The 57,671-nt window shown below is 53.2% G+C and carries 46 protein-coding genes and 1 tRNA gene (2 of these 47 cut by a window edge); 33 read left to right on the top strand and 14 right to left on the bottom strand.

Going from position 1 to position 57,671, the window contains the following annotated elements:
• The 6 genes from R3I13_RS25560 to R3I13_RS25585 form a co-directional block, all read left to right on the top strand.
• Positions 1-573 carry the end of a patatin-like phospholipase family protein gene (locus tag R3I13_RS25560; RefSeq protein WP_346320836.1) on the top strand. 972 nt of this gene lie to the left of the window's left edge, so only the last 573 of its 1,545 coding nucleotides appear in the window; the start codon falls outside the window, past its left edge; its stop codon occupies positions 571-573.
• Positions 574-575: 2 nt separating this feature from the next.
• Positions 576-1,166 carry a hypothetical protein gene (locus R3I13_RS25565; RefSeq protein WP_346320837.1) on the top strand — a complete coding sequence of 197 codons (591 nt, stop codon included), beginning with the start codon at positions 576-578 and terminating at the stop codon, positions 1,164-1,166.
• A 57-nt stretch (positions 1,167-1,223) separates the two neighbouring features.
• Complete coding sequence (locus R3I13_RS25570) at positions 1,224-2,996, top strand: ABC transporter transmembrane domain-containing protein (protein ID WP_346320838.1); 1,773 nt, start codon at positions 1,224-1,226, stop codon at positions 2,994-2,996.
• A 40-nt stretch (positions 2,997-3,036) separates the two neighbouring features.
• Positions 3,037-3,258, top strand: coding sequence for a hypothetical protein (locus R3I13_RS25575; protein ID WP_346320839.1), 222 nt, complete (start codon positions 3,037-3,039; stop codon positions 3,256-3,258).
• Positions 3,259-3,503: 245 nt separating this feature from the next.
• Complete coding sequence (locus R3I13_RS25580; RefSeq protein WP_346320840.1) at positions 3,504-9,050, top strand: AAA domain-containing protein; 5,547 nt, start codon at positions 3,504-3,506, stop codon at positions 9,048-9,050.
• A 115-nt stretch (positions 9,051-9,165) separates the two neighbouring features.
• The gene (locus tag R3I13_RS25585) at positions 9,166-9,375 is read left to right on the top strand and encodes a hypothetical protein (RefSeq protein WP_346320841.1); all 210 of its coding nucleotides are present in this window, start codon (positions 9,166-9,168) and stop codon (positions 9,373-9,375) included.
• Here the strand turns inward: R3I13_RS25585 and R3I13_RS25590 are convergent.
• Positions 9,372-10,739 carry an exonuclease domain-containing protein gene (locus tag R3I13_RS25590; RefSeq protein ID WP_346320842.1) on the bottom strand — a complete coding sequence of 456 codons (1,368 nt, stop codon included), beginning with the start codon at positions 10,737-10,739 and terminating at the stop codon, positions 9,372-9,374. The two genes, R3I13_RS25585 and R3I13_RS25590, sit on opposite strands and share 4 nt — an antisense overlap.
• Positions 10,740-10,865: 126 nt before the next feature.
• On the opposite strand from R3I13_RS25590, the gene R3I13_RS25595 reads away from it, so the two are divergent.
• From R3I13_RS25595 to R3I13_RS25605, 3 genes are all read left to right on the top strand, one after another.
• On the top strand, positions 10,866-11,681 hold the full coding sequence (locus R3I13_RS25595) for a mechanosensitive ion channel family protein (RefSeq protein WP_346320843.1): 816 nt from the start codon (positions 10,866-10,868) through the stop codon (positions 11,679-11,681).
• A 143-nt stretch (positions 11,682-11,824) separates the two neighbouring features.
• The gene (locus tag R3I13_RS25600; protein WP_346320844.1) at positions 11,825-12,181 is read left to right on the top strand and encodes a hypothetical protein; all 357 of its coding nucleotides are present in this window, start codon (positions 11,825-11,827) and stop codon (positions 12,179-12,181) included.
• 33 nt (positions 12,182-12,214) lie between these two features.
• Positions 12,215-12,457, top strand: coding sequence for a hypothetical protein (locus tag R3I13_RS25605; RefSeq protein ID WP_346320845.1), 243 nt, complete (start codon positions 12,215-12,217; stop codon positions 12,455-12,457).
• A gap of 88 nt (positions 12,458-12,545) precedes the next feature.
• Here the strand turns inward: R3I13_RS25605 and R3I13_RS25610 are convergent, their stop codons facing one another.
• Positions 12,546-13,268, bottom strand: coding sequence for an SRPBCC family protein (locus R3I13_RS25610; RefSeq protein WP_346320846.1), 723 nt, complete (start codon positions 13,266-13,268; stop codon positions 12,546-12,548).
• Between the two features lie 265 nt (positions 13,269-13,533).
• On the opposite strand from R3I13_RS25610, the gene R3I13_RS25615 reads away from it, so the two are divergent.
• The 4 genes from R3I13_RS25615 to R3I13_RS25630 are packed head-to-tail and all read left to right on the top strand — an operon-like array spanning position 13,534 to position 20,269.
• Positions 13,534-16,272 carry a TonB-dependent receptor gene (locus R3I13_RS25615; protein ID WP_346320847.1) on the top strand — a complete coding sequence of 913 codons (2,739 nt, stop codon included), beginning with the start codon at positions 13,534-13,536 and terminating at the stop codon, positions 16,270-16,272.
• A 9-nt stretch (positions 16,273-16,281) separates the two neighbouring features.
• Positions 16,282-17,580, top strand: coding sequence for a DUF4876 domain-containing protein (locus R3I13_RS25620; protein WP_346320848.1), 1,299 nt, complete (start codon positions 16,282-16,284; stop codon positions 17,578-17,580).
• The gene (locus R3I13_RS25625) at positions 17,580-19,118 is read left to right on the top strand and encodes a DUF6850 family outer membrane beta-barrel protein (RefSeq protein WP_346320849.1); all 1,539 of its coding nucleotides are present in this window, start codon (positions 17,580-17,582) and stop codon (positions 19,116-19,118) included. The genes R3I13_RS25620 and R3I13_RS25625 overlap by 1 nt, the downstream gene beginning before the upstream one ends.
• A 2-nt stretch (positions 19,119-19,120) precedes the next feature.
• Entirely contained in the window at positions 19,121-20,269 is a 1,149-nt protein-coding gene (locus tag R3I13_RS25630; protein WP_346320850.1) for a cytochrome c peroxidase, read from the top strand.
• Between the two features lie 70 nt (positions 20,270-20,339).
• Here R3I13_RS25630 and R3I13_RS25635 read toward each other — a convergent pair whose 3' ends face one another.
• Together R3I13_RS25635 and R3I13_RS25640 are read right to left on the bottom strand one after the other, a co-directional pair.
• Positions 20,340-20,924, bottom strand: a complete 585-nt coding sequence (locus R3I13_RS25635; protein WP_346320851.1) for a type 1 glutamine amidotransferase domain-containing protein — start codon at positions 20,922-20,924, stop codon at positions 20,340-20,342.
• 118 nt (positions 20,925-21,042) lie between these two features.
• Positions 21,043-23,469, bottom strand: a complete 2,427-nt coding sequence (locus tag R3I13_RS25640; protein ID WP_346320852.1) for an AsmA-like C-terminal region-containing protein — start codon at positions 23,467-23,469, stop codon at positions 21,043-21,045.
• A gap of 79 nt (positions 23,470-23,548) precedes the next feature.
• Here R3I13_RS25640 and R3I13_RS25645 point away from each other — a divergent pair, with 79 nt between their 5' ends.
• Positions 23,549-24,328 (top strand): M90 family metallopeptidase, encoded by a 780-nt coding sequence (locus R3I13_RS25645; protein ID WP_346320853.1) that lies wholly within the window; start codon positions 23,549-23,551, stop codon positions 24,326-24,328.
• A 59-nt stretch (positions 24,329-24,387) separates the two neighbouring features.
• On the opposite strand, the gene xrtN is transcribed toward R3I13_RS25645, so the two are convergent.
• The 4 genes from xrtN to R3I13_RS25665 all read right to left on the bottom strand — a co-directional run bounded on the left by xrtN (position 24,388) and on the right by R3I13_RS25665 (position 30,396).
• Positions 24,388-25,752 carry an exosortase N gene (gene xrtN, locus R3I13_RS25650; RefSeq protein ID WP_346320854.1) on the bottom strand — a complete coding sequence of 455 codons (1,365 nt, stop codon included), beginning with the start codon at positions 25,750-25,752 and terminating at the stop codon, positions 24,388-24,390.
• Entirely contained in the window at positions 25,743-28,253 is a 2,511-nt protein-coding gene (locus R3I13_RS25655) for an XrtN system VIT domain-containing protein (RefSeq protein ID WP_346320855.1), read from the bottom strand. Before R3I13_RS25655 ends, xrtN begins: the two co-directional genes overlap by 10 nt.
• A 114-nt stretch (positions 28,254-28,367) precedes the next feature.
• Positions 28,368-29,738: an alpha-L-fucosidase gene (locus R3I13_RS25660; protein ID WP_346320856.1), complete on the bottom strand. Its 1,371-nt coding sequence runs from the start codon at positions 29,736-29,738 to the stop codon at positions 28,368-28,370.
• A 121-nt stretch (positions 29,739-29,859) separates the two neighbouring features.
• Entirely contained in the window at positions 29,860-30,396 is a 537-nt protein-coding gene (locus R3I13_RS25665; RefSeq protein WP_346320857.1) for a GNAT family N-acetyltransferase, read from the bottom strand.
• 48 nt (positions 30,397-30,444) lie between these two features.
• On the opposite strand from R3I13_RS25665, the gene R3I13_RS25670 reads away from it, so the two are divergent.
• The 10 genes from R3I13_RS25670 (at position 30,445) to R3I13_RS25715 (ending at position 41,031) form a co-directional block, all read left to right on the top strand.
• A complete protein-coding gene (locus R3I13_RS25670) occupies positions 30,445-31,464 on the top strand; it encodes an alpha/beta fold hydrolase (RefSeq protein WP_346320858.1) in 1,020 nt (339 codons plus the stop codon).
• Between the two features lie 119 nt (positions 31,465-31,583).
• Positions 31,584-31,656, top strand: a tRNA-Lys gene (locus tag R3I13_RS25675).
• A 197-nt stretch (positions 31,657-31,853) separates the two neighbouring features.
• Positions 31,854-32,597 carry a hypothetical protein gene (locus tag R3I13_RS25680; RefSeq protein WP_346320859.1) on the top strand — a complete coding sequence of 248 codons (744 nt, stop codon included), beginning with the start codon at positions 31,854-31,856 and terminating at the stop codon, positions 32,595-32,597.
• A gap of 405 nt (positions 32,598-33,002) precedes the next feature.
• Positions 33,003-33,284, top strand: coding sequence for a hypothetical protein (locus R3I13_RS25685; RefSeq protein WP_346320860.1), 282 nt, complete (start codon positions 33,003-33,005; stop codon positions 33,282-33,284).
• 103 nt (positions 33,285-33,387) lie between these two features.
• Entirely contained in the window at positions 33,388-33,684 is a 297-nt protein-coding gene (locus R3I13_RS25690) for a helix-turn-helix domain-containing protein (protein ID WP_346320861.1), read from the top strand.
• A 5-nt stretch (positions 33,685-33,689) separates the two neighbouring features.
• On the top strand, positions 33,690-34,961 hold the full coding sequence (locus R3I13_RS25695; protein WP_346320862.1) for a HipA domain-containing protein: 1,272 nt from the start codon (positions 33,690-33,692) through the stop codon (positions 34,959-34,961).
• Positions 34,962-34,970: 9 nt separating this feature from the next.
• Positions 34,971-35,414, top strand: coding sequence for a hypothetical protein (locus R3I13_RS25700; RefSeq protein WP_346320863.1), 444 nt, complete (start codon positions 34,971-34,973; stop codon positions 35,412-35,414).
• 32 nt (positions 35,415-35,446) lie between these two features.
• Positions 35,447-35,773, top strand: coding sequence for a hypothetical protein (locus tag R3I13_RS25705; protein ID WP_346320864.1), 327 nt, complete (start codon positions 35,447-35,449; stop codon positions 35,771-35,773).
• Between the two features lie 1,010 nt (positions 35,774-36,783).
• The gene (locus tag R3I13_RS25710; protein WP_346320865.1) at positions 36,784-40,224 is read left to right on the top strand and encodes a T9SS type A sorting domain-containing protein; all 3,441 of its coding nucleotides are present in this window, start codon (positions 36,784-36,786) and stop codon (positions 40,222-40,224) included.
• Positions 40,225-40,365: 141 nt separating this feature from the next.
• Positions 40,366-41,031, top strand: a complete 666-nt coding sequence (locus R3I13_RS25715) for a Type 1 glutamine amidotransferase-like domain-containing protein (RefSeq protein WP_346320866.1) — start codon at positions 40,366-40,368, stop codon at positions 41,029-41,031.
• Positions 41,032-41,140: 109 nt separating this feature from the next.
• On the opposite strand, the gene R3I13_RS25720 is transcribed toward R3I13_RS25715, so the two are convergent.
• Complete coding sequence (locus R3I13_RS25720; protein ID WP_346320867.1) at positions 41,141-41,716, bottom strand: hypothetical protein; 576 nt, start codon at positions 41,714-41,716, stop codon at positions 41,141-41,143.
• Positions 41,717-42,123: 407 nt separating this feature from the next.
• Between R3I13_RS25720 and R3I13_RS25725 the strand changes: the two genes are divergently transcribed.
• Both R3I13_RS25725 and R3I13_RS25730 read left to right on the top strand, forming a co-directional pair.
• Positions 42,124-42,444 (top strand): LytTR family DNA-binding domain-containing protein, encoded by a 321-nt coding sequence (locus R3I13_RS25725; RefSeq protein ID WP_346320868.1) that lies wholly within the window; start codon positions 42,124-42,126, stop codon positions 42,442-42,444.
• 52 nt (positions 42,445-42,496) lie between these two features.
• Complete coding sequence (locus R3I13_RS25730) at positions 42,497-43,297, top strand: penicillin-binding transpeptidase domain-containing protein (RefSeq protein WP_346320869.1); 801 nt, start codon at positions 42,497-42,499, stop codon at positions 43,295-43,297.
• A gap of 37 nt (positions 43,298-43,334) precedes the next feature.
• On the opposite strand, the gene R3I13_RS25735 is transcribed toward R3I13_RS25730, so the two are convergent.
• The 3 genes from R3I13_RS25735 to R3I13_RS25745 form a co-directional block, all read right to left on the bottom strand.
• On the bottom strand, positions 43,335-43,763 hold the full coding sequence (locus tag R3I13_RS25735; protein WP_346320870.1) for an EthD family reductase: 429 nt from the start codon (positions 43,761-43,763) through the stop codon (positions 43,335-43,337).
• An 81-nt stretch (positions 43,764-43,844) separates the two neighbouring features.
• Positions 43,845-45,506 carry an RICIN domain-containing protein gene (locus R3I13_RS25740; protein ID WP_346320871.1) on the bottom strand — a complete coding sequence of 554 codons (1,662 nt, stop codon included), beginning with the start codon at positions 45,504-45,506 and terminating at the stop codon, positions 43,845-43,847.
• A gap of 303 nt (positions 45,507-45,809) precedes the next feature.
• Positions 45,810-46,187 carry a helix-turn-helix domain-containing protein gene (locus tag R3I13_RS25745; protein ID WP_346320872.1) on the bottom strand — a complete coding sequence of 126 codons (378 nt, stop codon included), beginning with the start codon at positions 46,185-46,187 and terminating at the stop codon, positions 45,810-45,812.
• Between the two features lie 144 nt (positions 46,188-46,331).
• Here R3I13_RS25745 and R3I13_RS25750 point away from each other — a divergent pair, with 144 nt between their 5' ends.
• Entirely contained in the window at positions 46,332-47,279 is a 948-nt protein-coding gene (locus R3I13_RS25750) for an NmrA/HSCARG family protein (protein WP_346320873.1), read from the top strand.
• A gap of 9 nt (positions 47,280-47,288) precedes the next feature.
• Here R3I13_RS25750 and R3I13_RS25755 read toward each other — a convergent pair whose 3' ends face one another.
• On the bottom strand, positions 47,289-47,870 hold the full coding sequence (locus R3I13_RS25755; protein WP_346320874.1) for an RNA polymerase sigma-70 factor: 582 nt from the start codon (positions 47,868-47,870) through the stop codon (positions 47,289-47,291).
• Positions 47,871-47,964: 94 nt separating this feature from the next.
• Between R3I13_RS25755 and R3I13_RS25760 the strand changes: the two genes are divergently transcribed.
• The 5 genes from R3I13_RS25760 to R3I13_RS25780 all read left to right on the top strand — a co-directional run bounded on the left by R3I13_RS25760 (position 47,965) and on the right by R3I13_RS25780 (position 56,601).
• Positions 47,965-48,960, top strand: coding sequence for a FecR domain-containing protein (locus tag R3I13_RS25760; RefSeq protein ID WP_346320875.1), 996 nt, complete (start codon positions 47,965-47,967; stop codon positions 48,958-48,960).
• Between the two features lie 254 nt (positions 48,961-49,214).
• Positions 49,215-52,487: a TonB-dependent receptor gene (locus tag R3I13_RS25765; RefSeq protein ID WP_346320876.1), complete on the top strand. Its 3,273-nt coding sequence runs from the start codon at positions 49,215-49,217 to the stop codon at positions 52,485-52,487.
• A 9-nt stretch (positions 52,488-52,496) separates the two neighbouring features.
• The gene (locus tag R3I13_RS25770) at positions 52,497-54,155 is read left to right on the top strand and encodes a RagB/SusD family nutrient uptake outer membrane protein (RefSeq protein WP_346320877.1); all 1,659 of its coding nucleotides are present in this window, start codon (positions 52,497-52,499) and stop codon (positions 54,153-54,155) included.
• A gap of 23 nt (positions 54,156-54,178) precedes the next feature.
• Positions 54,179-55,462, top strand: coding sequence for an IPT/TIG domain-containing protein (locus R3I13_RS25775; protein ID WP_346320878.1), 1,284 nt, complete (start codon positions 54,179-54,181; stop codon positions 55,460-55,462).
• Positions 55,462-56,601 carry a family 20 glycosylhydrolase gene (locus R3I13_RS25780; RefSeq protein ID WP_346320879.1) on the top strand — a complete coding sequence of 380 codons (1,140 nt, stop codon included), beginning with the start codon at positions 55,462-55,464 and terminating at the stop codon, positions 56,599-56,601. The genes R3I13_RS25775 and R3I13_RS25780 overlap by 1 nt, the downstream gene beginning before the upstream one ends.
• Before the next feature lie 88 nt (positions 56,602-56,689).
• Here R3I13_RS25780 and R3I13_RS25785 read toward each other — a convergent pair whose 3' ends face one another.
• Positions 56,690-57,565, bottom strand: a complete 876-nt coding sequence (locus R3I13_RS25785; protein ID WP_346320880.1) for a nucleotidyltransferase domain-containing protein — start codon at positions 57,563-57,565, stop codon at positions 56,690-56,692.
• An 83-nt stretch (positions 57,566-57,648) separates the two neighbouring features.
• Here R3I13_RS25785 and R3I13_RS25790 point away from each other — a divergent pair, with 83 nt between their 5' ends.
• Positions 57,649-57,671, top strand: partial view of a hypothetical protein gene (locus R3I13_RS25790; protein ID WP_346320881.1) — the beginning only. 466 nt of this gene lie beyond the right edge of the window; the window shows 23 of its 489 coding nt (coding positions 1-23); the start codon lies at positions 57,649-57,651; its stop codon lies beyond the right edge, outside the window.

Genomic DNA, 57,671 nt, shown 5'->3' on the forward strand with positions numbered 1-57,671 from the left:
ATCTTCTTCGAATCGCACATCATCCGCGACATCCCGAGAGACCATCCAAACATCAGGGCCAGCTGGGCCAAACACCTGCTGATGGAACCGAAGGACATTCCCAGCTCCGTGCGTTTCGTGGATGGCGGCGTGCTGTCCAATTTCCCGATCAACATTCTTTACAACCCGGAGATCATCGTGCCGCGCCTGCCCACTTTCGGCATTGAGCTGGACGATGCCACGCCGGAAGATATCTCGCAGAACCGGGCCGACCAGCTGAGCCTGGGCAGTTATCTCGGCAAGCTGTTCAACACCGTGCGGTATTATTACGACAAAGATTTCCTGCTCAAGAACAACCTGTTCCGAAAAGGGATCGGCGTGATCAAAGTGGCGGATTTCAACTGGCTGGACTTCAACATTTCAGACGACAAACAAAAAGAACTGTTCATCCGCGGCGCCGAAGCCGCGCGCGACTTCCTTCTGCAATTCAAATGGGAAGAGTATAAACAGGCCCGCATCATCGTTCACGAAGCCGTGAACACCTCCGACAAAGAAGCGAGGGAGCAGCTGAACACGCGGGCGCGAAATATTTGACCATGCTTTATTTCCTGATCACCTACACTATCACCTGCATCACGGCCATCTGGATGACGAAGATCGCGCGGCGCTTCTTTTTCCGCGACAGGGACGGCCTGCGCCGCATCTTTAATATCCTGGACCTGCAATTTCCCGTTTCGGACAGCGAGCTGACCGGCATGATCCGCAACATGCTGCCCGGCGTGCGGAAGGCCGTGCGGCTGCACCTTTGGGTCGATTTCCTGTTCATGGCCGGCCTTTATCCTTCTATAGCCCTGCTTTGTTACATGCTGGGGGAAAAAACCGGCCAGGGCATCTATTTTTTCTGGATAACCGGCGCTTTACAGGGCGGGGCCTGGCTCTGCGACATCCTGGAAAACATCTTCCTGCTGCGGAAGCTGCGAAAACCGGAGCCGGACAAACAATTTTCCACGTATAGTTTTTTTGTTTATACCAAGTTCATTATTGTCTATACCGGCCTGGGCGTCACCCTGCCCGTGGCATTTTACTGCTGGATGACGGGAGACTTCTCATCCGCCACAGTGCCCTATGCGCTGGGCCTCCTGGCGGAAACCGCCCTGGCCCTGTGGCTCCTGGACCGGGTGCGGTGATACAATATTTTGCCGCGCCGTTCGTCTACTCCAGCAGGAAAGTTTTAATTTCAACTTATGGAGAAAGAGCAAAAACGCTCAAAGATCACCTTTACCGGTATCCGCAAGGCCTTGCGATTATATGAATACGCCAAACCTTACCGCTGGCAGTTCGCCATCGGCCTGATCATGTTATTATTGTCCAGCAGCGCCAGCCTGGCCTTTCCCAAGCTGCTCGGCGACCTGATCAACCTGGGCGACGAAAAGCGGCTGCTGCAGGAAATAGACCGCGTGGGCCTGATACTGGCTGCCGTGCTCATTTTACAGGCTTTATTTTCTTACCTGCGGGTACGCATATTTGTGAGTGTGACCGAAAAAACACTGGCAGCCTTGCGGCAGGCCACTTACAGTCACCTGGTGCGACTGCCTATGCGGTTCTTCGCCGAACGGCGCGTGGGAGAACTGAACAGCCGCATTTCTTCGGACATCAGCCAGCTCCAGGACCTGTTCACCACCACCCTGGCGGAATTCCTGCGGCAGGTGATCGTGATCGTGGGCGGTATTGCCCTGCTGTGGATCACTTCATGGAAACTGACACTTTTCATGCTGGCCATTGTGCCCGGCATCAGTGTGCTGGCAGTGGTTTTCGGGAAACTCATCCGCCGGTATTCCAAAAAAGCGCAGACGCAGATAGCAGAGTCCAATACCATCGTTGAAGAAACCCTGCAAGGTATTTTTAACGTGAAAGCCTTTGCCAATGAATATTTCGAAATAGGCCGCTATAAGGCCGCCACGAACAGCGCCGCCCAAACCGGCGTGAAAGCCGGAAGTTACCAGGCCGCTTTTGTATCCTTTATCATCCTTGGCCTCTTTGGCGCCATGGTGGCCGTGATCTGGAAAGGGGTCATGCTTATGGAAACGGGCGAGATCAAAATAGGCCATCTCTTCTCCTTCATTTTTTACACCATCTTTATCGGCGGCTCTATTGGCGGGCTGGCAGAAATCTATACCCGCATCCAGCGCGCGCTGGGCGCTTCCGAAAATCTCCTGGAGATCCACGACGAACCCGTGGAGGACATCCGGCTTGCCCCGGCCAAAGAAGTGGCGCCCATTTCCGGCGAGATCAGTTTCCTGAACGTAAGTTTTCATTACCCTTCCCGTAAAGATATTCCCGTGCTGAAAGACGTGAGCTTCGCCGTGCAGCCCGGCTGGCAGGTAGCGCTCGTAGGGCCCAGCGGGGCAGGCAAATCAACCGTGGTGAGCCTGCTGCTTCGTTTTTACGATCCCATTTCCGGCGCCGTTACGTTCGACGGGCAGGATGCGCAATCGTACTCGCTCACAGACCTCCGCAGCCAGATGGCCGTTGTGCCGCAGGACGTGTTCCTGTTTGGCGGAACCATCAGGGAAAACATTGCCTACGGCGATCCTTCCGCTTCAGATGAAGCCATCGAAGCCGCGGCAAAGCAGGCCAATGCCTGGGAATTCATCACCCATTTCCCCGAAGGATTAAACACCATCGTAGGCGAGAGAGGCGTACAGCTTTCCGGCGGCCAACGCCAGCGCATTGCCATTGCCCGCGCCGTGCTGCGCAACCCGCGCATCCTCATTCTCGACGAAGCCACTTCCGCCCTGGACTCCGAGTCCGAACGCCTGGTGCAGGATGCGCTGGACAAACTCATGCAGGGCCGCACCTCCATCGTGATCGCCCACCGCCTCAGCACCGTCCGTCGCGCAGACCTGATACTCGTGATGGACAAAGGCCAGATCGTGGAAGAAGGTACGCACGAGGAATTGATGGAAAGGGCTGAAGGGTTGTATAAGGGGTTGAGTGAGTTGCAGTTTACGGTGTGAGTGGCAGAAATTGATACATTTGTGAAATAAATACTCCGGTATGGGAAATTATAGGCTCGACAGAACAGCATTCAGGCAAATGACTTTTAAAGAAGCCGATGCCGCCAATATATTCGGCAAGGAGGTGCCTTATGCTGAAAGACTGCGCCAGGCATATTATCTCATTTCCCAGGCATATGGATTTTCAATGTCAGATCAGCCCAGGCTGGACAAAAAATTCATTCCAGCAGGAAACTCGGTAGCTAAACACAAGCCAAATTAACACCACTCAACCAGCCCAATATTTCCCTTACTTCAAGCGTTATAAAAAGCTGCACCCGCACTACGGGACATTTCCGGGCAGCTTAATGTTTTAATAAAACCACCGGACACCTTGACACTCAACCATGTAGAAAAACCTGCTTCTTCCGGAAAGGAAATGTGGATTTCTTCCCGTTGACCCGGGCGGTGAAAATCGATATTTTTGAGGGATTTACCCGCAATCACTGTTCAGTATAAACGAATATCTTGACGACGATCTCATTCCGGCAGTTCCTGCAAACCGCCTTCCAGCACGGCGCTTATTCTACAGACGACGTAATCGCAGCCGTGCTGCCGCTGTTCCGCACCGTGCAGGCGCTGCACGACGCCGCGCTGGTAGCGCCTTTTGGCGACGAAAACGCTTTGCAGGTGCAAACCCGCACCATCACCATCAACACGACCGCCGCGCATCCTGAGCTGGATGCCGCAGACCGTATAGACGCGCTCTTCAACAGTTATAACCCGCATTTTGAAGTAGTGGATAAAGTGAAGTTGCTGGCAGACCAGCCGGAGGCCCTGAACCTGCGCGTCCATCACGACATCCACCAGCCGCTGCACCATGCGGCTTATGTGCCCGGTTACCGCAGCTACGAGATGCTGCTCGGTCATCACGACGAGCAGACGGACATTTTCTGTCTCGGCCTCGTGCTCACCAGTGTAGCGCTCGGCATCGACCTTTATGAGCCCGCCGGCCTGGACCAGCTGGTGGCCCAGCGGCAGCATCCTTTGCGTTACAAACAGCTGCACCCTGCTATTGGCACGCTCATCACTGAAATGACCGAGCTGAACCGCGCCCACCGCACCCGCGACCTCCAGGAAGCGATCCACCGGCTGGAACATTACCGCGACTTCGATCCCGAAAAACAGCTGGACCTTGCACAGGTAGCGGGCTGGGTAACGCACGACCGCTCAGAACGGCAGACCTTCATCCTTAACAAGCTCCGCAACCGCCTGTTCGACGTAAGCCGACGCAACCGCCTGCTCTTTTACAAACCCAACACGCGTTTTGCGAACCTCACTATCAGCAGCGTGCCCATGGTGCTGCATCACCAAAGCATCCGGCCTGAACTGCTCTTTACCTGGAACCCCGAGATCGCGGAGAAAATTACGGGGATGAAAGACCTTTCCCTGAATAAATACCTGCGTTTCGAAGATCATCCTTACCTGCCAGGCATCCTCAACAAGATCAGGCTGGAAGCCAGGAAAGACGTGCAGGAATATGGTTTCAGCCAATTGAAGCTGGTAGTCGCCTTCCTCAAATGGCACAACCTGCCGGAAGACCCGGAGGAAACGATCTTCAGCCCGCTGCTGCTCATTCCCGTGGAGCTGAAAAAGAAAAAGCAGGTAGGCGGCGACCAGTATGTGCTCAGCATTACAGACAACAACGCGGAAGTGAATCCCGTGCTGGCCAACCAGCTCCGTGAGTTATACGGCATAGAACTGCCTGACCTGGTGGACCTTGAAGAAATGAGCCTGGAACAATTTTACCAGCTGCTGCAAATGCAGGTGGAAGGCGCCAACCGCGGCATCGTATTGCAGCACATGCAGAAGCCGCGCATCAAACTCATCTACAAAGAAGCGAAAGACACCGTTCAGCAATACCAGAAAAAACAACCTGAAACACAAGCCGCCGCAGAGAGAAAACTATCCCGCCCCGTGCCGTCGCCCGTGGCGGAACGCAAACCGGGAGAAGCGGAAAGGCCATTGCCTGAAGGAGCCGGAACAATCCCCGGCGACGCGGCCCTGTTTATCGACGACGGCGCTGAAGCACCTTTTGCCGAAGGCGCCGCCGAAACGCCGGAACAAGTTGATGAAGGCTCATCCATGCCTGGCATGCCTGCCGAAACACCGGAACAAAAGACTGAAAGCACATCCGTGCCTGATGCACAGACTGAAACAAGTCAAGAACAAGTTATCGCGGAAAATGCTGAACCACTAACGCCAACGGTTGAACGTAAATCCCCACGCACCTCTACCGCCGAAGACCATGAACTGTTCCAGCTTGCGGAAGCGGCGCACAATCCTTACCGCTGGGAGTTCGACAGCTGCCACGTGGTGCTGGGCAATTTCAACTACAAAAAAATGAGCCTCGTGCGGGATTACAATTCCGCTATAGATCAGCCGCAGCAGCACGTCGTGTTCGACCAGCTGTTCAGCGCCCAGCCCCGCCCCGTGCAGGAAGACACGCCCGCCCCTGCCCTGCCCGAAGAGTGGTATCACGTGATACAGGCAGACCCTACACAGGCGCGTGCCATCATGCAGGCGCGCAACGGCGAAAGCTACATCATCCAGGGGCCGCCGGGTACGGGCAAAAGCCAGACCATCACCAACCTGATAGCAGATTTTGTTGCGCGCGGCAAACAGGTGCTGTTCGTCTGCGAAAAACGCGCCGCGCTGGACGTGGTGTATCACCGCCTCAAACAACAGGGGCTGGACGAGCTTTGCTCTTACATCCACGACAGCCAGGCAGACAAACGTTCCTTCATCCGCGACCTCAAGCTCACCTACGAATCGAACCTGCGGCCTGGAGCAGACCAGCATAGCATCAACGTAAAAAGGAATGCGCTGCTGCATACCCTGCGCACCCAGCTGGAGCGCTTGCAGGAATTCCACGACACCCACGCCCGCGAGGAAGAACAGGCCGGCATTGCCGTGCGCGCACTGATAGAAAGGCTGCTGGCGCTGAAAGACCTGGTAAGACCGCTCTCCCCCGTCGAAGAAGAAACCGTGCCGCATTACCGGCAATGGCTGCAATCCGGCAACATGGTGGAGCAACTGGGCGAGGCACTGGAAGAAAGCGGCGCAGAACCCGTATTTGCCCTGCACCCGCTGAGCCGCGTCCATGAAAAGATATTTGCGGCAGAACAGCCTATTACGCAGCTCCAGCAGCAAACGGCGCAAAGTCTTGCCATGCTGGAGAAAGTAACCGGCTTCGCGGAAACTTTCGATGAGCTGAAGCAGCTCGTGCTGCAAGCGACGCTGCTGCTGCCCCTGGCGGAAAGCAACAATCTCCGGCTGTTAGACGATCATAATCCCGAAGCCATCGCATTCGAAAAAGAGCTTGCACATTTGCGCGTGCTGCAACAGGAAGCCGACCGCGCCGCCGCGCAGAACACCGGCTGGCGGAATAAATTCAGCGAGCAGGACACCGCACAGGCAATCAGCATTGCAACCCGCCATGAGCAATCGTTCTGGCGCTTCCTTTCCGGCGCATGGCGAAGGCTGAAAAGCCGGATGCAGGAGAGTTACGACCTCTCGCAACACGCCGTGCAGCCCGCATTCAGCCTGCTTTTGCAGCAACTGCAGGAAGAATACGCAGCCGCCCGCAACCTGGCACAGGCCCGGAAAGCCGTGCAGCAGCAATACCGCATAGACAACATCGAGCTTACCTGGCTTTCCATAGAACGGCTGCGCATGAAGCTGCACGAACCTTCGCTGCAATACCTGCTGCAACATGAAAAGGCGCAGCAGCTGGTGATGCAGCTCGCCGGCCTCCAGGAAACCCTCCACCGCCTCGACCTCCAGCTTCAACAAACCTTGCAGGACCCGCCGTCGCAACATTTCCGCGAGCTGCGCGACCTGCTGGAAAGCATCCAGCTGAACGCCCCGGCGCTGGAAGAACTGCTGCCCGCCCTCGGCAACTACCTCGATATGCCAGGCGCGCTCAAGCAGGCGCTCCGCTCCCTCCCCTTCACGCCTGCTGAAATGGAAGCGGGTATGGCGCATAAAACCCTGCGGCAGTTCTACCAGTTCAATAAATCCTTTGCCAACACCGGCAGCCAGGCCGTGGAGCAGACCGTGGAAACCATCCGCCACTGCTACCATGAGCTGCTGCAGCTCAACGCCCAATACATCCGCATCAACGTAGGCCAGCGCTTCCGGGAACATGTGCAGCTCAGCAACCGCGCGCTGGCACAGGTGCCGGAAGAGCAACAGGAATTTGCAAAACAATACGCCGAAGGCCGCAAGATACTGGAGAACGAATTCTCCAAAAGCATGCGCTACAAAAGCATCCGAGAGCTTTGTTCCCGCGGCAGCGGCCTTGTGCTGCGCGACCTGAAGCCCGTCTGGCTCATGAGCCCGCTCAGCGTAAGCGATTCCTTCCCGCTGGACCAGCCTTTCTTCGACGCTGTTATATTCGACGAAGCCAGCCAGATCACGCTGGAAGAAGGCGTGCCCGCACTTTACCGCGCGCCGCAGACCATCATCGTGGGAGACGACCGGCAGATGCCGCCTACCGACTTCTTTTCCGCCAGGTCCGGCGACCCGGACGACCTCGAGCGCAACGATGAAGAGGACGAGATCCTCAGCGCCGATGCAGACAGCCTGCTTACGCAGGGCGCGCGCAAAATGAACAGTCTCATGCTGGGCTGGCACTACCGCAGCCACTCCGAAACGCTCATCAGCTACAGCAACCACGCGTTTTACGGCGCGGGCCTGCTTACCATACCAGACAGGAGCATTCACACTACCGAGAAACCCGCCATCAGCGTGCAACAGCCTTCAGACGCCCTGTTCAACGTCAATGCCCTGTTCGACCGCAGCATCAGCTACCATCACCTTCCCAATGGCACATACGCCAAACGCGGCAACAGCGCCGAAGCAGCGTACATCGCACATTTGGTACGGGAGTTATTATTTAAGAACACAAAAGAAAGCATCGGCATCGTAGCATTCAGCCAGGAGCAGCAGCATTGCATAGAAACCGCGCTGGAAGCGCTTTGCGCCAACGACAAACGGTTCGATGAGTTATTGGAAGACGCCACCGAGCGCACGGACGAAGGCCAATTCACCGGCCTGTTCGTCAAGAACCTGGAAAATGTGCAGGGCGACGAGCGCGACATCATCATCATGAGCGTTTGTTACGCCCCCGACCATCGCGGGAAAATGAGCATGCACTTCGGCCCCATCAATAAAAAAGGCGGTGAAAAACGCCTGAACGTGATCTTCAGCCGGGCGCGGCAGCACATGGCCATTGTGAGCAGCATCCGCCACCACCAGATCACCAATGTATACAACGCGGGCGCCAACTACCTGCGCCGTTTCCTGCAGTATGCGGAGAACGTGAGCACCGGCAATATGGCCGCTGCCCGCAATATCCTCGACAGCCTGGCCACGGGTAAAACCCCGCAGCGTTATCGTACAGGCGGCACCGTTATCCTGAAAGAGATCAGGGAACAACTGGAAAAGCTCGGGCTGGAAGTCACCGAACAGGTGGGCCAGAGCGGCTTCCGCTGTTCGCTGGCCGTGAAGGCGGATGCGAAGGACAAATCTTTTTCCCTTGGGATACAGGTAGACGATGAGGACTGGTACCGGCATGAGAACGTGCTGGAACAATATTACCAGCGCCCCGCGGTGCTGGAAAGTTTTGGCTGGCAGGTGCTGACGGTGTATGCGAAAGACTGGCTGCAGCAGCCGCAGAAAGTGATGGAAGACATCCTTCGCCGCCTCGGTAAACCGCAACAGGCCGCGCCGCTAAATGCCATCATCCCGCAGGATGCAGTACCGGCAGGCACTACACGGCTCCTGCAGGGAGAAGGGAAAACGGAAAAATTCTGGGAAGCGGCGGTAAGTGGTTCCAAGCTGTTCATCAGGCAGGGCAAAACCGGCACCAAAGGCCAGATACAGGTAAAGACCTGCATCGATGCGGCGGATGCCGAAAAGGAAAAAGAAAAACTGGTGGAAGAGAAAAAGAACAGCGGCTGGAAAGTAGCCGGTGAAGAGGCTTCCCCGGGGCAGCCGGAATTATTCTGACAACGGCGGCGCTATTCTTTCCTTTTTCGTCTACACATTTACGCCTGTAATCTACTCTCCGTATAGTTTTCATGGTTAGGTGATAGTTTTGACATGAAGCAAACACATCCTGATCATGAAAGCATCTACAGAACGAAAGATCATCCGCTGGCTGCATATCCTGCTGAGCATACCGATCCTGGGATATATTTACGGTCCTGTTGCCGGCATTCCATCGGCCGCCAACGCGGTACGGTTCGTTTTCCTGCCGGTAGTGGTGCTCAGCGGGCTCTGGATGTGGAAACGGCATTGGTTCAGGAGAAGAAAAACGGGGAAAACGGTTTAGATCGCCAGCAGCCTTCCCGCGTTGACGGAAGCATACGTGCGCAGCAGGTTCAGGATGAACTCGTTCTCCGGGTATTGCGTCAGCCAGTCCTTCAGCATTTCACTGCCTGAAACCGCCACATCGCGCGGAACGTAGCCCATGCCATAGAATTTGCCTTTCTCCATCAGGATGCAGCTCTGCTCCGACGCCATGCGGCCATTGTCCAGTATTACGAATGAAGGCTGCTCCGATTGCAGATGTTCTACCGCCTGCATCACGCGTTTGTTGTATTTCGCGGGCTTTTCCTTTTTGTTGCAGGCGCCTTTGCAGGTTTTATCGGCGATGCCCACGCATTCATCCTGGCTCGTTTGCAGGAAGCACAGCTTCGGGCACAGGCTGAACTCCCGGATCAGTTCGCGCAGCCGCGTATGGCCTTCGGCGATCATATTGAATGTATAGATCGGCGTACTGTATTTCCTTCTTTTTTCTATGGCCAGGCGGAGATAGCCTTGCTGGTCTTCAAACAAATAAAAACCGAATTTCGACTCGATCCTTTTTTGCGCATTGTTGTATTGCGGCCACAGGCGGCGTATTTCCACGGATTCGAGGATAAACGCCATCAGTTCCGTACCGGTCTTTTCGTAAGTGATGCTGTGAATATTCCTGATAAACTCCTGCCGCTGGCGGCCGGCGTTGTTGCCGGTAAAATGGCTGGTAACGCGTTTGCGGATATTGCGCGCCTTGCCTACGTATACCACTTTCCCTTTTTCATTGTGGAAGTAATACACACCGGGCGTGGAAGGCAGCTCTTCCACATGTTCCTGCGGCAGATGAATGGGCAGCCATTTGTCTTTGGAGCGGCCGTTGAGCGCCTGTGCGATAGCTCCCTGGGTATCGGAAGCCATCAACATTTCGAACAACTGTACCGTGGCCAGCGCATCGCCGGTGGCGCGGTGGCGGTTCTGGATATTGATCTTCAGCTGCCGGCACAGGTTTCCCAGGCTATAGCTGGGAAAACCCGGAAATACCTTGCGGCTGAGCCGCACGGTGCAGAGCTTTTTGCTTTGCAGCCTGTACCCGCAAAGGTCCAGCTGGTGGCGGAGGAAGGAATAATCGAAATTGACGTTGTGGGCGATGAAGATCTTGTCCTGCAACAGCTGGTAGACGTCTTCCGCCACTGCCTCAAACGGGGGCGCGTTTTCCACCATTTCATCGGTAATGCCGGTCAATGCCTGGATATACCGGGGAATGGGCATGCCTGGATTCACAAGCGTTTCATACTGCTGAACGATCTCTTTCCCGTCGTGGATAAATATGGCAACTTCCGTGATACTGCCGGCACTGGCGTGGCCGCCGGTGGTTTCGATGTCTACAATGGCGTACATACCCGCAAATATACTGCTTCGTACGCAAGGTATCTGCGCACCCGCACCCATAGGTATTTTAGTAATCCGAACCGCCCTGAAACCCAGCATTATCCGAATGGTGCAGTATTTGTATACTTTTTTTCCATGGAATGGACGAACCTTATCCTGGAAAAACTGGAACGCTGGGGCCAGGCGGCTATCAAAATGCTGCCCAACCTGGCGCTGGCCGTGCTGGTGTTCACCGTTTTTTACCTGCTGGCAAAGCTTGCCAAAACCCTTATCTACAGGCTCAGCTGCCGGCTGTCGCACAAACAGGCCATCAGCAACCTGCTGGCGGGTGTGGGCTGGTTCATCGTGTTTGCCATCGGGCTGTTTACTTCCCTGGAAATACTAAAGCTGGATAAAGCCGTGAGTTCCTTGCTGGCCGGCGCGGGCATCATTGGCCTGGCGCTGGGTTTCGCTTTCCAGGACCTCACTTCCAATTTCATTTCGGGCATTTACATCACCTTCCGCAAACCCTTCGATGTAGGGCATGTGATCGAAACGAACGGTTTCACCGGCAGCGTGGAGAACATTCAGTTCCGTTCCACTACCATGCGCACTTTCGACGGGCTGCATCTTATCATCCCGAACAAAGACATCTTCCAGAAACCCCTCATCAACCATTCCCTCACCACCGAAAGGAAAATAGAACTGCACTTTACTGTGCCCTTCAATAAAGAACCCGCGCCCGTGCTGGACGATATAGTGCAAACGCTGCGCAACATCGTCAAAAAGGAACGGCAGAGCGGCGTACGGAAGGCGCCCGAAGTGTTCTTTGAAAATATAGAAGGCAACAACCTGAAACTGATGGTCAGCCTCTGGATCAGCAACAGCAAAGACAATTCCTTCAACCAGGCACGCCATCGCCTTATTACTCAGGTACTTGATGCGCTGCGGCAAAAACAACTATTACCATAATTACCCGGCGGGGAGCAGGTTGCACAGTTTGCGCCGATCATTCACCCAATTCTATGGCTGTTTTGCAGTTGTTTTGCATGGAGCGGATTTTGCACGGTATTCCATCGGGAACAAACATCCGTTCACTATTTAAAACTATTGCCATGCAAACCAATAAACAGCAGCAGTCCGCAGGTAACCCGGCGGCTTACCCGAGCCCGGTGAACAGTGATTTCAGGGCCGGCGGCGAAGAAGAAAGATGGCCTGAAGATCCCCAGGCAGCTGAATTTGACCAGGAGGCTGCTATAGAAAGGGAAAGAGAAGTACAGGAAGCGGAAGATGCGGATATCGTGGAAGACGACCGCCCCGGCCACGTTATCAGCAGCGCAGCAGGCGCGCCGCCGGAAGACAATGATGAAGTCGAAGACGAGGAAGAAGACGATGACGATGAAGAACTCAATTACGACGACCTTGGCGATGAAGAAGAGGAAGAAAACGACACCAAAGATCAATCTGTTTAAACCATATCAATCACATAAAAAATTGAAAGACCAATGAAATCACGTATCGTACCATTAGGCGTATTAGGGCTTATGATAGCCTTTGTAGTTGCCCAGGCAGGTAACGGGTTTACGGGTGAATCCACCCTGCCTTCCAACCAGGGATATACTTTAATGGCGAAGGACACGGTGCCTGAAAACGACACCACGCCAAAGAAAAAGAAGAAAAAAGACAAAGACAGGGATACGTCCAACCTGCCTAAACCGGATACTTTCAAAGCATCATTTCGGCCATAGCATACAGGATGTTTGATTTTGAAATGGAAATGGCGTCCCGGAACATTCCGGGACGCCATTTTTTATATCGATGAATGAAGTGCTTCGTTTAGCCGACGGCGATATTGCCGATCCCTGCGTTCTTTTCTTCCAGGTGCTGCTTGAAACCCCTGATGTCGTTGCGCACCAGGCTTTCGAAAGCGGGATTGAATAGTCTTGCAATGCCTTCGCCTACGTATCCTGCAGGCGGGCGGTAAGTGATGGTGACCAGCAGTTCCGTGCCGCCGTTTGATGTATCCCTGAAGCGGATCTTTCCTGCATTGGCCAGCTGCGCGCCTTCCATCGAGCGCCAGCCCAGCATTTCACCCGGCACATCTTCCACGATCTCCGCATCCCACTCCAGCTTGATATTACCGGCCAGGCGGATGGTCCAGTGGCTGTAACGTTCATCCTGCACTTCCACATCATGCAGGTGTGCCATGAAAGCGGGCAGGTTTTCCAGCTTGCGCCAGTAGCTGTATACTTCCGCGCGCGGGCGGTCTACCACGAAAGAAGTACGGATATTCACCGAGCGGGCATGTTTCGGGCGGATATTCTCTTCCACTATGGCAGACACGGGACAATTCCCTGAAATGCCGCGGTAGAGCAGGTAACTGCCTGCAAGGATACGTATGAGGCTTTTAACGGGCGTTTTACCAATATCCGCCAGCCCGATATATACCAGCGAAGCGCCAGCCGCCGAAGAAATGATCCTGCCGGTCTTAGATACATTGATCACCGTGGAATTTTCATATAGCCCGCCGGCACGGGGTGTTCCTTTTTCCTGCTGCATAAGTTTCCTTTTTGTGTATTACCATCCAAAACCTTGCGAGAGTGTAAATATGCTGATTTTCAATAGCCTGTAAGACAATGCCGTGTAATAATTCCCCAGCATTTCCCATTCTGTAAACAAACAAACGGGAGTTTTGTTCCTGAATTTCCCGATTCGATCAGGCTTTTTGCTGATAATCAGCAGTTTAGAAAATGATTGATTTCCGGTTAACATAAATTTCACACAGGCCGGTGAAGTAACTTTGCGGCGAATAAAACGGGGACCATTGAAAAGACTAGCATTACCTATACTCTTGATTGTCTGCACCTTCTTTACCGCCAGCGCACAGGAATACAAAGGCGGCATCCGCCTGACCGTGACAGACCGGGAAACCGGCACCCCCCTGCCCTATGTCAGCATTTCCGTGAAGGAATGGGAAATACAGCGGGTGACGAACGAAAGCGGCATGGCATTTATCGCTTACAACCCGGAGAAGCCGGACAGCATTCATATTTCACTGTATTACATCGGTAAACGCGCACAGCAGCTCACGATCCTCCCGCAGCCCGGCAGGCTGATCGATCAGCGCGTGCAAATGCAGCCGCTTTCGCTTACCATCGACCAGGTAGAGGTGAACGCCACACGCGGGCGCAACCTGCAAAGCAATTCCTCTGTCGTGATAGAAAGAAGCGCCATTGAACAGATACAGGCTTATAGCCTGGCCGATGTACTGCAGCTATTGCCCGGGCAAACCATCCGCAACCCTGATCTTCAGAACCAGCAGACACTGAACCTGCGTTCCGTGGCAGACGGCAGCTCAGCGCAACGGAACAACGCCTTTGGCATCGGCTTCTATGTGGATGATGTGCCTATTTCCATGAATGGGAATATGCAGACGCAGAATATCGGCAGCAACAGCGGGCTGATACAATCTTTCAGACCGCCAGGTACCGGGCAGGCAGAAGCTTATGCTACCAACCAGGGCGCCGGCAACGGCTTCGACCTCCGGCAGATGGCAGTGGGCAATATCGAAAAGATCGAGGTGATCAGCGGCGTGGCTCCTGTGCGTTACGGCGATATTACGGACGGCGCTGTGCTGATCGAGCGGGTGGCGGGCGTTTCACCGCTCAACGTAACCACCCGCTTCCAGAGCGGCAACACCAACGTAAGCGCCAGCAAGGGTTTTAAGCTCGGCGGTAAAGGCGGTTTGATCAATACCAGCATCGACTATATCAATTCCGTGACCGACCCGCGCGACAGGCTGAAAAGTTATAACCGGCTGAACGCCGGCGTGCTCTGGACGCGGTTCCTGGATAAAAACGAGATCTGGAAAAACACGGTGGCAGTGGATGTATTCACTACCCTGGATGGCGGGAAATCCAATCCTCAAAACGTGAACCAGCCATATGTGCGCATCCGCAACCAGGGTTTCCGCAGCTCCGTAAGAGGCAACATCGCCATCGACAAAAAATTTGCCCGCAGTATTTCCTATACGCTGGGAGTCGCGTACAGCGTACAGGACGATTACAGTGAACACAACTACAACAGCGGTGTAAAACCTGTGACCGATAACCTGCAAATCGGCGAAAAACAAGGCCAGTTCACCCCGGCCAACTACAGGGTAACAGAACGCATCTCCGGCAAACCCATGGCCGTGTTTGCAAGGTTGGAAAGCAATTTCCAGCTGTATGCCGCGGGAGTAGAGCACCAGCTTTCCTACGGCGCTAATCTTTCCTACGATGACAACTTCGGCGATGGCCGACAATATAACCCGCTGCGCCCAAGGAGCGTTTCAACCTCCTATTCCGCCGAGCGGCCGGAAAGTTTCCGCGATGAAAAATCCCTTGCACAACTGGGGCTTTACGCGCAGGACAATTTCAATATTGCCCTCGGTTCCCGCACGCTGCGCAATAGTATTGGCGTGCGTGCAGACAGGCAGGGAAAATTCTGGAGCTTCTCCCCCCGCCTGTCCACCAATTACGATATCAACCGCACCTGGCGTGTGAATGCAGCCTTCGGCCTGGCTACCAAAGCGCCTTCCATGGCATATCTCTATCCCGGCAAATCATATTGGGATATCGTGCTCATCAATCATTACGTAAACGATCCGGCACGCAATCTCAACCTGACCTATACGCTCATGGAAAACCCGGTGAACACCCATCTTAAAAGCGCCCGGTCCATGACGGTGGAAGGCGGCATCAGCTTCAGGGATAAATTCCTGAGCGGCTCGCTGAACGTGTTTTATAAAAAGACCAAAGACGGGTTTACCACCAACGCTGAAATAGCGCCGATCGAGCTTCCAAACTATGTACTCGTCGGCAGCCCCGCCGGCCAGCAGCCCGTATATGAAGCGCAGGGCACGAAAAAATATGTGCTTGAACATCACATCCTGGCCAACGACGCCGTTAACAACAGCAAGGGTTTCGAGTTGTTCCTGAGCACGCGGAAGATCAGGGCTATCCAGACCTCTTTCGACTTTTCAACTTCCTACGTCCGCTCGCACAGCTACAATGCGGGCACCAGTTCATATGGGCCGGACAATATCGACAACACGCATATTGCCGTGGCAGGCCGTTACAACACCGGCTGGTCGGACGTGCAGGAAATGATCTCCACCCTTTCCACTACACATCACTTTTCACCGCTGGGCCTGCTGCTGAACCTTCGCATACAGGCTTTCTGGCTGAACGTTTCCGAAAGCGGGCGCAACTCGGGCCTTCCGATCGGGTATTACGACCAGCAGCTCAATTACCACGAAATACCCGAGAAAGACCGGCAGAACCCGGAGTTCGCGCACCTGAACAGGACGCCCACCGGCGGCAGCAAAACAAAAGTGCCCATCGTTTACACCAACTATCATATGCGGCTGGCAAAAGAGATCAAAAAGAAATACAGGTTCTCCTTCTATGCCAACAATTTCCTGAACCACCGCCCCTCTTACCGCAGCAAAAACGACCCGACCATTATCATAGAAATGAACCAGTCGCCCGTATTTGGCGGGGAGATCATGCTAAAATTCTAAAACCGGACCATGAAGCAATTAAAATATATCACCGTTATTAGCTGTGCGCTGGCTTTTGCCGCCGGCTGTAAACAGGCAGAGCTGCCGGACGTAAAGCCCACCACAGTAGGCATCAGCGTAAAATATGACGCTGCTTTCGGCGGTGCGCCTGCACAGGGCATCGAAGTGCAATTCAAAGATGTTACTTCCGGCAACATCTATGTTGAAAAAACAGACAACGCCGGCGCGCTGCAATTCCACCGGGTTCCGCCGGGCACTTACGACATCAGCGCCAGCATTCATATGAGCGCTGAAGAAGTGCTGGCATTCAGCGGCATACTGCTGCCGGACTCCGCCATATTCAATGCCACCGTTACCAACAGGCGCATCACTGCCAGCGCTTCTTTCGTTGAAATGGTATTAAAGACCGGCCGGTCGGGCGACCTGATCTTCAAACAACTTTATTATTGCGGCTCCAGCATACAGAAAGGCGCCGGTTTCCGCGACCAGTTTGTGGAGATATATAACAACTCCGCCGATACGCTGTATGCGGACGGTTTGTGTTTCGCGCAGCTGGAAGGCAATGTGAGTAGCGCTTTACCGAATCCAAGGCCGCCGTATATGCTGGAAGACGGCCGGTACAACTGGCAGCACTCCATCGGTATGCCTGCGGATATCAATGCCAACGAGGATTTTGTTTATACCAAAAGCGTTTTCCAGTTTCCCGGCAGCGGCAAACAATACCCGGTAGCGCCGGGCAAAAGCATCATTCTCGCGCAGAATGCGCAGAACCATAAAGCGCCTTACACCAACCCCAACGGCACGGTGGTAACGCCGGAAGACCCTTCACTGACGGTGGATCTGAGCCATGCGGAGTTTGAAGTATTTTATGGGGAAGGCTTTGCTTCCGACGTGAATAACCCGGAAGTAACAGATATGATCAACTTCCAAAAAGCAGGCAGGGACATGGTGCTGGACATCATGGGCCGCGATGCCTTTGTCCTTTTCCGCATGCCGCAACCGTTCAATAAATATCCCAACCCCCAGGCAACGGTGATCAACAACACCACCAGTTTCCATTTCCAGGTGCCGGATTCACTGGTGCTGGATGCGGTGGAATGCCTTCACTTCACACCTGCCCGCCGCGGGCCCAAGAAGCTCAACGCAAAGCTGGACGCGGGCTTTGTAAATGTGCTGAACCAGTACTCCTCCCAGGCGCTGGTCCGCAAACAGCTGCGTACCGTAGACGGGCGCATTATTTTGCAGGATACCAACAATTCAACAGCGGACTTCCAGCTGATCAATCCTCCTAAACCGAAAGAATTCTAATGCGCAAGCTTTTAACATATACCGCCATACTCGCTCTTCCCACGCTGGTACAAAAGGCCACGGCGCAGAGCACGGAAAAATTGAACCGCCCCTCAGCGCAGGAAAACGCCGTGTTCAGAACATATACCGGTTCGCCGGCAGACCTGGTTTATAGTCCGCAGCCGTTGCTGAACGCGGTGCAACTGGAAGGGACATACGAAAAAGGTGATTTCCGCCTTCCCCAGCAAGCCGACCGCGTTCGCGGCCTGAAAGCGGCTACGGAAGGGCAAACCGTGCTGAAGAACATTCACCTCTACGGTGCATTCAGCTACCGCCGGCAGTGGCAGGACAGCGTGTCCCGGACGCAGCGCCTCGACCCGCTGAGTCCCAATCCATACTACATCGCATCCGAAAGAGCGGGCAGTTTGCAGCGGGCAGACTATCACCTTACCGGGAGAGCCGCCACCATCATCAACGGTCATTTACTGCTGGGCCTGGGGCTTAATTACGAAGTAGGCGATGCAGCCCGTAATGTCATTCCCGTGGCAGGCCACAACAACTACCTGCTTGGTTTCGAAGGCAATGTTGGCTGGCAGTTCAAACCCAGGTCTGGCATGGCTTTGAAAGGACAGTACGGGTATGGTTATGAAAGAACTTCCGTCGATATGTCCGCTGCGCGCGACCAGGCTGAAAAGGACCTTCAGTTCTACGATTTCCTCGGCTACGGCACGCTCACTTTTGCCCCGGGAAGATCGATACAGCGTTATTTCCGTTACTACGGCGCCGCGCTCCAGGGCTGGCATACGATCAACAACAACGACTTCAGGCTGGAAGCAGGTTACCGCTACCAGCGCGATACCACCAGGCAGGTAGTTAGTGAAAACGATCAGCTCTATATGACCGCCGGCAAATACTACCAGCGCGATCTCAGCGCCCGTTTCACCTGGCTGCGTTCACTCTCCGGCAACCGTAAAGCCATGCTGCAGCTGGAAGGGCTCAACATCAAAGGGCGCGACCATAACGATTCGCTGGGCGGCAACAACTACCGCTACCAGCAACATTCCTACGCCGCCACCCTCAGCCTTTACCGCTACAAAAGCGCCATGATCAAAAACGGCTGGCTCGGCAATATTACTTTCACCGACATCCAGAAGCTGGACGGCGCCACTGAGCATACTTTCCAGGCTTCTTACATAGAAGGATACGTTCAGCGGGAACAAGCCTTCCCGGTAAACGAACTGAATGCCGTAACCGCCATGCTCCGGGCCGGAGGCCGTGCGGATGCAGGCTCTAAACTGAACGTCCCGGCCAGCCAGGTGAACTTTTTCACGAAGAATATTGCAGTACCCGAAGTAAGATATTACCAGGAATCCGCGCTCACTGCGGCGGCGCGCATAGGCTGGCTGCACCGGCTGAAAGGCGATGCGCAGGCTGAATTCTCCGTGGAATCGGGTATCATGCATGCTGTCAACACCAACACACCGCCCGCGGCTGGCGCAAAGTTTGATCCGCAGGGCAACAGGTTCTACATAAATTGTAACTTGCAGTTTTATTTTTAGGAATGGCAAACGGGAAGCAACTTTTAATTACGGTATCACTGGCATTAACCGCACTGGCAGGAAGCACCATCAGCTGGAACATGAAACCCGTTCCCACGGGCTATGCAGACAGTCTCCGGCAACTCTACGCGCGTCCAACGGCGCAGTGGCCGAAGCCGGACATCGACAGCAATATCGTATGGAAAGAGCTGGGCCTTCGCCCGAACGCTCCTGTTGCGGAAGACAGCAGCCTGAAGCCTATGGCCGAATTAGGCAGGCAATTGTTCTTCGATCCGCGCCTTTCCGGCTCCAATCAAATATCCTGCGGCAGCTGCCATGAGCCTGAACTGGGCTGGACCAACGGCCGCTCCACCGCCGTAGGTCACGATCACCGTACCGGTGAAAGGAATGTGCCCACCCTGCTGAATGTTTGGGCCACAACACCGCTATTCTGGGACGGCCGCGTGAAAACGCTGGAGGACCAGGCCCTCTCCCCGATCGGTAATGAAGTAGAAATGCACCAGGGCGTGGACAAGCTGCCCTCAAAGCTCTCCGCCATTCCCGGTTACAAAAAAGAATTCTCAAAAATATTCGGGGCCAAAAAGATCACCGAACAACAAATAGCCACAGCCCTGGCTACTTTCCAGCGCACCATCCAAAGCCGCAGCTCCCGCTTCGATGCCTTCCTGCAAGGCCGTGAAAAAGCGCTCAGCGACCTGGAGATCGAAGGCCTGCATTTATTCCGCACCAAGGCCCGCTGCATGAACTGCCACAACGGTCCGCTGTTTACAGACAACAAGTTCCACAACATCGGCCTCACTTACTACAAAAGAAAATATGAAGATCTCGGTCTTTACAACGTCACGCGCAAACCCGAGGACGTAGGCAAATTCAAGACACCGGGCCTGCGCGATATCGTGATCACCCGCCCCTACATGCATGTTGGGCTGTTCGACGACCTCGAAGGCGTGATCAACATTTACAATGCCGGGGGCGGCCACCCCCGCAGGAAAAAAACGCCGGAGGAAGAAAAGGATCCGCTCTATCCCGTTACCAGCTCCATTCTCCGCCCGCTGGGACTTACGCCCCATGAGAAAGAAGCCCTGGTGGCATTCCTGCATGCGATCAGCACAACGTCTTACCGCATCAGCAGACCTGAATTGCCGCAATGATCAACGCTTATTTTACACATAAAAAAAACCGGCCGATCATCTCAGCCGGTTTCAATTTTTTAGCATAACCTTATCCCAACTGGTGCACACCGCGTGTTCTCGTTAAGTGCTGCCCCTCAGCTATCTCCTCGATCATTTTTTTACAGAATGCCGGGAGGTCGCCGGGATTCCGGCTGGTTACAAGACCGTTATCTACCACCACTTCCTTGTCCACCCACTTCGCGCCTGCGTTGATCAGGTCTGTTTTCAGGGAAGGCCATGAGGTGACCGTTCTGCCTTCCAGCACATTGGTTTCGATCAGCGTCCAGGGGCCGTGGCAGATGGCGGCGATGGGTTTTGCTTCGTCTGTAAAGCCGGTTACGAATGCCACAGCGTCTGCGTCCATGCGCAGCTTGTCAGGGTTGATCACGCCGCCGGGCAATACCAGCGCGTCAAAATCGCCGGAGCTTACGTCCTTTACCGTGGTATCCACCTTGTATTCCTTGCCCCAGTTCTTTTCTGCCCAGGATTTTATAGTGCCTTCCTTCAGCGACACCACCTTCACGTCTGCGCCCGCATTCTTCAGCGCTTCCACCGGTTGGGTGAATTCGGATTCTTCGAAGCCGTCGGTGACCAGCACGGCCACTTTTTTGTCCTTCAGCGTTTGCTTTTCCATGATTGTTGTTTTAGGTGAGATAATACCCGAAATGCAGCAAAAACGGGTCCGTGCCGGAACAACAGCGGGTTTTGGGATTGAGCGGCAAGGTGCGTGGATTTATTTTCTCAATACGGGGCTAGTCGCCCTTGCCAAGTTTCATTTTTACTTTGCCATCCTCCCCGTCTACGGCATGGAGGTTAATGACGATACCTGATTTCCGGCGTTTGTTCAGCTCTTCAATATCCGTAACCAGTTCGTCTTTTTTGGGGTTGCGCAGCGGCACGCGCAGCTTGATGTCGGTGCCTTTGGGAATGCCGTATATTCCTTCCACTTCCACGTTCAGCACGCTGGACGCGATGAGCATCGGGTGGATGTAGATCTTGCTGCCCCGCACGTCCAGCGTGTTCTGTATCTTTTCGAAAGTGATATTGCTCATGTCGCGCTTGCGGAACACGAATTTGCCGATGTTCATCAGCGGCTGGAAGTTCACCAGCGCGCCTTTGTTGAGCGTGAAAGAAACGGAGCCGTGCATGGTATGCGGTTTCACGGTAGCGTCGTCTTTCATTTCGCCGTTCATATTGGCGGTGGCGGAAAACACGCCTTTGAGGTTCTTCGCCGTCACGCCATCCTGCCCGAAATTTTCAAAGGCATGGAACAGCTGGTCTACCTGTACCTGTTTCACATTTGCGCTCAGGTTGAATTTATCGCCGTTGCCGGCATGGCGGATATTTCCGTCCAGGTGCATTTGCCCGCCCGCGGTCTGCAGGGCCACGTTGCTCAGCCGGATGCCGTCCTGGCTCATGCGCACGCCCGCTTTTACATTGCCTGCCGTAAACTGCCGGTAGCGGACCTTGTCCACCGCGAGGTCCATATTCACGCTGCACTGGTCCAGCACTACGTCCAGCTGTTTCATCACGCGGCCCATGTTGTGTTTGTGTTTATGATGCGCATGCTGCGAAGGCGTTTTTTTCTGTCTTTTTGAAAAGAAGGAGTGGAATTCGTTTACGTTGATCAGCGGGCTGCGTACGGACCAGTCCAGCAGTATCTTCTCCGGCGCCGCGAAGTAGAGGTTGAGGATGTTGCGGATGCTGCCTTCCATTTGCACGATGCTGGAGCCGGATTGCAGGCGTATGTTGCGGAAAAAAAGATCCGATCCTTCAAAATCGAGCGTGGCATGGCAGGTGTGGAACGCCTGGTTGCGCGGCACGTAGGTAAACGCGCCGTCTTTCACCTGTATGGTACCGCGGATGTAGCCCGGAATGGTATCCTTCGGGTTCCAGGTGCCGGCGTAATCCAGGTCCAGCAAAGCGTTGCCGGCGGTGAACCGGAACAGGTGCGGGCCAATGGCGTGTGTGAGCCGCGTGAGCGGGAAGGAAGATCTAAAACGCCCTGTGAGCACCGGGTGCGCCAGGTCTATCACACGGATGGTATCGGCAGTGATGGGAATGCTGTCGTACAAAGCGGAAAACCCGCGCACGCTCAGGCGCGAGTTGGCATTGTTGTGCCCAAGGCCCGGCGTTACTTCGTTGAAGAACTCGCCGGTGAAATTCACATTTTCCAGGGTTACTGATTTCCCGTTCAGCACATTGTCTTTCACGGCCCAGTTCACTTTCACATAAGGCGTATCACGGAATTTCATGCGGCCATGAATGTCTGCCGTCACATCCAGCGGCTTTTCAAAATCAATGCTGTCCAGCTTCGAGGAAATATTCGGCGTTACGAGCGAAGCGGCCAGCCGGAAAGGGATCTGGCTGGCGTCTATGGCAATGGAAAACAGCGCGGGCTGCTGCGAGAAATTAAATTCCCCGCCGATCTGCACCGGCTGCCCGTCGAACCTGAAAGGCTGCGGCGGGATGCGCAGGGTTTTGCTGTGGCGGATGAACTGCACGCCTATATCCGCTTTCAGCAGTTTCTCTTTGGCGTAGCTGCCCTTGGTGGTGTTGAACTGCAGGTCGTTGATGCGCGTTTCGAGGTTCACGTTTGCCTGCCAGCCAGAGGTATCATATTCCATTTTGCCTTCCAGGTTGCGGATATCGAGGTGGAATAGTTTTAGTTTAACGTGATTCTCCATCGTGAACTGCACATTCTCCAGGATCACCCGCCGGATGGTGGGTTGCTTACCTGTAGCAGGTTTTGGATGTTCTTTCCCTTTGAGCAGGTAGGTATTGGAAAAACCCGTGCTGTCTGTATACATGTAAATGCTTCCGTCTCTCAGGCTCACCTGCCGGATGTCTACCTTTTTGCGCAGCAGCGCGAAGGTGTTCACTTTCACGAACACTTCCTGCACGTTCAGCAGGGCATGTTTGTGCACGGGGTACAGGCTGTCTTTGAGCGATACGTTTTTGAGCGTTACGGAAATATTGGGAAAGGATTTGATGAGCGAAGGTTCCATATCCTGTATCTCCAGGTTGCCGCTGATGCGGTCGCTGAGCTGGCCGGTGATCTCCGCCAGTATCTCCGCCTTCCGGCTGCGCACCACCAGGGCGAGCACAAACCAGAGGACGATCACCAGTACGATCAGGCTACCGGAAGCGATCAGTGAAATACGTAACCAGCGGGGCATGGGTTAATGGGTTGATTCTCCTGAAGTTAACAATAAAATGCAGAAAATGTTGAATTGCTGAATTAATCCGATATTAGCGATGATGTTACCGTTCATTATACCGATTGTGATCATTGCGTTCCTGTTCTGGTGGTTCTACCGCCCGAAGAAACAGAAGCCAGGCTTTGTTCCCGCTGATATTACAGGATTGCTGGAAACCAATGTCCGTTATTACCGCCAGCTGAGCGTGGAAGAGAAGACCCGTTTTGCCGCGGAAGTGCGGGAGTTCCTGGATCATACAAATATAGAAGGCGTGGGCGCTGAAGTGGAAGACGTAGACAAGGTGCTGATCGCCGCCAGCGCCGTGATCCCGATCTTTGCGTTTCCCGGCTGGAAATACCGCAACCTTACCAACGTGATCCTTTACCCGGATACATTCGATGAAAAATACCAGTTTGAAGGCGAGCGCCGCAACATCATGGGTATGGTGGGCAGCGGGCATCTGAACGGGCAGATGCTGCTCTCGAAATCCGCGCTGCGCAGCGGTTTCTCCGATCATGGAGGCAGCAGCAACACCGCTATTCACGAGTTCGTGCACCTGGTAGATAAAACGGACGGCACCGTAGACGGGATGCCCAGCAGCCTGATACAGCACAGTTATTCCCTGCCCTGGCTGAAAGTGATGCATGAAGAGATCAGGAGGATAGAAAGCGGGCATTCGGACATCAATCCTTATGCGGCGATGAATGAAAGCGAGTTCCTGGCGGTGGTGTCCGAGTACTTCTTTGAAAAGCCCGATACCATGGCGCAGCATCACCCTGAGCTGTACCGGCTGCTGAGCCAGATATTCCGGCAGGACCCTGCAGCCCGCCAGGGATAGGTGTTTGCAGGCATACCTTGATCCATGAATGTGCCCCGGGCAATAGTCCTGGCCGAACACTACAACGTAATACATTTCTTTACCGCACCTTTTTCCAGCAAACGTTCCACTTCCGCTTCCAGGGTTTTGCCATCGCTGGCGGTCACATTCACCACGGCAAAGCGGGATCTTTCCATCAGTGCCTGCCAGCGCCAGGTAAACTGCGAGATTGTTTGTACGTTCCCGTTATCATACCACCAGGCGGTGTACAGCAGCTCCTCTCCTTTTTCCAGGCGGCCTGTAAAGATCCTCCGGCCCGCCATACGGCTTTCCTGCACCTGTTTGAAGGTATACCCGCTGCCCTGCCAGCAGGTGGTGGGGTGATGATCCGTATAATAAAAATCAGGGATGGATTTGATGTAGATGAGGGCCTGTGCGTTTTCCAGCTTCACCACACGATGCGGCATCGGCGTTGCCGCGTAACCTTCTACGGAAGGTTTTTCCGCAGCCAGGGATAATTCCGGGGATATGTTGATCTTATACGCCACCATCAGCACACAGGCTGCCAGGCAGACATGCGCCTGCACGAGCATGAACGGATGTAGTTGTTCTTTTCCGGCAACGGGCATGCGCGGCCGGCCAAAACGCTGCACCAGCCTGGGGCAGAGCCATACCAGCGGCAGCATCACGTATACCATCAGGCAAAAAATGCCCGTCAGTTCATGCATCGCATGCCCCGGCGGGATGTTGAACTGCACCAGCAGGATAATACGGAAAAGGTTACCGGCAATATTCGCCAGCACGATGAACCCCAGCAGCAGCGCGATCTTCGGCCAGCGCAGGTACAGTCCTGCTTTACGCTGGCTGTAGCCCAGCAGCATGATGCCGCAGAGCAGGGAGGTCACCATCATGCTCAGGCCCACGCAGGCAGCGTCTACGGAAAAGCTGTTGCCATTCAGCAGGATCGAATTGCCTTCCACTGCCACCGCCGCGCCGGTGTACCGGAGCGCTTTACCCGCCGCGGCCGTGAGTTGCAGCCGGATGGGAAAGGTGAAGATATTGACGATGTAGGTGAACAATGGGGACATCAGCATGACGGCCAGCACCGGCAGGCCGTTGATGCGGCCCAAAGCCCCGTCGGCCACGAAACACAGCGCCAGTGCCACGGCTATGAACAGCAGTGTTTTTGCCGGCACTACCCAGGCCAGTACACAAACGGCCAGGGCGGCATAATAAAAACGGAGACTGCCGCGCCGGAGCGGATTGCCGGCCATCGCCAGCGGGATGGCCAGCAGCCCCAGCAGGAAACCCGCGGAGTTCCAGGCGATGTACCCGGGCAGCGCATACAGCACAATGCCCAGGTAAACGCCGGTGATCAGAATGGCGGGAATGGAACGTTTGCAGGTTTCCATTGGTTTGCATAGAATGGCGGAAGTTAAACGCATGCGGTTTTCCATTTGCGTTGATAAATAAGCCAGGCAAGGGATAAAAGGGCTATGGCGATCAGCGCCCATTCATGCGGTTCAGGAACGGCGCCTTTGGATTTGAGGGAAGCGTTCTTCAGGCTGTTGTTATCGTCTTTGATGCCGAAGCGGTCGTAGTCTGCCTGCTTTTCCAGCACTACAAGACTGCTGAGCGGCGATACTACATGCGCTTCAACGGCCGTGTTCAGCAGTTCTTCATGCCCTGCGGCGGTGGTAATGAGCCCTTTGCCGGTTTCGCGGAGGATGTGGTTGTAGGCGAAGAGGCGCATGAGATGGTCCGGCGCGTTGGCGGCGGCTGCTGTTCCGGGTTCGGGCGATTGTGCTGTACTGTCCTGCGTTTGCACGATAGCGATCTGCGCCTGGTCTATCACCACGCGGTTCGCCGATTCGGTGTCCAGTGCAAACTTATCCGTGCTTAGCAGCACTTTCAGCAGCAGCAACCCGCCCTGTTCATAGTGGAAAGCGCGCGATTCCTTGAGCGCTTTGAGGTAGGGAGGCAGGTTATTCCCGCCAAGGTTCAGCAATCTCACTTTCGGCTGCACGGTATCTTTGAGGTAAGCGGCCAATTCTTCCTTGAAACGGCTTCCTTCCAGGTCCTGCAACGATGGGCCTTCCGTCGGGCCTTTCGTGATCAGCAGGGCGTGTTCCGCATCTTTGATCTCCTGCACCGGGAAGATGCTGAAGCGCTGGGTATGCAGGGCTTCGAACAATTCGTTTTTGTTAGCCGCTGTTACATCCATGAGTTCGTCGTGCAGGTAAACTTTTACTTCCCGGTTGCCTGCCAGGCGCAGCGTTTCGTTGAATTCAGGCTGGCTCCAGGCGGCGTTCACGTCCAGGTAAACTATTTCAGTTTGCGCATCCCCGCGTTGCAGGTTGTAGGGTGTTATGCTGTAAGATCTCTCTTTGTAGGCAAAGCGGTTGGATGGAATGGCACGCTCAGGCAGCTGTATGCTCCATGTTTCACGGTAGCCGCCTTCGCGGAACCAATGCGTGCCTGCGCCCCGGAAGCCCCGCGGCGGCGTAATATTCCCGGCGTTGCCGATCACTTCAATACTCGCCTCTTCGGTAGCAAAACCGGCGGGCGGGCCCTGGAAGGTAATGTTGTCGTATTGCAATTGGTGGTTCACCACGCCCAGCGGGGCCGTTACGCCGATGCGGAATATGCGCGTATCGTTAGCCCCCACGGGAAATACGCGGACGGATACACGATTTCCTTCCTGCCAGTGCACCACGGACGGGTCGCGCGTTTCAACGCCTACGATCGTACGGTAAGCGGTGTCTGCCTTTTGTTTGGTGGTGAGCAGGGCCTGTTCTTCCCTGCCGTTGATCCAGAGGGAGAGCGCGCTCACCGTTCCGCCTTCCGGCAGCTGGAAGGTGTAGATGGCTTCCTGGTTGCCCCAGGATTCAGGGTTGGAGACCGTAAAGGCTTTTTCGGTGTATGAGAGGCGCAGCTCCGGCCATACCCGCACGCGGGTGCTTACATAGCTGGTGTACAGCGAGCGGCCTGACCAGAGGCGCTCCTCCCCTTCGTGCCGCTTGTTGTACATGGCTTCCAGTATCTTCATGCGTTCTTCTTTCGGCACGGTCATCTGCGGGCAGGCATAGCTGGCGATCATTACCAGCGGATCGTGTTCCAGCGCGGCTTCCCAATTGCGGGAAGATATTTCATCAAAAGAAAATATATCCAGATCCGCAGCTGGTTCCTTATAAACAATGCCTCTTTTCAGCACGCGTTCCATTACAGGACCATTATCCAGCCGCTGCGCCGCTTCCACCCAGGCAGGCAGGTTGCCGGCGCCCTGTATCTGGCGGCGGTTGTAGAGGCGGGTCAGTTCGTCTGCCCGGTGATCATACATCGCGCAAAATGTGATCGCCACCACGAGGCCGGCCGCCATGCCGCTAAGACCGCTTATCCATAAACGGTGACGGGCAAGCGCTATGCAAACGATGGCGCACAGCACAGCGGGCACAAACGTATGGATCGAAAAGCCGGCAGCCAATAATGCGGGAATGCTGAATGGATAAAGCGGAAGCAGGTACAAAGCCAGGTAGCAGTAGGCCAGCAATGCAAGCCCCGCCAGGAAGCCCGCCAAAACCCGGGCCCAGGCCGGCAGCCGGTTCATGTAGCGGAACAATAACAGGGATGGCGTGGTAAGGATAAGGTACACCGCGAACCAGGGCGTGGTATCATCAAAGACATTCACCACGCGGTTCAGCGCATAACAGCTGACGAAGTACATCAGGCAAACGAGCACGAACAGGTCCCCCCTGTTTTCCTTTTTCGCGAACCATAAGCAAACAAGCGCCAGGGTGGCAATGATGTGATGGGCAAATGCCAGGATGACCTGCCGCTCGTTGTTACCCCCAAGGGTCTGCCCGATCAATAATAGCAGGAAGCTGAGCACCAGCGCCACAAAGTATGCGAGGTAAGTGGGATGCGTAAGTTTAGGACGTATTTCCATATTAAAAAGCACTTTGTATTTCAAAGTATTCAGGTAAAAAAGAGGGGGATTAGCTCCCCTTCTTTTCACTTTGCAATACAAAGTAAAATCATTTTTCCGGATAAAACAACAGGATCATAAAATTCCTTCCACTTCCACTTTTATCACGGTGGCAATATCGCTGGCGCCTTGCGCGGGCAGGGTGAAGATGGTATGATCCCCGCTGTTGCTGTGTTTCACGGTGCCGGCGCTGCCGATCACAGCGGCGCTTTTCACTTTTTTGTTCAGCCCGGTCACTTCCAGTGAGCCGTTGGCCGGCCAGTCGAACACGGAAAGGTACAGCACCGTGTTGCCGCCATGCTGCCTGCGGGTAATGCGGCCCCAGGTTTGCGGCTGCAATGGGCTGCCCTTTGTGCCGTAGATGGCTTCGCCGTTCACTTTCATCCACTCTCCTATTCCTTTCAGGCTCTGGATGCTTTCCGCGGGAAACTCCCCTTCAGCGGTTGGCCCCACGTTCAGCAGGTAATTGCCGCCTTTGGACGCAATGTCCACCAGGTTGCGCACCAGCGTTTTCACGGGTTTCCAGTTATGGTCGTAGCTTTTAAAGCCCCAGGTGCCGTTCATCGTCATGCAGGTTTCCCAATCGCGGCCGTCCAGCTCGCTGAGGTTGGGTATCTTTTGTTCGGGCGTTTTGTAATCGCCGGGGAAATTAGGGCGTTTCAGGCGGTCGTTGGTAATAATATGCGGTTGCAGCGCCAGGGGTTCCTGGAGTTTTTTAGCGGCGTCGTCCGTCATATTGGTGGGCGTATCCCACCAGAGCACGGCCACTTCCCCGTAATTGGTGAGCAGCTCTTTCACCTGCGGCACGGCTACGTCGTTGATGTACCGGTCGAAGGGCTTTGTTTCCTGCGCGGGGTCCCAGTGGCCGTTATGGGCTTTGGTATAAGCGTCCACTTTCGCGGAATCGGGATTGGGCCAGCCTTCGCGGCTGTCCCTGCGCGCGGCGGCGCCGCCGGGATTGTTCCAGTCCTGCGCCTGTGAGTAATAAAAGCCCAGTTTGATGCCGTGTTTTTTGCAGGCCTCGGCCAGCGGCTTCAGCAGGTCTTTGCCGTAGGGCGTGGCGTCGGTAATGTCCCATTTGCTGGCTTTGGAGTTGAAGAGCGCAAAGCCATCGTGGTGTTTAGCGGTGATCACGATGTATTTCATGCCCGCGTCTTTCGCCATTTTCACCCATTCTTCCGCGTTGTATTTCACGGGGTTGAACTGTTTGGCATAACCCTGGTATTCCGCCATGGGTATTTTACTGCGGTTCATGATCCATTCGCCGCCGCCGCGCGCCATGGGGTACCCCTTGTACACGCCCGCGGGCACGGCATATACGCCCCAGTGGATGAACATGCCGAAGCGCGCTTCTCTCCACCATTTCATTCTTTCGTCGTTGGAGGTTTGTGCAGATAAGGTTTGGGCGGTCAACAATGCCGCCAGCAGACAGGCTAGTTTTCTCATGGAATTTATTTTTACTTGCAAACGTTTGCAATAACCCCAAGTTCGGGTAAAACGCCCGCTGCCATTACGAGGTTTTTAGCGAATCGTAGTAGTTTTTTGCCCAAAACGGAGGTGGATGGGATCATTCAGCCGCCTGCAGCACTTTTCCCATCAGCAGGTCGCGGTCCGTTTGCTGCCCTACCTTGAAGCTGTGCTCGCCGAAAGCAGTGAATCCTTCTTTTTCATAGAAAGCTTTGGCGCGGTGGTTATGTTCCCACACGCCTAACCACAACGTGCGTACGAAATTTTCCCTTGCCACTTTTATGGCATGGTCCATCAGCTGCTTGCCCAATCCTTTGCCGATATACTTCGAGAGCACATATATCTTTTCCAGCTCCATCACCGGCTCAGGCAGCAGTGTACCGTTATCGGGCTGGCGGTGCAGGTTGAGCTGGATGAAACCTGCATCCTGCGCTTCGCTGCTGATGATGAAATACATCGTGCCGGTTTGGCTGAAAGCCGCTTTGACGGCAGCCGGGCTCTTTTTTTCAGAGAAGAATTCTTCCAGGTCGTGCGGGGTGTATACGTCCTGGAATGTATCGCGGAATGTTTGCTGTTCCAGCATGGTCAAAGCGGGCAGGTCCGCCTCCTGTGCCCGTCTTACAGATGGTTCCGTCATATGACCGCAATTTATGCTATTTTTGTAACGGAACCTCCTGTAAAAACTATGTGGAAAACCTTGTTCGTCTTACCCTTATTACTTGCAGAACTTGCCAGCGGGCAAACGATCAAACGTGAGGATTTTACGGTAGACAGCGACCCCGGCGTGAAGATATTCGTACGGGAGATCACCGCACGCAAACGCAGCCGCAAGCCCCCTATCCTGCTGCTGCACGGCGGAGGTTCCGGCGCCATCGCTTCTTTCGACCTGCCCATGCCCGGCGGTTCCCTCGCGGAAGACCTGGCCAAAGCAGGGAATCATGTCTTCATCATGAATGCCCGCGGCTGGGAAAACTCCACCCGCCCCGATTACGACACGCTCAAACGCTGGACCATCGCCGGCTCTTCCATAGAGATCTCGCATGATATAGACGCCGTAGTGGATTTTATCCGCGAACGCACCAAAGACAAACAGGTAACCCTTTTCGGCTGGGCCACCGGCGGCCAGTGGATGGGCTATTACGCCTGCATCTATCCCAACCGCGTGGCCGCGCTTATTATGCTCAACAGCCTGTACAACGAAAAGGCCCCCTGGTATTTTACTGATGCGTTCCGCAGCCCGCTGGACACTTCGCAGTTCAACTACGCCTCCAGCCCGGTACTGCGCCGCGCCACCAAAGCCCAGGTGCTGGAGACCTGGAACCGGTCTATCCCCAACGAAGATAAATCCCAATGGCGCGACTCCGCGCTGGCACAATTATACGCCGCCACCGCCGTAGGTTTTTATGAAGACAGCATCCTGGCCGTGCCCGGCGGCTACCGCGCCGAAGCCTTTTACACCGCGCAGGGCAAAGGCCAGTGGCATGCCAAAGAGATACGCGTGCCCATCCTCTACATGCGCGGCGCCTACGACACCTGGAGCCGCCCGCAAGACCTGCTGGCGCTGCAGCTGCGGCTGGAAAACTCACCGAAGAAACAATTCCTCACCCTTCCGGAAGGCTCCCACCACGTGTTCCTGGACAGGCCGGAGAAAGGCCGCGCACAGCTGATCCAGGAGATCACGGCATTTAATGTAAAGCGGAAGTAACCGCGTAACCTGCTGAGTGCGAAGAAATTTTGCCCGCTGAATTTGAAAAAAACTTAAGAATATTTGGATCGGAAAAATTTATTCCTATCTTTGCAATCCCAAAATGAAAAAACGGGGATGATTCCGTAGCTCAGTTGGTAGAGCAATACACTTTTAATGTATGGGCCCTGGGTTCGAGTCCCAGCGGGATCACTGGTTTTCACTTAAACCCGCCACTACGGCGGGTCTTCTGCTTTTACTCCATAATTTCTTCTATAAAGCCGCGAGAGGCTTTTAAGGTTTACAGGACTTTATAAAGAGCGAACTACCGTTACAAATTTACGATTTTCATGAATCCAACATTTTTTTATTGCCTTATATTCGTATAAGCACTTTTTAATGATTTTCATGTGGAAGTATATTGCAACACTCTAAGTACGTATGATTCTTTATACAATTATTTAAAGAATTTCAATTTCCCCATAAATTTAATTAGCCCATCAGTTAATAACTACAGAGAGATTTTTGATCAAGAAAAATCGTTTATTTCCTTAACGGATGTTTCAAATATAAAAGAGATAGATGAAAATAAAAAAAGAAGTTATAATCGAATAGAAAGGGAAGAAGTGCCTAAAACCAAAATGCTCTCACTAGAAGACTTTTTATCTATAAACCCGAAGTTGACCCCGGGCGAAATTTATGATAATTTTTTTTACCCTATAGGTAATGATGGGTTTGCATATGAATTAATTACTCCTTCTCAATCTTTAAAGGAGTACAGCGACCTTTATTATCATGCAAAAGATAAACATAAGCATTTTTATTTTGCGAGTTTTGGCATAGGGCAAGAACTAAAAGGAATAGCCGGTACGGCACAATGGAGTTATAGGTATCGGGATGATTTTCCTCTGATTCAAAAATATTTACTCGAAATAAATAAATTTCTTAAGTATAATTTTAATATAAGTATTGTATCAGTACAGCCTCCTTCAGCTAGATCATATGAGTATCCCCATAGATATATTGAGTTGCTTGATAATGACAGAGATTTAGATGAGAGGATGTTCAGAACGCAAATGGATGCTTATGATGAAGAAATAAGAAGATGGAACATTGAAACTGACGGCTTTTATGATGTAGAGAGAGAATACTGAGAAGGGCTCTTTCCGGTAGATTCGAGGCAGCACTGTCGTATCTCATAACTACAAATATCACACGTGAATCCAGGAGGACGCAAGAAAGGCTATCTAATTTTTCCTAATATCCTATACTTGTGAAGCTTGTTTCTCTAGGTTTAACTCTCTTGATATCATTATAACTAAACTTGTAAATTATTGAATTTTCTATCTCCGTCATTTCTTGTGAATGAGTCACGATTAAAAATTGACTACAAGCATCAGCCAGCCCCCGCAGAATCGAGCCATAATATTCTCAGGTCACTATGCGATTTTTTCACAAATATGAAGGATCAGGAATCACTGATATCGTAATTTTCTATCTTCCCCAGTTCGGCTATAAATCCCGTTCGTTGTAAGGAACCATGTTGAAAAAAGTAATCCATGTATCGGAATCAGCTGAGGTTTTTTGAAGACCTATTACTGCGGGATGTAGAGGCGGCGCTGGCAGACAAGAAAAGAAAATTACAGGATAATTTCAATGATGCAGTAATTGAGTGGGAGAAGATCTCGGCACTTGATTATCTGCGAGACCTCCGTTTTCATATCCATAAAGCAAAGCAGTTATCCTGGATCATCAATACATATTTTGAACGGGTGATTGAACTGATAAACCGGGTTTATCAAATCATGCACCCGTGTACTCCCTGCCTCGGATTGCCTTGAATCTGAGACACAACCCGCATCTCAGGAAAAAATCAGTTAGACTAATTCTAAAAATGACCGTTATTATGGTCATTTTATGTATTTTTGAGTAAAATATCAGTCAATGAAGCCCAAGAAATCAGTATTGCTTCCTTCAGCCGATAACACTCTCAAAGAGCTGGGTATCAACATCAAGCTCGCCCGTAAACGCCGGCAACTTACGGCGGAACAGGTGGCGGAGAGAGCAGGTATTGCCCGTTCCACCCTGCAGCATATTGAAAAAGGACTGCCAGGCGTGGCGATGGCTTCGTATCTGCAGGTGCTTTTTGTGCTCGGGCTGGACAAGGATTTATTAAAAGTAGCAGCGGATGACCCGCTGGGCAGGAAATTGCAGGACGCGAAACTGCTGAACAAAAGATAATAAGTATGGCAAAAGCTACATCAAACAATAAACAGATCTATGTATACGCCGACTGGCTGGAACTGGCGGGCGCCCGCTTTATGGGCACGCTGAAAGCGGAATCAGTACGGGGCAAGGAAGTATTTTCATTTTCCTATGAACCGGCATGGCTGGAAACCGGACCCGCCCTGTTGATCGATCCGGATTTGCAGTTATTCACAGGACCACAATATATCCGCGAGGAAAAACCCAATTTCGGGCTGTTTACCGATTCCTCTCCTGATCGCTGGGGCAGGGTGCTGATGGAGCGGCGCGAGGCTTTTATTGCCCGTGAGGAAGGGCGTAAGGCCAGGGCGCTCATGGAAAGCGATTTTTTATTAGGCGTACACGATTTATATAGGATGGGCGCACTACGGTTCAAGCTTGACCCGGATGGCCCTTTCCTGGATAACAATACCGCGATGGCTGCGCCACCTATGACTTCATTAAGATCGTTGGAGGAAGCGAGCCTCGCCCTTGAAAATGACGATGCGGCAGAAGATCCTGCTTTTGCACAGTGGCTTAACCTGTTGATATCTCCAGGTTCTTCCCTGGGTGGCGCACGGCCCAAAGCCAGCGTAACAGCCCCAGACGGGCACTTATGGATAGCCAAGTTCCCCAGCCGCCGCGACGATAGGAATATCGGGGCATGGGAACAGGTAGTCAATACATTGGCCACGCGCGCGGGTATAACGGTGGCAGAGAGCACCGCGCGCCGTTTCTCTCAGCACCAGCATACGTTTTTATCCAAACGCTTCGATCGCACTACCGCAGGTGACCGCATTCATTTCGCTTCCGCGATGACCTTGCTTGGGCAGACTGACGGAGCAGACGCTGCCGCCAATGTATCGTACCTCCAGCTGGCTGAATTTATTGTACGGCATGGCGCTGCCCCGGATGCTGATTTAGAGGAGCTGTGGCGACGAATCGTTTTCTATATCTGCGTAAGCAATAGCGATGACCATCTGCGTAATCACGGTTTCCTGTTAACTCCCCGCGGCTGGCATCTTTCTCCAGCCTATGATGTTAACCCCGTCCCGAATGCCACGGGACTGAATCTCAATATTTCGGATCATAGCAACGAGCTGGATATTGAGCTTGCGCGTGAAGTTGCGGATCGGTTCCGGGTACAGGAAGGGAAACGGGAAGTAATCATAAAGCAGGTGACCGACGCAGTAAGCCAATGGCAGGAAGTGGCTGTGGGCATTGGTATTTCACGGGGGGAAATGGAAAGGATGAGAAATTGTTTTTTCAGTTAAATTTATTACATGACAATAGATATAATTATCGACCTGCTTTCTACTTTTAAGCCATTTGATGAAAATGATCTGGAAAATGACAACGAATCCTATCTTGATGAGATAATGACCTTTGTAAAAAGCAATAAAGACTACAAAAAAGCTTTTGAACCAATATTCCTTCTGATAGAGAAATATCCAAATGTTGACCTCGGATCACCAGGTCCGTTAGTTCACACCCTCGAAGAGTATAGAGGGGAGTATGAGAGTTTTTTGATTGATTCATTGAAACGAAGACCGACGAGCCTTACTGCATGGATGCTAAATAGGATAATTAATGTAGAAGAGAACCAACTGGTAAAAAAGGGGTTCATAGAGTTTATGGCTTCGCTTTTGAAGGCCGAAAATATTGATGATAAAACAAGAGATAAAATTGAAAATTTTGTTGCCTTTCAAAGAGAATCTTTGCTATAAAAAACTTCTATTATTGAATAAAAATTATAGAAATGGATAAAGGTAACTGGATTTGGAAGGACAATCTTTTGGCATTCCTGCTGATCCTGTCAGATATTGCTTCTTACAGTTTTGATGAAAGTGATTGGGAAGCAGTTAAATGCGGTTTAACAGGCACGTCCGATGAGCAGAATACTTGGTTTGATTACGTTTTAGCAGGCAATGTAGTAATTTCGATCAAACTTGCAAATGATCCGGAAGAAGATCTGATAATCTACAATTTGTCATATCCAGATACACTTCAGGAAAAGTTGGATTTGTTGGAAAATATTCTCAGCAAGTTTAAATTAACCCCAAGGAACTTTTCCACTGGCAACTAGTGAAAGCCGATTTGGGGATAAATATTTTAGCGCTCATTGCGTTACTTTGAATTCGAACTTCCGTACCTTTGACACTCAATCAGTTCTTTGCAAACCTCAATAAAATAGGGCATTCCAGCGAGGTAACATAAAAGGTTACACCACCCTGAAAATGCCCGGAAACACACGGTAATAAAGGCATTAATATAGTCCCAGCGGGATCACGAAAGCGAAAGCAAACAAAATTAAAGCCGCATAAAACGTAGTGTTTATGCGGCTTTTGTGTTTTTGGGCAGGTGATTGTAATCGATGTTATATCAATGTAAGAGTTTTTAAAAAAAGGCGTACACTAAAAACTCCGAGTTTAGTGTAACCGAATTTCTCGGAAAGGGTTTACAGTAGCTCAAATAAAAAACTACTTATTTCTCTGATCATTTTTTTTAAGTGGGATAAACACAGGCTGAATATGTGCTGTTATAAAAATTGCGCATATTTAGAGTTAAATGCCCCAAAAAAATAACTCTAATAATCATTACACATATTACATTAGCAATTATCCTTTTTTGGGAGTGAATCTGCTTCGACAGCTACGTTTCTTTTAGAACGCTTTTCAACGTAACAATAAATCGCGCCAGACTTATTAATTGGGCAAAGTAGATACTATATTCCTTTGCAATCGTTGGACTTAGTTATTTATTTATACAAAGCTTATCGTGACAAAGACTAACATCCTTCCAGACTTTTATAAATAGCACGTTATACTATGCCACATCCGCACAAGAAGGACGTGGTAAAATACCTTCTTAAAGCAAAAGGAGGATGCCCTGGGCTTAAATACGATGGAGCAGAAGTTGATCGATTACTTAAGTTTCACAGGAATGTGAGGCGTTTATTACTTTATGCCATTTAATACCGTTTTTTTAATTTACATAGCCGGGCCGTATAAAAGTATGCTGGTTTCGGCTGTGAGAGACCCGCTTAGTGAAAACATCAATTCTTTTTCGTAGAATTACATATAATCTATACCTGGCATGAAATTTTGGCACCTGTACTTCATATTTGTAATACTTGTATTTAGCCCCAAATACGTTTCAGCACAACATAATATCAGCTTTTTCAGTGATACCAGTTACAAGGAACCGGTCACCGACCTCTCCCACATCGTGAGCGATGGCAAGCAGTATATTTACGCAGGAGGGCCCACTTTTAGTATACCAGGGCAATTCCCGGGATTCGCTATTGTTAAGATAGACGACGAAGGCAAGCATATCTGGTCCCGGACTTTCAACAAAGAAGAAGATGGCGAAGACCCCTGGTCATTTAAAGGCACTAATTTATTTGCTCAGTATTCAATACGAAAGATGGTATTGGATAAGGATTATTTGTTTGTCCTATTACTCGGGTATTTAAATAAAAATATTATACTGGCATTGGATGTGAAGACAGGCCGTGTTGTATGGAAAATCGCCGAATGGGTGAATTTTCCCGAAACGTTTACAGTTTCAACGAAAGATTATATTTCTTATATAGGTTATTCCGAGGAACACCCCTCCATCCAGGAGTATAAATGTTTTGATAAACATACCGGGAGGTTTGTTGCCGGAAAACTGATCCCTGGAGGCCAGTACGACGTGCCAGAGCATTTAGAGCATGGGTTAGACGGCGCAGTGTACTTCCTGCGTGACTACAAACTGAAAAAGTATGCTACACCATTGTTGGATTCCCTTTGCTGGACGGCGGAAGTACGGACGCCTTACGCATACCTGTCTTCCGTTTTACATGGCCTCCGCGAAATGGAAAACGGTGATACATTCGTTTGGGGCGATTATTATAATGGCGGCGGCGAATTTTTCATCGGCAGTATAAACCCGGTAGACGGTTCTACGAAATGGATATACCAGTCTTCTTACTTCAAATCGTTGTACGTCGCAGATATTAAAATAAAAGAGCAGTTCATCTACTTGGTCATCAATTCGCCGGACATAACGAACGACCGCGCATTTCACATCGTAAAAATTGAAAGGGCGACCGGCAAACTGGTTTGGGATAAAAACTATCAAGTAAATGGAGAAAACGGGTATGGAGGGTCGGGTTGGGTTGTCGGGCTGAACAGCATCGACGTAGACGATGGGGGCAACGCGTATGTAACGGGAGCGGAATATAAATATTCGTCAACTAATGGTGGTTGGTCGGTCATGAAGCTGGATACCGATGGCAACATCCTGTACCAGACGACCCTGGTCAAATCGTCTGCAAAGCCCTGGGAAAGTAAAGGCCTATTCACCGGGATAATGAACGGCCGCGTGGTACATGTTGGTAACCTAAACCGGGGCGACACAACGTCGGGATACCTGGTAGCACTAGATACGGGCAACGTTTTTAATCCTGTTTTGGGAGAACGGGTGATTGCTCATCACCAGGAACCCGGCAAAGTAAAGAAAATCCTGCCGTTCCAGTCATCGAAAATGGCGATACTCAAGCAGGTAGGGCGGCATATTTCGCTGGAACTAAGGCATTCGGGGACCAGGAAAATGCTCTGGTCAAGGGATATGTATGGTGAACGGCAGTACCTGGCGGGGGGGATGGCCATTTCGACAGATAACAGGATTGGTGTTACCGTTTTTGTTCAGGACACCTCTTCTGTGAGGAGCGACTATCACCGGATGGCGGATTCGATTCACCTTTATATCTTCGATGCCAACGGGCACGAGGTATTTTCAGCGGCTGAAAAAGCTCCTTTCAGGGAATATCACACTCCGCTTGATCTGCAGGCGGTGTTTGGCAATATCTTCATTACATCTTTTCTCCGGAACGTCGAAATCAACAGGGAGTATTACGATTTCGTCAACTGTTTTGCTTTCAGTGAAAATAATGCCGCGGGAAGCATTCAACCTGCGTCGTATTTGGCACATGAAGGAAAGTATCCGCCGGTGCTGCAGTCCTATGGAACTGATTCATTAATGGCGATCATCAACCACTCAGGAGCGATTGCGGCACGCCCCTATGGTTATAGCGTTAACTCGGGGAAGCCCCAGCTGCAGGATGGCCCCATGGAATATATCAGTTTAAACGAACTGCACAGGTACAACGCGGCGATCGATTCCATGGGCGCGCTCGTGTTGGGCCGGGAAACAGAATCCCGACTTGCTTCGGTATCCCGGATACGCTACTCGGACCGGCGGCTAATATGGCGGGTGACGACGGATGAAGGTGTCTCATTAGACAAAGCTTCGGTTGCAGGCCAATTTGGATACCTCGCCGGCAGCGATAAAGGCGAACTGCTTATCATGAAACTAGATGTCAGTGACGGCCGGATGGCCTGGCAAACCAAACATCCCGCACCAGCTGCAAATCAATACTATGTTGTGGCAGATCAGGCCTTCAACACGATGCGGCGCCAGTATGTAGTTTGTGGATATATAGCCGATTCGAGCCTAAGCGGTATAACTTCGAAGCAGCCATTCTACTGTATATCGGATACCGCGGGGAACATCATTGATTTCTGGAAGGGTGCGCCCGATCTCGAAGGGAAAAACCAGTTGAATGCGATAGCCATCAGCCAATACGGACAAACGATACTGGGCGGTTCGTTATATACCCTGGAGAATAATCGCGCGGGCGTGATCATCGCCGCAGATGATATCATTCTTCCAACCGGTCCAGAGGTTGTCTACCTGTGTTCCGGCACAGATACGGTTCTGTCTGCTTACCTCAGCGGTATGGCTTATCAATGGCAGATCGATACCGGTTCCGGCTACAGCAACCTCGCCGACGGAAACGGTGTCGCGGATTCACGCACCAAGGAATTACGTTTATCTGCCATCGCAGCGAGGCTGCACAATGCGAAATTCCGTTGCCTGGTAGATAATGCGGCCGCCAATTCTTACCACCTGAATGTAAACACAACCGCTACGCCTGCCATTGAAATCACCGGGGAAACGTTGATAGATATGAGGACCGGCGGTCAATTCAATGCAACCGTCAACTTTGGCGGTGACGGCCCGAAGCTCCGTTGGGAAGATAGCACCGATCAGGCCGGCTGGACGGCAATTCCAGGCGAAACGGGCAGTTCGCTAAGTTACATGCCCGCCGTGGCGGCGCCAAAGATTCGGTGTATCCTGATCAGCAATACCCCGTGCGCAACAACTTCAACCGCGGTCAGCAACACCCTGCAATTGCGTATCAATACAGTTACGGATATTGGCCCTGGTCCCCAGGCGGGGCCGGGAAATGCCATCTACCTGTATCCCAATCCCGCAGCGGGTGAAATCCGTGTGATGGGCGTACAGCTCGGTGATCACTGGGAATTCATGGAGATCAGGTCTACCCAGGGACAACTGGTAATGCGGCAAGCGGTAAAGCATCAAACCAATATCCGGGCGAATGTATCCCAGCTTCCATCCGGCTTGTACATGCTGACGTTGTACGGAAAGAACGGTAAGGTAGCATCCGTACAATTGGTGAAGATCTAAGCGATATTTATATTCCTGCCGTATACACCAGGCCCGTACCGGCGAATGGTGTTCCTGTCCCATTCCCCCATCAAAATTGTCACATCCCCACCGCAAACACACCGCATTTACCGGCGAGATTTGTACTTCAATAAAAAAACCATGAAGCTTCTCCTCACTTCCGCCGGCATCAGCAACGCAAGCATTCACAATGCACTGGTTGAACTCCTGGGCAAACCGGTTGCCGCGGCAAGCGCCCTTTTTATTCCCACTGCGATATACGCCATACCCAAGGGCGCTGGCATAGCACGAGGGGTGATTTGCGGCTCACTGGGTGATCCATTCTGCGAATTGGGCTGGAAGTCACTGGGAGTGCTGGAACTTACCGCATTGCCCAGCATCAAACAGGAGCTATGGGTTCCGATGCTCCGGGAGACAGACGCCTTGCTGGTCGGAGGCGGCGACTGCCAGTACCTGTGCTATTGGATGCAGCAGTCCGGACTGAGAGACCTCTTGCCATCGCTACTGGAGAAGATGGTTTATATGGGCCTTAGTGCCGGGAGTATGGTGATGACCAGCTTTGGAACGACCTATGGTGGCCATATGCTGCCAGCCGAAGGCGGGAAATCGCTGAGCCTGGTTAATTTTGCACTGCATCCCCACCTGGATCATGAATGGTTTCCAGAGAATTCCCTGGCTAACTTAAAAAAGTTAGCCGCTACGATACCGGTGCCGTCATATGCGATTGACGACCAGACCGCCATTAAAGTAATTGATGGCACCGTCGAAGTCGTCTCCGAGGGGCATTGGAAGCTGTTTACTCCCTAAGGCAATTGCAGCTTCTCATTTTGATCTGTAACCAAAGACTTAAAATTCAAAGTTTACAAAACAAAAGCCGCGCAGATCAAATGATCCACACGGCATTTTGTATTCCTGGTTAAGGTATCGCAACCTCAAGCACCGCTTCATTCCCCGGAAGGTCGGTAGCCGTACCTACGATTTTCAACGCTTCCCCGGCGGCGGGAGCCTGCGTGGCGGTGTAGATCCACCGTTCCCGGTTGATGGGGTCCAGGACGGCGTTTCCCTCTTCCAGCAGGTTGCCGGTTGCAGCCAGGTAAATGCTCACCTTCACGGCCACTACCCTGAAGTCGTCTTTTGCGTGAATGACGACCGTTGAACCGGCCACCGCCTTGTACTGATCAGTATTGATCTTCTTCACTACAGGCGCTTTCAGGTAGTCGCGCAAGGCCATGTTATAGGCGGTTTTTCCAGGGGGCGCCTTCTTCTGGTATTCTTTTTTCAATTCAGCGTTTTTAACGGCGCCCTGGGCATACATGGCAGCAGATGTGAATTGCTCGCGGGTAGACTGCTGCCCGTCCGTGCTGCCTGCGTTCTTGTTCATGCGGGGCATTCTGACGATCATGGTGTCGTTCCCGTGTTTGCGGTAAACAAACTGTTTACCTACATTGCCCCTGGCTCCTTTTACCAGGAGGTTTTCGTTTATTTTAGCCATACTTTTTGTTTTTAAAAGGTTAGAAAAAATTGTTTGATGCCTGCTGACGCCACGCCGGGAGAAGGTTTCCGGAGTCGCTCCTCCCCGTATGCCTGAGCGATGCTCCCTTTGTGACGATCAACAATACAAAGGTATCCCGAAGGAAAACCCGGCGGCAGAATATGTGGCGTAAGCAGCAGCGTGTTGGGGGCTGATTGCGGTAAACCTGGGGTAAGACGTATTTTCCGGTGGCCATCCTCCTGCCATCCTCCTGCCAAGCACCTGCAAACCCTTGCAGGCATTGAACACCGTTGGAGGATGACAGGAGGATGGCAGGAAGATGCCAGCAGGTTTTGGGAAACGGTTTTTTCGTTACATTTGAGCGCAACCCGTTTAAGCGCAAAGTTTAACACCCAATTTTATGCGTTATGATAAACCAGCCGTTTTTTATCTGGGATGACCGCAAATACGTGAAAATTAACCTGAACGAGATCATGGTGCTGAAATCTGAAGACAACTACCTCAGGTTCCTTGCACAGGAATATTCCTACCAGGTCCGCGCTACGCTTGACAGGACGCTAAGCCTGCTGCCGGACAACCTTTTTGTAAGGATTCACAAGTCCTATGCAGTGTCGTTGCATCACCTGGAAGAAGTGGAAAAGGATGTGGTGAAGATCGGCGGGCTTTCTTTGCCGGTCTCAAAGAAATTCTATGGGGAATTGATCAGCCGGTTGAATGTTATCCGGTAAATTCGTCAATCACAACCGTTTAGAAAAAATTCAATTCGTATCTTTTACGGCTATGATAAAACAACTCGTATTCCTCATTTTGTTCAGCATGGCAGCTATCCGGTCTGCCGGACAGATCAATCTTGCCCAACCATTTGAAGATTGCAAAATTAAGGGCAGCATCACATTGTTTGACTACAAGGAAAAAAAGTGGATATCAAGCGATATTAACGACAGTCATATGCCTACCCTGCCGGCATCGACCTTCAAAATAATAAATACCCTGATTGCGCTTGAATCGGGTGTGATCACGAATGAAGATCAGATCATTCAATGGCCCGGATGGACAGATACCGTCAAATATGGATATCGCCCGGATATTTATCATGACATCAGTATGAAAGAAGCGTTCAAGACTTCAGCCGGCTGGGCGTATGTGGAACTGGCAAAGAAAATAGGTAAACCCAAATATAAAGATTACCTGACTGCCAGTAAATACGGCAATGTGGACCTTTCCGTAAATGATGCCGATTTTTGGAATTTCGGGAATTTCGCTATCTCGCCTGTGAATCAGATCGAAGTATTAATCGGCGTATATGAAGAATCCCTGCCCTTCAGGAAAGAGTCCTTTAAGATACTCAAGAATATGATGATCGAGCAAAAAACGTCGGATTATACATTAAGGGCAAAAACAGGATGGACCAGGGACCATGGTAAAGACACCGGGTGGTGGGTCGGTTATGTGGAGCGCGGGGAAAATGTTTATTTCTTCGCGACAAGGTTGATAAAGGATAGAAGCGTGCCGAACCCGGATTTCGGAAAATGCAGGAAAGAGATTACAATGGAAGTTTTCAGGCAATTGGGAATAATGTGAAGTTGCAGCCAAATAAGCCGCGAGATTGTACACAGCCTCACTTCACCACCTCACTCACCAATATCACAGGCATAACATCCGTATAATTTTTAAAATCCGCCCGGATCGCATCCCTGTTGGGAGCGATAGCTGCCTGGTATTCGCTCAGGCTTTTTACATAAAATATACCGATAGCCATATAAGGCAAAGGTTGGTTGGGAATACCGCTGGAAAGCCCTTTTTCAATGGTGTATTTCACCAGGTTCGGCCCCAGGAAGCCCGCCACCATAGGCATGTGTTTGGTTTCATAATATTCCATGTTGAATGTTTTACCCTCGGCATAAGGGTACATGATGGAAATCTTAATCAAGCCTTTTTCATTCGCGGAAATGTCGTGCTGATGGGATTTCCCGGGTTGCTTTTCCTGGCCGGATGCAACAAAACATGTGGTTAAAAGCAGGAGCGGTAAAATAAGGTTAAACTTCATGATCAGTAGCTTTATACTACAAGATATTTAAATTTTCAATTAGCCGGGAAAAAGCCCCTTCGCTTCTTCCCGGCTCCTCTCCTACAGCCCGATCTTCCCATACGGCACCCTGATCGCTTTCACCCGGTAATAATACGGGTCCAGCCAGGCGCCCTCGCAGCTTTCCAGGCCGCAGCCGGAGAAGTTGAGGCAATACGTCAGCAGCAGCTCCTGCCGGCCGTTGTCGAACTCAGGATGCACCACGGGCGTATAATACCGCGCGTATTGCCCTTTAAAATATTCCTGGATCGTATAGACCTTCACGGGAGTGGTAAATGGCCCGAGCGGAGAGCTGGAAGTGGAGATGTATATGTTCCGGGTGGTTTCGCAGTTGAAGCCCTGGTCCATCGTCATGTGAATGTACTTGCCGTTGAGGTAGGCCACGCTGTTGCTCCCCTTGCCGGTGGTCACCTTCGCGGCGGAGCCGGGGCTGGGGCTGGCGGTCCAGGTGCTGCCGTTGTAATACTCCCATTGCAGCGGGGTATTCACGTGGAAACGCGCTACATGGATGTAGCTTTCATAATTGAAGCTGATGCCTTCGCTCCCGAATGCATAAACGTACCCGTCGCCCGGCTTCACCATGCCCGTGGAATAATTGATCACGGGCGTGCCGCTGAAGCCGTTGGGCAGGAAGCGCTCGGATATCCACTGCGTGCCGGTGCTTTGCGTCAGCCGGTACAGCGACTGCCCTGTTGCGTTCAGGCCATTGCCTTCACCGCATTGCACATACACCTTGTCGCCGATCTCTATGCCGGGGCCGGACCAGGTCCAGGCGGTGCCGGGCTGGATGTTGAAGATCTGCTTCGGCTTGCCGGAAGTGCTGGTGGTAATGGTCATGTTCGGCGCGTCGTTGGGGTTCCAGTTCGTTTTCGATGGCTGGATGAACACGGAGTTGCTGTAGCTGTGGAAGGCGCCGCAGTTGAACATGCCGTTGGGCTGCACCTGCGAGCCGTCCCAGGCATCCTGCGTTACCCACAATACCTTGCCGTTGTTGCCGCTCCAGGTCAGCGGGATGGTATTCCCCTGGTCGAATGCGGAAGAGCCGAGGCTGGCGCTGTTGCGGTGGAAGAAGCGCACCACTTCATCGTCGCGCCAGGTATCTGCAGCAATGGTGCTCACCGTCCATTGCTGCTTCGTATCGTTCACCGTGGTTTCCTGGATCACTTTCGCGCCGTTGGCGGTGGAGCCGCCCTGTACGGACAGGGCCAGCCCGTTGCCTTTATTGAAGATCTTGTACTGCCCGTTGCCAAGGTCCTGCAGGCGCCAGAGCTGCTGGTCGGCGGGCAATGGGAATGCGGTGTATTGCTGCAGGATGGTGCCGCTGGCAGCGGTACCGGAAGGAACGTCCAGCAGCTTGCCGCTGTAGAGGTTGCGGAGGTGGTAATACTTTACGCCGCCGGCGGTGGTTTGGTAGATCACGTGCCATTTCTGCCAGTTATCCATCTGCCCCGCGGGGCCGGAAAATTGCCACTGCTGCAGTTGCGCATTGTCTTTGAATTTCTCGTTGAGCGTAGGGCTGCCGCCTGTTTCCAGGTATTTGCCGCTTTTAACATTGGTGATGGTCACCGTGGCGTAATCGGGCACGGCCAGCAGGGCTACGGATAGTTTTGCGCCGTCCAGGGTAACGGGGTCGTCCGTCAGCGGCTGCCGGCAGGCGGCCATTAGGAGCAGGCAGCACAGCGTGGAAAGGGTTTGTTTTTTCATAACAGGTATTTATTGGTGAATCATGAACAAACAGAGGGCAACCCGCCGGGCGCCGGCAGGTACTTCACGGGTGCTATATGACAGATGCGTTATTGGGCCGGTCCTGCGGGTATTGTATTGTATCAGTTCACGGAGCCGGGCGGTGGAATGGGCAGGACGCCTCAGGGATAAGACACGCAGGCGGCGGCATACCGCCATCGGGGATGGAAATAAACGCAAGGCCGGTGGAGGCCTGGAGATTAAATATCTTATGGCAGACAATCCCTGATTGCTGCAATCGATCTGGCAGGGAAAGGCCCTATGTTATACGCGCCGGTTAACAAACTCACCTTTCTCCTCAACAACCTGATTACCCCATGCTGTAATTGCCTCCAAAACAGGGATGAATGTTTTGCCAAAATCGGTTAAGCTGTAAATAACTTTGACGGGCGGCTTCTTCCCGTAAACTTTTCTTAATACCAGGCCGTCTCTCTCTAATTGTTTCAACTGCAGGCTCAACGTCATTTCAGTAACGGAAGGCATTTCTTTGCGAAGTTCATTGTATCTTTTTGCTTCGTCCTTTAAATGGTAAAGAATGACCGCTTTCCATTTTCCGCCCACCAAATCCATGGTAAGGCTCACCGTACAAGGGTAAATCTTCCCTTTCAGCATTACATAATCACCGCTGCATTCTGTTTTCATACACAACTTTTAACCTATCTGTTTGGATAGTTATTGCAAATCTATTGCGCTAAAATTAGTTTTGCAACTATAATCTTTTTAGTATAAAAAATTCACTTAAATATTATATAAAAAATGACAGCGGATTTTAAAACAAACGAAGCTATGAGACAAGAAGATAAACCGCTCATTACCATTGTTGGGGTATTAGGCAAGCAGGGACGCAGCGTTGCACATACTCTTTTACAAAGCGGGCGTTATCGTGTACGCGGTATTACCCGGCGCATTGATTCCCCGGAGGCAGTTAGTTTGGCCGAACAGGGAGCAGAACTCGTGAATCTGCCACTCAACCTGGGATATAAAAAAGAATTCACGGAAGCGTTCCGGGGTTCAGACAGTATTTTTATGATCACGCCCGCTATTGTCCCCCCGCACACTCACGAGATGGAACTGGGTAAACAGTTGGCAGACGCGGCCGTTGAAGCAGGGGTTCAGCATATTATCTTCAGCGCTTTAGAAAATGTAGATAAAATTACGGAAGGGAAAAAGTTTGCTCCGCATTTTACGGATAAGGCCAGGATCGAAGAATATATTCGTACGCTTCCAATTACAAGTTCCTTTATCTATATGGCTTTTTTTTATACCAACCTGATGGAGTTTTATCCTCCCCGTATAGAAGGCGAAACGCTTGTATTCCCTGTTTATTTGCCAAAGGACTTCCATGCGCCGTTTGTCGATCCTCTTACTGCTACCGGGCCGGCTGTTTTGGAGATTCTTTCAAACCCGGGTCTGTATGCCGGTAAGTCCCTGCCGGTAATCGGCGATATTATCTCCCCCCGGGAAATGGTGGATACTTTTGTTGAGGTCACGGGTAAAAAGGCAGTCTATACTTCCGCATTCACGAGGGAAGATATGCTCCGTCATTTCCCGGAGTTCGGTTCAAACGAACTTTTAGTGAGTGAGATCCTGGGGATGGTGGAGTATGCAGTTGAGTATGGATATTTCGGCAAAGACCGTGATCTGCTGTGGAGCCGCCGGGTAAACCAGGGTAGCCTGAATTGGGAACAATTCCTGCGGAGTACCGGCTGGGAGGGCCAGAAGCTTTTATATTAACACAAGGCATTACAACATAACCCCAGAAGCCGCCACCACCGCTCCTAACACCCCAAACTCCTTCAGCTCTTCGCGCATCATGCCGAGGGTGCGGCTCATGTGTTTTTCCACGGCTTTGACGGAGATACCCAGCTTCTCGGCGATCTCTTTATAGGTGAGATGGTCGCGCCGGGACAGCAGGAATATTTCCCGGCTGCGCTCCGTCAGCTTGTCCAGCGCCGCGGCGAAGGCTTTCTCCAGTTCGCGGAGGTCGTAGTTGATATGGATGCCGGCAGGTTGCCCTGCGGGCATTTGCTGGTGGTGCTGCTCATGCAGCAGGGAATTGCGCAGCTCGTTGAAGATCCGGTTGCGGAGAGCGTTGTAGAGGTAGGCGGCAACGTTGTCGATATGCGCCAGCTCCGCGCGGCGGCGGTAAATATTGGTGAACACCTCCTGCAAAAGATCCTCTACGATGGCCGGCACAGGCACTTTTTTGTAAGCATAGGCATACATCGCCCCGGCATGGCGCTGGTACAGCGTCTCGAACGCGCGTGCATCGTTGCCGGCCAGCAATGCCACCAGTTGCTTATCAGACAGTGCGGTATATCCCATCGGCGGTAAAAATAGCAGAAAATTCAGGTTTTTTGGCAGGAAGCGGTAGGGTGCGGTTCCGGTGCCGTGTCTTATCCTTACACAAGCCCATGTAATGAACGACCAACAACTGCTGCAGCTGCTGGATAAATACCTCGGCAACGCCTGCACACCGGAGGAAAAACAGGCCCTGGAAAGCTGGCTCGAGCGGTACGAATCCCCTTTCGGGAACACCGCCCACGATCCCACACCCAGGCTTGCCGCCGTGTACACCGGTATCACCGCCCGTTTGCAGGGGGAAGGCGAAATGGCACCGGCCACTCCCCTGCGCCGCCTTCGCTGGTGGAAAGCCGCGGTGGCAGCGGCAGTTCTTCTCATTGCCGGGGCCGCTGCATTGTGGATCGTTACCCGCCCCGCCGCCATGCTCACGGCCTCCGCCCCTGCAGGCGAAAGCGCCTTCGTAGAGCTGCCGGACGGCAGCCGCGTGTGGCTCAACGCCGCCAGCAGCCTGGAATACATGGGTAATATGTCCCGCCACGGCCGCAGGGTGCGCCTCCGCGGCGAAGGTTACTTCGAAGTGGCGGCAGACCAGCAGCACCCTTTCGAAGTACAAACGCAGGACCTCTCCGTGCAGGTGCTCGGCACCTCCTTCAACCTCAAAGCCTACGACGAAGACGCCCAGCTGGAAACGACACTGGTAGACGGCAAAGTAGCGGTATCGCTCCGTAACGCCCCCACCCGCAGGCAGCTGCTCGCGCCTGGCCAGAAGCTCCTCCTTACCCGGAAAAATACCGCCGGTGCGGCAGGCAGCGACTGGGGCGACTTCTACGCACAATTGCAATACAACACCCCAACAAAGGACACCATCGCCTCCGAAACGCTCTGGCGCAAAGGCCGGCTGCAATTCCGCGACCAATCGTTTGCCGAGCTGGCCAAAACCATGGAACGGTGGTATAACAAACGAATCATCATCGCCGACGCTACGCTCAACGACAACCGTTTTTCCGGCGAGTTCCGGAAGGAAGATATCACGCAGGCCCTCAAAGCCCTGCAACTCATCGCAAATTTCACGTACGACATGAGAGGAGATACTGTCATTATTCAGCAATAAGTCAACCAACAAAACAGCATGGAACGATTCACACTTTTCACCACACCGGGCTAGGCGCTCTCCCGCCGCTATTAAAGAAAAAAGGATAGTGCCGTCACACTACCCTTTTGATGCTAAACATGGAATGAAACAGGTATTCCGTGCGGGAAATCATTTGTTTCAATTTGTCTAACACTCAATCCAAATGTATGAAAAAAACGCTGCGTTTAAAACCAGCATCACCAAAGTATTGCTTGCGAAAAACATTACGCATTATGAAGCTATGCCTCATCCTCATGACCGTAACAGTGCTGCAGCTGCAGGCGGCCGTGGGATATTCGCAGAACCGGTTTTCCATAGAAAGCCGGCAGATCGAACTGAAGCAGCTGCTGGAGTGGATCGAAACGAAAAGCTCCTACCGCTTCCTGTATAACGTCAAAAGCTTTCCCGCCGCGGAAAAGGTGGACGTCCATTTCAACAATGCCACCCTGCCCGCCGTGCTCGACCGCATCCTCCAGGACCGGCCCTTCACCTACCGCATCCTGGACGACGGGCTGGTGGTCATTACCCCCAGACAGGAAGAAAAGATCACAGTCCGCGGTAAGGTGCTCTCCGCCGAGCAGACGGAATTGATCGGCGTCAGCATCCAGCTCAAAGGCACCAGCCAGGGCACGGCTACCGACGAACGGGGTAATTTCACCCTCAGCGTCCCGCCCGGCGGCGTGCTGCTCGTTTCCTACATCGGTTTCGAGCCGCAGGAAGTGCCGGTGAACGGCAGAACACAGCTCCCCAACATTGTGCTCAAACCTTCCAGCTCCGGGCTGAATGAAGTGGTGGTGCTGGGTTACGGGCAGAAGCAGGTGCGCCAGAGCATCACGGGCGCCATCAGCAGCATTCAGACCAAAGAGCTGAAGCAAAGCCCCGTGGCCAACCTCACCAACGCCCTCGCAGGCCGGCTCCCCGGCCTCATCACGGTGCAGCACAGCGGGCGGCCGGGCTCCGACTACTCGCAGCTCTTCATCCGCGGCATCAACACCACCGGCTCCACCAGCCCGCTGGTTGTGATCGACGGCCTGCCCCGCGGCAACGCGGACCTCGGCCAGCTGGACGCTAATGAGATCGAATCCGTTTCCATCCTGAAAGACGCCTCGGCCACCGCTCTTTACGGCATCCAGGGCGCCAACGGCATCGTGCTGGTCACCACGCGCCGTGGCCAGGAAGGGCCGCCCAATATCCAGATCAATGCGCAGACCGCCATGCAGCAGCCCGTTACCTTCCCCCGCTTCCTGGACTCCTACCGCTCCGGCCTCCTGCAGAACGAAGCGGCCCGAAACGACGGCATGGCGCCCCGCTGGAGCGAACAGGAACTGGAATATTTCCGCACCGGCCTCAAACCCTACGATTATCCCAACACCGACTGGTATACGGAAATGGTGCGCGACTTCTCGCCGCAGAAAACGCTGAACGTGAATATCAACGGCGGCTCCAAATACGTGCGTTACTTCGTGTCCGGCTCCTACCTCCGCCAGGAGCCACTTTACAAGCACGCCAACGAAAACATCTACGGCATCAAATACAAATACGACCGGTTCAACTTCCGCTCCAACATCGACATCACGCTTGATAAAAACACCGACCTGCAGGTAGATCTCGCCTCCCGCCTTGAAAACCGCACCAGCCCCTCGGCGGACCGTGCGGGCCACGAGATGTACTGGGTGCTGCTGTCGCAGATGACCAACCACCTCACGCCCGTCAAAAATCCTGACGGCAGCATCGCCTCGGGCAACATGCGCGAGGATTTTTACAACCTCTACGGCGTGCTCACCCGCAACGGCTACCTGGACGCTTACTGGCACAGCACCAGCGGTTCGGTGGCGCTCACCCGCAAGCTGGATTTCATTACGCCGGGGCTTAAGGCGAAGGGCCTGTTCACCTTCGAGAATTTCGGCGACATCAACGTGGCATTCGACCAGGAGTTTGATTCCTACCGCTACAAATCAAAGCCCGGCACGCATGACGGCGAATACTTCCAGCACCGTACCGCCACCAGCCTGCAACGTTCCGGCTTCAGCAGCGGGCAGCGCTATTACTATTACGACCTGAAACTGATGTACGACCGCGATTTCGGGAAGCACTCGCTGGGCGGGCTTTTGCTCTTCAACCGCAATTACCGCTCCCAATCCGGCGACCTTCCCCGCGTGTATGAAGGGTATGTGGGCCGGGTGACTTACAACTACGATAAAAAGTATTACCTCGAGTTCAACGCAGGTTACAACGGGTCGGAGAACTTCCCGGCAGACAATCGTTACGGTTTCTTCCCCGCCGTTTCCGCCGCGTGGATGATCAGCAACGAAAGCTTCATGCCCAAAAACGGCGCCCTCAGCTTCCTGAAGGCCCGCTTCTCGCATGGCTACGTGGGCAACGACCAGATCGGCGGCGGGCGCTGGCTGTATATGTCCGACTACTCGCGTACAGACGGCTTCACCTTCGGCAGCGTGGCCACCAGCGTGGGCGGCTATTACGAAAGCCGCATCGGCAACACGGCCATCACCTGGGAAAAGGCATCCAAAACCAACCTGGGCTTCGAAACCGGTTTCCTCAAAGACCGCATCAAGTTCAACGTGGACATCTTCCGCGAGCTGCGCAAAGACATCCTTACCTCCGCCGGCACCATCCCCGCCTACCTCGGCATCACGGCAGACATCAACCGCAACCGCGGCCGCATCGTGAACCGCGGTATCGAGGGCGACCTGTTTGTGAGCATGGATGCGGGCCGCGTGGGCATCTTCACGAAGATCAATTACCAGTTCGTGAAAAATAAGATCCTGGAAATGGACGAGCCGAAGCTGGAATACGCGCATCAAAGCATCACCGGCCTGCCCATTGGCTACGGATTGGGATACCTGGCGGAAGGATTGTTCCAGTCGCAGGAAGAGATCGCCAAACACGCGAAGCAGAACTTTGCGCCGCTGATCCCCGGGGATATCAAGTATAAAGACGTTGTGGAAGACGGCGTGATCAACGAGGCCGACCGCGTGATGATGCCCATGCTAAATGTGCCTACCAGCTACTTCGGCGCTACGTTCGGGATCGATTACAAGGGGCTGGACGTGAGCGTTCTCTTCCAGGGCGCCCTCGGCGGCCGGCAGATCTATTCCGCCCAGCTGGTATGGAACTACCGCGAAAGCTACCGCCCCATCCACGAAGGCCGCTGGACGCCGGAGAACGCCGCCAACGCCACCTTCCCCGCCCTGCACTATTCCGAAAGCAACATGGGCAACAACTTCATCAATTCCAGCTACTGGGTCCGCAAAACCGATTATGTGAAACTGAAGAATGCGGAGATCGGCTACCGCCTGCCCCGGCATTGGGTGAGCAGGGTGAAGATCAAAGCCGCCCGCATTTATGTGAACGGCATGAACCTCATCAGCTGGGACAATGTGCGTGAACTCGGCATCGACCCGGAATCCAACACCGGCGACCGCTGGGGCTGGCAGCCTTATCCCATCATGCGCGTATACAACGCCGGCATTACCATCAACCTTTAAACGAGCACCATGAAAATAACCAGCATTACGAAACGATCCATCTGGCTGTTGCTGCCCGTTCTTTTCGCATGCAACAAAAATTTCCTGGACCGGAAGCCCAGCGACAAGATCACCGAGCAGGAAGTGTTCAGGAATATCGAGAACGCCGAAAAATTCGTGAACGTCATCTACCAGAGCCTCCCCAATATCTTCAAACCCGGCGGGGCCTGGATGCTCAGCAGCGCCACGGACGAAACCAACCAGTCCATCGACGCATCGGCGCTCAGCCCTGACGCAGGCAGCTTCAACAACTCGTCCATGAGCCCTTCAGCCTTCCCGATGCAGGGCCAGTGGGGGGAGTTCTACGGCAAGATCCGCTCCTGCAACCTCTTCCTCTCCAACTACAACATCATCCCCAACGACCCGAACTACCCGGAACGCAAGGCGCGCCTGCGCGGCGAAGTGCTGCTGCTGCGTGCATACTATTACTTCCAGCTGGTGATCCGCTGGGGCGATGTGCCGCTGCTCACGCAAGTGCAAAACCCTTTCGACAACCCGGACGACATCTACTATAAACGCAACACCATCCAGGAAGTGGTGCAGGCCATCGTAAAAGACCTCGACGAAGCCGCAGCCCTGCTGCCCGCCAGCTACTCCGGCCGCCCCAACAACTGGGGCCGCGCCAGCAAGGCCATTGCGCTGGCGCTGAAAGGAAGGCTGCTCCTGTACAATGCCAGCCCCCTCTTCAACCCCGGCAACGCGCAAGACCGCTGGGCTGCTGCTGCGGAAGCCTGCCGCGCCGCGCTGGACACTGCGCTGAGCAACGGTTATGTTCTCAACGCCAATTACAACGACGCCTTTACCCAATATTTCAGCCGGGAAGTAATATGGAGCCGCCCGGCGCCCGGCGCCTACCGCGACGGCGGCATCGACCAGGAGATGAACCCGCGCGGCGCGGGCGGTTACGGCAACATCAATCCCCTGCAGGAACTGGTGGACGATTACGAGATGAAAGCAACCGGCCTGCCCATTTCCGACCCCGCATCAGGATACAATCCGCAACGTCCCTACCTGAACCGCGATCCGCGCTTCTACGCCACCATCCTCTATCCCGGCGCCATCTGGAAAGGCCGCGCGCTGGACCCCAACGATGCGGACGCACCGCGGCCCGGGCAGGTGATCACCAATTACTGGCCGCGCAAATATCTCCTTGAAAACGTGAACCTCTTTAACCTCACCGGAGCTACCGACCGCAAGTGGGTGCTCATCCGCCTGGCGGAGCTGTATCTCAACTACGCCGAAGCGCTGAACGAAGCCAACGGCCCTGCCGCGGAGGTGAACGCCGCTGTCAACGCCGTACGCCGCCGCGTGGACATGCCTGAATATAACGGCGCTTCGAAGGAAGACAGGCGCGCAAAGATCCGCAACGAAAGAAGGGTGGAGCTGGCGCTGGAAGACCACCGCTTCTGGGACGTGCGCCGCTGGCGCATCGCGCATATCGTGGATAACCGCGAAGTGCACGGCGTAAAAGTGACCGGTACCGGCAACGTGACGTACGAATACCCCGTGGTGGAAAAACGCATCTTCAACGCCAGCCAGGACCGCGATTACTGGCTGCCTGTTCCGCAAAGCGAGATCGACAAGGTAGCCGGCCGCAACACCGAATTCAGGCAAAACAAGGGATGGTAAAACAATCAAAACAGACAACCAGCATGAAACATAGCATATTCAGCCTGATGGCCGCGCTGACACTCATCGCATCCGCCGGCTGCAAAAAAGAAAAAGGCCTGGAGCACGATCCCGGCGCGCCGGTGGTGATTGAGAAATTTACGCCCGCAACCGGCGGCGCCGGCGTGGAAGTGCTCATCTACGGCAACAATTTCACCAAAGACACTTCCGGCGTATCCGTAACCGTAAATGGCGTGCCCGCATTCGTAGCCGGCATGGTGGACGACCGCATCCTCATCACCATCCCTCCCAAAGCCGGAACGGGAAAGATCGAAGTGAACATCCGCGGCAATAAAGGGATCAGTCAAACGGATTTCGCATACCAAACCTCCACCATCGTAACCACGCTCGCCGGCAACAGCAACGCCAGCTATGCGGACGGCAAGGGCGCTGAGGCCTCCTTCAATATCGGCGCGCGTTGCGGCATCGATATCGACGAAAACGGGTTCCTCTACGTTCCCGAAGCCGGCAACCGCCGCGTGCGCAAGATCGCGCCGGACGGCACGGTGACCACGCTCACCGGCAACGGCAACAACGGCTACAAGGAAGGCCCCGCATCCGAAGCGGAATTCTTCATGCCCTTCGACGTAGTGGCGGCCGGCAATGGCGTGATCTACGTTTCCGACCCCGCCGCATGGACGATCCGCAAAGTGACGGCAGACGGCACTACTTCGCTGATCGGTTGGTTCGAGGCCTGGGGGCTGGGCATCGACCGGCGGAACGGCATGCTCTATTACTGCGATGCAGGCGCCAATGGCAGCGTATACCGCGTAAACCCGGGCAATGGCGCCGCCGAAAAAATCATCACCGGCCTCAGCTACCCGTCAGACGTGGCGGTAGACAGCAAAGGCGATCTCTATGTGGTCGTGAACGGCAGCCACGTCATCCGCCAGTATAAAGCGGATACCTGGGCGGCCGGCGTTACCATCGGCATCCCGGGCCAGGCAGGCCTCGTCAACGGGCCCGCGAACGCCGCGAAGTTCGACCTGCCCTGGAGCATCGCTACCGACAGGAACGACAACCTCTACATCGCCGGCAACGGCACCTGGGACGGCTCGCCGACCAACACTAACCAGTGCATCCGTTTCGTGAAGACCGGCACCTGGGAAGTGAGCACCTTCACCGGCGGCAGCACCGCCGGATTTGCGGACGGCGCCGGGTCTGCAGCGCTCTTCAACGCGCCCACCGGCGTTACCGCAGGGGCGGATGGCGCCGTATACGTGCTGGACAGGGGTAATAACAGGATCAGGAAAATAATTGCTGAATAATGAAGATGAAAATTTTGACTACACGGTGGCTGGCGGTTGGCATCATGGCAGCCGCCGCCTTTCCCGCCCGGGCGCAAAAGGCGGAATACAAATGGAACGAATTGCCCGTAAGAGGCCTGCTGATGAGCGCTCCGGCCAAACAGGACGTTGGCGTGTTCTGCGAGTTTGTTAGAAATGCGCTGCCGAAGGAAGGCGTCAACACCCTGGCCATCCGCATCGAATATGGTTACCAATACAAATCGCACCCGGAAGTGGCGGAGAAGAACGCGCTGTCGGAAAGCGATGTGAAGCAGATCGTGAAAGCCGCCAGGGAGGCGAAGATCCGCCTTATCCCCACCATGAACCTCATGGCTCACCAGTCCGAGCAAAGCGAGATGGGGCCGCTGCTGAAAGCCTATCCCCAGTTCGACGAATCGCCGGACTACAACCCGCCCGTGCCCTGGAAAAACGGCGGCATGTTCGATTTCTACAGCAAGAGCATCTGCCCCCGGCACCCCGATCTGCTGAAGGTCTTCTTTCCCATGATGGACGAGCTGACGGCTGCGTTCGAGGCGGACGCGCTGCACGTCGGGCTGGACGAAGTATGGATCATCGGTTACGATAAATGCCCCCGCTGCGGCGGAGGCGACCGCTCGGAGATCTTCGCCGAATATGTAAACAAGCTGCATGCGCACCTGCAGCAAAAGGGCGTGCAGATGTGGATGTGGAGCGACCGCCTCATCGACGGGAAAACGACGAACCTCCTCGCCTGGCAGGCCAGTATGAATGATACGCACCGCGCCATCGACCGGATCTCCAAAGACATCGTGATCACCGACTGGAAATACGAAAGCGCGCCCCCCACCCCGGGATACTTTGCGCTGAAGGGCTTTAACGTGCTGGCAAGCCCCTGCTCAGATACCGGTGTGGCCCTGGACCAGCTGAAGCAGGTGCTTCACATCCGGAAAGACGCCACCCGCGCTGAATGGGCCCTGCCGCTGGGCCAGCGCATGCAGGGCGTTTTCGAAACCATGTGGTTCAATTCCAAAGAATTCATAGACGCCTATTACGGCCGCGGTGAATACCGCCCGCTGGCGAAGCAGAATGTAACCGCCTTCAAAGCACTGTTTAAAGCGATCCGCGAGGCGGCGAAGCAATAGAAATACTTCTGACCCTATACACGAAAGCCGCCCATATGGGCGGCTTTCGTGTATTCATCATTAATGAATTATTAGCCCTGCTCCTCTGTTATTTGTTGAATTGGAACATCGGCGCATAAGCCCCTTCCGCCAGCTCACAGGCAGATTCGAACAATGACCTGAGCTTTGTGATATTCGCATCAAGGTCCTCCGGCCGGATAGTGAGAATGTCCGTCACAGCCTGGGCGAAACCAGCAGGTACTTTAGCTTGCTGAGACAGTATTGTAATCGCCCGTTTATCCCCCAACAGGTAGATCTCATTGATCGCCGCCAGCGCGCTGACGATGTTTTTCACCGAGCGGGTGAGGCAGCCGGCAGTACTGTAAACATCATGCTTCCGGGCAAACGACGGCAATTGCAGCAGGGTGAATTCAGCCGCCCACAAGGCTTGCCGGATGATGGTCCGCTTCAGTGCCGGGGGATAATCCGTTACTTTCTCTTTTAACCGGGCAACAATGCCCTCCGGATCGTAGAGGGGAATACAATAACGCGTCTCCGCGAGGTAGATCGTTGACGAAAAGCCGTAAGGAGGCTGCTGTTCAAAATCGTTTCCCCATATGCCCGCATGAGCCTCCGCGATCACCTTCTCCACCTGGGAAATATTACGGTAGATGAAATCAACATTGCCCGCTGAAGTGCGGAGCCACGCGCCGCCATTCACCCAGGGCCCCCATTCGTACGGCCCGGTAACGGTGGACGCTCCATCAGGGTCGTACTTTGCGGCAATGGCCCGGATCTCGGGAACGTTGAGCGGCTCGTTTCCAATATAATAGATCCCGATATCAATATCCGAACCGGCCGCAGCTCCGCCTGCAGCCCGGGAGCCGCCTAGTACAAGGGCTTTGACGAACGGGAACTGCCGCAGGTCGTTAACGATCTCCGTCAACCGCGCTTCTTTTTCAGGAGTAAGTTGCCAGCTGTTCATATGCATAAAAGTAAACAAAATCAGAGTCCGGCAATTTTTCTACATTTAGATATAATGTATGGTATAGACTAAAAAAAAGTCAAATGATAATCCATGAAACTAAACT

Source organism: Chitinophaga sp. YIM B06452 (assembly GCF_039655965.1).
Classification (GTDB): domain Bacteria; phylum Bacteroidota; class Bacteroidia; order Chitinophagales; family Chitinophagaceae; genus Chitinophaga.

What these genes read in the sequence shown, in the direction of transcription:
- R3I13_RS25670 (WP_346320858.1), top strand. Translation starts at nt 30,445, where the DNA reads ATGTGGAAAACCTTGTTCGTCTTACCCTTATTACTTGCAGAACTTGCC.
- R3I13_RS25705 (WP_346320864.1), top strand. Translation starts at nt 35,447, where the DNA reads ATGGATAAAGGTAACTGGATTTGGAAGGACAATCTTTTGGCATTCCTG.
- R3I13_RS25635 (WP_346320851.1), bottom strand. Translation starts at nt 20,924, where the DNA reads ATGGAAAAGCAAACGCTGAAGGACAAAAAAGTGGCCGTGCTGGTCACC.
- R3I13_RS25735 (WP_346320870.1), bottom strand. Translation starts at nt 43,763, where the DNA reads ATGAAGTTTAACCTTATTTTACCGCTCCTGCTTTTAACCACATGTTTT.
- R3I13_RS25710 (WP_346320865.1), top strand. Translation starts at nt 36,784, where the DNA reads ATGAAATTTTGGCACCTGTACTTCATATTTGTAATACTTGTATTTAGC.
- R3I13_RS25760 (WP_346320875.1), top strand. Translation starts at nt 47,965, where the DNA reads ATGAACGACCAACAACTGCTGCAGCTGCTGGATAAATACCTCGGCAAC.
- R3I13_RS25575 (WP_346320839.1), top strand. Translation starts at nt 3,037, where the DNA reads ATGGGAAATTATAGGCTCGACAGAACAGCATTCAGGCAAATGACTTTT.
- R3I13_RS25565 (WP_346320837.1), top strand. Translation starts at nt 576, where the DNA reads ATGCTTTATTTCCTGATCACCTACACTATCACCTGCATCACGGCCATC.
- R3I13_RS25770 (WP_346320877.1), top strand. Translation starts at nt 52,497, where the DNA reads ATGAAAATAACCAGCATTACGAAACGATCCATCTGGCTGTTGCTGCCC.
- R3I13_RS25725 (WP_346320868.1), top strand. Translation starts at nt 42,124, where the DNA reads ATGATAAACCAGCCGTTTTTTATCTGGGATGACCGCAAATACGTGAAA.
- R3I13_RS25655 (WP_346320855.1), bottom strand. Translation starts at nt 28,253, where the DNA reads ATGGAAATACGTCCTAAACTTACGCATCCCACTTACCTCGCATACTTT.
- R3I13_RS25740 (WP_346320871.1), bottom strand. Translation starts at nt 45,506, where the DNA reads ATGAAAAAACAAACCCTTTCCACGCTGTGCTGCCTGCTCCTAATGGCC.
- R3I13_RS25765 (WP_346320876.1), top strand. Translation starts at nt 49,215, where the DNA reads ATGAAGCTATGCCTCATCCTCATGACCGTAACAGTGCTGCAGCTGCAG.
- R3I13_RS25775 (WP_346320878.1), top strand. Translation starts at nt 54,179, where the DNA reads ATGAAACATAGCATATTCAGCCTGATGGCCGCGCTGACACTCATCGCA.
- R3I13_RS25590 (WP_346320842.1), bottom strand. Translation starts at nt 10,739, where the DNA reads ATGTACGCCATTGTAGACATCGAAACCACCGGCGGCCACGCCAGTGCC.
- R3I13_RS25595 (WP_346320843.1), top strand. Translation starts at nt 10,866, where the DNA reads ATGGAATGGACGAACCTTATCCTGGAAAAACTGGAACGCTGGGGCCAG.
- R3I13_RS25660 (WP_346320856.1), bottom strand. Translation starts at nt 29,738, where the DNA reads ATGAGAAAACTAGCCTGTCTGCTGGCGGCATTGTTGACCGCCCAAACC.
- R3I13_RS25700 (WP_346320863.1), top strand. Translation starts at nt 34,971, where the DNA reads ATGACAATAGATATAATTATCGACCTGCTTTCTACTTTTAAGCCATTT.
- R3I13_RS25645 (WP_346320853.1), top strand. Translation starts at nt 23,549, where the DNA reads ATGATGTTACCGTTCATTATACCGATTGTGATCATTGCGTTCCTGTTC.
- R3I13_RS25715 (WP_346320866.1), top strand. Translation starts at nt 40,366, where the DNA reads ATGAAGCTTCTCCTCACTTCCGCCGGCATCAGCAACGCAAGCATTCAC.
- R3I13_RS25685 (WP_346320860.1), top strand. Translation starts at nt 33,003, where the DNA reads ATGTATCGGAATCAGCTGAGGTTTTTTGAAGACCTATTACTGCGGGAT.
- R3I13_RS25695 (WP_346320862.1), top strand. Translation starts at nt 33,690, where the DNA reads ATGGCAAAAGCTACATCAAACAATAAACAGATCTATGTATACGCCGAC.
- R3I13_RS25750 (WP_346320873.1), top strand. Translation starts at nt 46,332, where the DNA reads ATGAGACAAGAAGATAAACCGCTCATTACCATTGTTGGGGTATTAGGC.
- R3I13_RS25745 (WP_346320872.1), bottom strand. Translation starts at nt 46,187, where the DNA reads ATGAAAACAGAATGCAGCGGTGATTATGTAATGCTGAAAGGGAAGATT.
- R3I13_RS25630 (WP_346320850.1), top strand. Translation starts at nt 19,121, where the DNA reads ATGGCAAACGGGAAGCAACTTTTAATTACGGTATCACTGGCATTAACC.
- R3I13_RS25665 (WP_346320857.1), bottom strand. Translation starts at nt 30,396, where the DNA reads ATGACGGAACCATCTGTAAGACGGGCACAGGAGGCGGACCTGCCCGCT.
- R3I13_RS25640 (WP_346320852.1), bottom strand. Translation starts at nt 23,469, where the DNA reads ATGCCCCGCTGGTTACGTATTTCACTGATCGCTTCCGGTAGCCTGATC.
- R3I13_RS25570 (WP_346320838.1), top strand. Translation starts at nt 1,224, where the DNA reads ATGGAGAAAGAGCAAAAACGCTCAAAGATCACCTTTACCGGTATCCGC.
- R3I13_RS25730 (WP_346320869.1), top strand. Translation starts at nt 42,497, where the DNA reads ATGATAAAACAACTCGTATTCCTCATTTTGTTCAGCATGGCAGCTATC.
- xrtN (WP_346320854.1), bottom strand. Translation starts at nt 25,752, where the DNA reads ATGCGTTTAACTTCCGCCATTCTATGCAAACCAATGGAAACCTGCAAA.
- R3I13_RS25620 (WP_346320848.1), top strand. Translation starts at nt 16,282, where the DNA reads ATGAAGCAATTAAAATATATCACCGTTATTAGCTGTGCGCTGGCTTTT.
- R3I13_RS25780 (WP_346320879.1), top strand. Translation starts at nt 55,462, where the DNA reads ATGAAGATGAAAATTTTGACTACACGGTGGCTGGCGGTTGGCATCATG.
- R3I13_RS25720 (WP_346320867.1), bottom strand. Translation starts at nt 41,716, where the DNA reads ATGGCTAAAATAAACGAAAACCTCCTGGTAAAAGGAGCCAGGGGCAAT.
- R3I13_RS25755 (WP_346320874.1), bottom strand. Translation starts at nt 47,870, where the DNA reads ATGGGATATACCGCACTGTCTGATAAGCAACTGGTGGCATTGCTGGCC.
- R3I13_RS25610 (WP_346320846.1), bottom strand. Translation starts at nt 13,268, where the DNA reads ATGCAGCAGGAAAAAGGAACACCCCGTGCCGGCGGGCTATATGAAAAT.
- R3I13_RS25625 (WP_346320849.1), top strand. Translation starts at nt 17,580, where the DNA reads ATGCGCAAGCTTTTAACATATACCGCCATACTCGCTCTTCCCACGCTG.
- R3I13_RS25690 (WP_346320861.1), top strand. Translation starts at nt 33,388, where the DNA reads ATGAAGCCCAAGAAATCAGTATTGCTTCCTTCAGCCGATAACACTCTC.
- R3I13_RS25785 (WP_346320880.1), bottom strand. Translation starts at nt 57,565, where the DNA reads ATGAACAGCTGGCAACTTACTCCTGAAAAAGAAGCGCGGTTGACGGAG.
- R3I13_RS25605 (WP_346320845.1), top strand. Translation starts at nt 12,215, where the DNA reads ATGAAATCACGTATCGTACCATTAGGCGTATTAGGGCTTATGATAGCC.
- R3I13_RS25600 (WP_346320844.1), top strand. Translation starts at nt 11,825, where the DNA reads ATGCAAACCAATAAACAGCAGCAGTCCGCAGGTAACCCGGCGGCTTAC.
- R3I13_RS25585 (WP_346320841.1), top strand. Translation starts at nt 9,166, where the DNA reads ATGAAAGCATCTACAGAACGAAAGATCATCCGCTGGCTGCATATCCTG.